Below are 56,903 nucleotides of genomic sequence, written 5' to 3' on the forward strand. Positions count from 1 at the left end.
GGTGCGCAGCCGGCGGGCCACGCGTTCCACCCGCTCCAAGACGCGCAACCGCTCCGGGGTCGTCAACGCGTCAAAAGACAACGCACACAAGCGCTCAGCATCGCCGTCGAGCGCGTCGATGACCCCGGCGATCTCCTCACGACTGCTGACACCCATGCCTCAAACTCTACGAACACCCACCGACAAAAACGGCCGCATTGTGACCACTGAAACCACAGTGACACAAGGGAATACAGAAACCCCACGAACCTGAAACCAGGCCCGGCCTTAGTCCCGGACGACGATCACCGTCTTGCCGGGGCGACGGCCCGGGCGCCCACGACTTTCGAACGCCTCGCGGCCCCGCTCGAGCGGGAAGGTCTCGGCGATGTCGACGCGCAACCGTCCGCCGTCGACCAGCGCGGCGAGTTCCCTCAGCTGGTCGCGGTTCGGTGCAACGATGAAAAACGTTGCCGTGACGCCATATTCGTCGGCTCGACCCTCCGGCGGTGGCGCCGACAGGGTGACCAGCCGCCCACCACGGCGCAGCACGGGAAACGACCGGTCCAACGTCTCACCGCCGACGCAGTCGATCACCACGTCGTACACCGCATCGTCGAAAGTCTCGGTGCGGACGTCGATCACCCGGTCGGCGCCATGCCCGCGGACCAGCTCGGCGGCGTCGCTGCGCACGGTCGCAGTGACGCGCGCACCGAGCATCGCGGCCAGCTGGACCGTCAAGGCGCCCACGCCACCCGCGCCGCCGTGCACCAGCACGCTCTCGCCGGCCCGCACCCCCGCCTGGTCGACCAGTGCCTGCAGGGCGGTCAGGCCGGCCAGCGGGAGCGCGGCGGCGACGACGTGCGACACCGTCGACGGCTTGGCGGCCAGGTCGGCCGCGGGAACACAGACGAATTCGGCCGCGCCGCCGTCGCGGTCGAACGGGACCAGTCCGTACACCTCGTCGCCGGGCGCGAAATCCGCCCCGCCCACGGGGACCTCGCGAACGACGCCCGAGACTTCGTGCGACGGGATCACCGGTGTGCGGCTGACACCGTCTTTGGTCCAGGTTTCGTCCCAGGTCAACTCGTCGAACGTGATTGCCGCGGCGTGGACGGCCACCAGAACTTCGCCCGCGGCCGGGGCCGGCACGGGCGCCCGCTCGACGACCAGCTGCTCCGGGCCACCCCGATGGTGCGCCCGCAAGGCCGTCATCTCGGTCAAGGCAGCCGCCAATCGATGGGGTCGGCGCCCATGCCGGTCAACAGTTCGTTGGCGCGGCTGAACGGACGCGACCCGAAGAACCCCCGGGAAGCCGAGAGCGGCGAGGGATGCGGCGACTCGATGGCCACGCAATTTCCCTCGGCCAGAATCGGTTTGAGCGTGGAAGCGTCGCGCCCCCACAGGATCGCCACCAGTGGCTGCGGGCGCGCGGCCAGCGCGCGGATCGCGCACTCGGTCACCGCTTCCCAGCCCTTGCCCCGGTGTGAGGCCGGATTGCTCGGCCGCACGGTGAGCACCCTGTTCAGCAGCATCACCCCGCGCTGGGCCCAGGGCGTCAGATCACCGCACGAGGGCTGCGGATGACCGAGGTCGGCGGAGTATTCGTCGAAGATGTTGGCCAGGCTGCGTGGCAGCGGACGCACGTCGGGGGCCACCGAAAAGCTCAGTCCCACCGCGTGTCCCGGCGTCGGGTACGGGTCTTGCCCGACGATCAGCACACGGACGTCGTCGAACGGAAAAGTAAAGGCGCGCAGCACATTCTGGCCCGCCGGCAGGTACCTGCGCCCGGCGGCGATCTCGGCCCGCAGGAACTGACCCATGGCGGCCACCTGATCCGTCACCGGTTCCAGCGCGGCGGCCCAGCCCTGCTCGACAAGTTCGGTCAAGGGCCGCGCCGTCGTTGCCGGTCCTTTCGTAGCATCGACGCTCACCGCATCACCCTAACCGTCATATGACTGCCAGCCCGGGTAGCCGGTCCAAGGTTGTCCGTCGACGAGCACGTCGGCCTCGCCCTCGAGGACCCGCCCGATGATTCGCCACCCGGCCGGCGCCGGCCCGGCGAAACAGGCCACCAGGGCGTGGTCTTCGCCGCCGCCCAGCACCCACGACCACGGATCCGCGCCTGCCGCGGTGCCCGCGGCGGTCAGCGCGTCGTGGTCCGCGGCCAGCGCGGCGGTCGACAGATCCAGCGCCACACCGGAGGCCTTGGCGATGTGCCGGAGGTCGGCGACCAGGCCGTCGGAGACGTCGATCATCGCCTGCGCTCCCCCGGCCGCCGCCGCCACGCCCTGACCGTAGGGCGGGTGGGGAACCAGATGCCGGCGGCGCAGCGAGTCGAAACCCTCAATCCCCTTGCCGAGCAACGCAAGGCCGGCTGCCGAGCGGCCCAGCTCGCCGGCGACAGCGATCACCGATCCCGCCGTGGCGCCGGACCGCAACACCGGCGTGCGGCCGTCCAGCTCGCCCAGCACCGTCACGGAGACCACCCACTGCGGGCAGCCGACCAGATCGCCGCCGGCGATGCCCGCGCCGATGCGGTGCGCTTCGTCCCACATTCCGGCGACCAGCGCGTCGACGTCGGTGGTCGGCGTGTCGCCCGGGGCGCCGAAGGCGACGACGAAGGCCGTGGGCCGAGCGCCCATCGCCTCGATGTCCGCGGCGTTCTGGGCGATGGCCTTGCGTCCGACGTCGTGCGGGGTCGACCAGTCGAGCCGAAAGTGCCGGTCTTGCACCAGCATGTCGGTCGACACCGCGACGCGGCCGTCCCCCGTATGGATCACCGCCTCGTCGTCGCCCGGGCCGACCGCCACGGCGGCCGGCTGCCGCCGACCGCGCACCAGGCGATCGATGACCGCGAACTCACCGAGCTGCTGCAGTGTGGATTTCGATCCGTCGTCGCCCACGCCACCTCCTCCGGCGCGTCCCCGCCCCGTGCGGGCCTCTATCCGACCGCCCACCTGGGGTAAGTTGAATTACTGCCCGCGCGAGCGGCCCGCGCCAGTTTAGAACCCCGTCACGATGCGGACCGCTCGCGGCCCGAGATAGGAGGTCCGCGGGCGGTGACGACCGACCCCGATACCCGCCCCGCCGTCGAGGAGGGGCCCCCGCCCGCGCTGATCTTCGCCGCGGTGGCCCTGGCCGTCGTCGCGATCGGGGTGATCCTGGTGATCGCGGCCAACCGCGAGGCGCCGCCGCAACCGGTCGCCGTGCCCGCGGCCCCGGCGCCGCAGGCCGACAGCGCCGCATGCCGGGCACTGGCCGGGGCGTTGCCGCAGCGGCTCGGCGACTATCAACGCGCGCCCGTCGCGCAGCCGGCGCCCGAGGGCGCCACCGCGTGGCGGGCCGGACCGGACAGTGAGCCCGTGGTGCTGCGCTGCGGGCTGGACCGCCCCGCGGAGTTCGTGGTGGGCTCTCCGATCCAGGTCCTCGACCGGGTGCAGTGGTTCCAGGTGCACCCCGACCAGCAGTCCGCCGGCGACGCGGGCAGGTCGACCTGGTACACGGTGGATCGGCCGGTGTACGTCGCACTCACGCTGCCGTCGGGATCGGGCCCGACGCCGATCCAGCAACTCTCCGAACTGATCGACCGCACGATACCGGCAGTGCCCATCAACCCGGCACCGGCGTCCGGTTAGCGCAAACCCACGCCCCGCGCCAACGCCGTTTCCACCATGGTCGCCAGCAGGGTGGGATAGTCCACGCCGCTGGCCGCCCACATCCTCGGGTACATCGAGATCGTGGTGAACCCCGGCATCGTATTGATCTCGTTGAGCACCGGTCCGTCGTCGGTGAGGAAGAAATCGACCCGGGCCAGCCCCTGACAGTCGACGGCGTTGAACGCCCGGACCGCCAAATGCCTTATGGTGTCGGCGATGTCGTCGTCCACCTTGGCCGGCACGTCCAATTCGGCCGCATCGTCGAGATATTTCGTGGCGAAGTCGTAGAACGAATCCTCGCGTCCACGCACCCCCGCGACGCGGATCTCCCCCACCGTGCTGGCTTCGATTGTGCCGTCGGGCATTTCGAGCACGCCGCACTCCAGCTCGCGGCCGGTGATCGCCGCCTCCACAATGACCTTCGGGTCGTGCCGGCGCGCGACCGCGACGGCCGCGCCCAGTTCGTCCCAGTTCGACACCCGGGTGACCCCGATCGACGAGCCGCCCCGCGCGGGCTTGACGAACACCGGCAGGCCGAGCCGCTCGCGCTCCTCGGGCTGCAGGGTCGACCGCGACGGGCGCAGCACCGCGTAGTCGCCGATCGGCAGCCCTTCGGCGGCGAACAGCTTCTTGGTGAATTCCTTGTCCATGCCCGCCGCGCTGGCCAGCACGCCGGCCCCGACATAGGGCACGCCGGCCAGTTCCAGCAAGCCCTGCAGCGTGCCGTCTTCCCCGTACGGGCCGTGCAGCACCGGGAACACCACGTCGACGGACGCCAGGACCTCGTTGGCCCCCGGCGACAGGGAGACCAGTTGGCCGCTTCGGCGCGGATCGGCCGTCAGGGCCAGTTCGGTGCCCGACTGCGCAGTCACCTCGGGTAGCTGCCGGTTGCTGATCGCCAGCGCGTCCGGGTCGCCGTCGGTGAGCACCCACGATCCCTCCGGGGTGATGCCGATCGCCACCACCTCGAACCGCTGCGGGTCGAGGTTGCGCAGGATGCTGCCCGCGGACACGCACGAGATGGCGTGCTCGTTGCTGCGCCCGCCGAAGACGACGGCGACGCGCACGCGGTTTCCGCTGGCACTCACAACTTAAAGAGGCTACCGGTTGAGCGGCGCTCCGGCCGGGCAGCGCCGCTGGCTGCGGTTTTGATCGCGGTCACTCGGGCTTGGTCCGGCGGCCGAGCAGCAGGGCCATCGCCTCGTCCACCGACAGCCCCTTGTGGCAGACCCGATGCACGGCGTCGGTGAGCGGCATCTCCACGTCGTAACTGGACGCGAGCGCCAGCACCGACTCGCACGAGGTCACACCCTCGACGACGTGGCCGCCGCCGGCCTGCATCGCCGACTCCATGGTCCCGCCGCGGCCCAGGCGTTCGCCGAAGGACCGGTTGCGCGACTGGGGCGACGTGCACGTCGCCACCAGGTCGCCCACCCCGGCCAGGCCGGCCAGCGTGGCGCCCTTGGCGCCGAGCGCCATGCCCAACCGGATGATCTCGGCCAGGCCCCGGGTGATGATCGCCGCCGCGGTGTTCTCTCCCAGCCCGACGCCGGCCGCCATGCCGCACGCGAGCGCGATGACGTTCTTGCACGCCCCGCCGATCTCGGTGCCGACGACATCACTATTGGTGTAGGGGCGGAAGTACCCGGTGTTGAGCATGCGCTGCAGCGCGACGGCGCGACCGGAGTCGCTGCACGCGACGACCGTGGCCGCGGGCTGGCATTCGGCGATCTCGCTGGCCAGGTTCGGCCCCGAGACCACCGCAACCTGCGCCGGGTCCACCCCAGTCACCGACACGATGACCTGACTCATCCGCATCAGGGTGCCCAGCTCGATGCCCTTGGCCAGGCTGACCAGGGTGGCGCCGTCGGGCACCAGCGGCGCCCACCCTTCGAGGTTGGCGCGCATCGTCTGCGCGGGCACACCCAACAGCACCGTCGAAGCGCCGGCGAGCGCCTCCGCCGCGTCGGTGGTCGCGCGGATGCCCGCCGGCAGCACGGTGCCGGGCAGATAGTCGGGGTTGCACCGGGTGGCGTTGATCTGGTCGGCGACGTCAGACCGGCGCGCCCACAGCGTGGCCTCGGATTCCGGTTCCCCCGCCTCGACGAGCACCTTGGCCAGCGCCGTGCCCCACGCGCCGGCGCCCATGACCGCGACGGCGCCCTTCGAGCCGGTCATCCACCACCCCCCGTCTGTCCTCTCAGCGTGTTGCAGCCGCTACACCCTAGATCAGCGGACGTCACGCGAGCTAGCGCGTCCGCCGTCGGCGGACGCTGGCAGGATGAGATCTCATGAGCGGCACACGAGCCGACGACGCGGGCAAGGACGTTGCCCTGATCGTCGCCGTCAAGCGGTTGGCCGCGGCCAAGACCAGGCTGGCCCCGGTTTTCTCGGCGCGCACCCGGGAGAGCGTGGTGCTCGCCATGCTGATCGACACCCTGACGGCGGCGGGACGCGTTGACGCGTTGGGCTCCATCACCGTCGTCACGCCCGACGAAGCCGCCGCCGCGGCGGCGACGGAGCTGGGGGCCGAGGTACTGGCCGACCCGACGCCCGAGGGGCACGGCGACCCGCTGAACAACGCCATCGCCACCGCGGAACGGGCGGTGGGCGGATTCTTCCCGAATACCGTTGTGCTACAAGGCGATTTGCCGGCACTGCAGACGCAGGAGCTGGCCGAGGCCATCGCCGCCGCGCGGCAGCACCGTCGCAGCTTCGTCGCCGACCGGCTGGCGACGGGAACCGCCGCGCTGTTCGCCTTCGGCGCCCAACTCGATCCGCAGTTCGGCGCCGATTCGTCGGCGCGGCATCGACGTTCGGGTGCGATCGAACTGACCGGCGCGTGGCCGGGGCTGCGTTGCGACGTCGACACCCCCGACGACCTCGCCGCCGCGCGCCGCCTCGGCGTGGGCGCGGCGACCGCCCGGGCCCTCGCCCACCAGTGACATCGGCCGGCAAGCTGTCCTCGCGGTGAACGTCGTCCCAACGGCGAACGGATGTCCGTCGAGCGCTAGCAGCATCGGCGAGTGATGAGCAATGATCGCAGGGTGACTGAAACCGAAGCTGAGGCACGCCCCGACCAGAACTTGTGGCATCAAGGCGACTCGGCCGTGGCAGCGCCGCCCGCCGCGACGCCGTCCGCCATCACCGACCTGCCGGAGGACCGCTACCTCAATCGGGAGCTGAGCTGGCTCGACTTCAACGCCCGCGTGCTGGCGCTGGCCGACGACAACTCGTTGCCATTGTTGGAGCGGGCCAAGTTCCTGGCCATCTTCGCGTCCAACCTCGACGAGTTCTACATGGTCCGCGTCGCCGGCCTCAAGCGCCGCGACGAGATGGGGCTGTCGGTTCGCTCTGCAGACGGACTGACGCCGCGCGAGCAACTGGCCCTCATCGGTGAGCAGACTCAACGGATCGCGACCCGGCACGCGCGGGTGTTCCTCGATTCGGTGCGACCGGCGCTCGCCGAGGAAGGCATACATATAGTCACGTGGGCCGATTTGGATCAGGGTGAGCGCGACGAACTGTCGACCTATTTCCACGAACAAGTCTTTCCCGTTCTGACCCCGCTCGCGGTCGATCCCGCGCATCCCTTCCCCTTCGTCAGCGGGTTGAGCCTGAACCTGGCGGTCATGGTGCGCCAACCCGAAGAGGGTGGCCAGCATTTCGCGCGGGTGAAGGTGCCCAACAACGTGGACCGATTCGTCGAACTGCGCGGCCCCGGACATCCAGACGATGGCGAAGGGGCGACCGTAATCCGCTACCTGCCAATGGAAGAGCTGATCGCGGCCTTCCTGCCGGTGCTGTTCCCCGGCATGGATATCGTTCAGCATCACGCGTTCCGCATCACCCGCAACGCTGACTACGAGGTCGAAGAGGACCGCGACGAAGACCTCCTGCAGGCGCTGGAGCGGGAGTTGGCCCGCAGGCGGTTCGGGTCGCCGGTGCGACTCGAGGTCGCCAACGACATGACCGAGAGCATGCTGGAATTGCTGCTGCGCGAACTCGACGTCAATCCGGGTGACGTCATCGAGGTGCCGGGCCTTCTCGACCTATCGTCGTTGTGGCAGATCTACAGCGTCGACCGGCCCGCGCTCAAGGACCCGGCTTTCGTCCCCGCCACCAGCCCCGCCTTCGTCGACCGCGAGACGCCGAGAAGCATTTTCGCGACGCTGCGCGAAGGCGATGTGCTGCTTCATCATCCGTATGAGTCGTTCTCGACCAGCGTCCAGCGATTCATCGAGCTGGCCGCCGCCGACCCGAACGTGCTGGCGATCAAGCAGACGCTGTACCGCACGAGCGGTGATTCGCCGATCGTGCGGGCGCTCATCGCCGCGGCCGAGGCCGGCAAGCAAGTGGTGGCGCTCGTAGAGATCAAGGCGCGTTTCGACGAACAGGCCAACATCCGCTGGGCGCGAACGCTGGAGCAGGCGGGCGTGCACGTCGTCTACGGCTACGTCGGACTCAAGACGCACTGCAAGACCTGCCTGGTGGTGCGGCGCGAAGGTTCGACGATCCGGCGCTACTGCCACATCGGCACCGGCAACTACAACGGAAAGACGGCGCGACTCTACGAGGATGTCGGGCTGCTTACGGCGTCTCCCGAGATCGGGGCCGACCTGACCGACCTGTTCAATTCGCTGACCGGCTACTCGCGCAAGGTCTCCTACCGCAACCTTCTGGTCGCCCCGCATGGCATTCGCACGGGCATCATCGAACGCGTCGAGCGCGAGATCGCGGCGCACCGCGAACACGGTGGTGGCCGGATCCGGCTGAAGATGAACGCCCTTGTCGACGAACAGGTCATCGACGCGCTTTACCGGGCGTCGCGGGCCGACGTGCGGGTCGAGGTGGTGGTGCGCGGCATCTGCGCGCTGCGGCCCGGCACAGAAGGATTCTCGGAGAACATCGCGGTCCGCTCGATTCTCGGTCGCTTCCTCGAGCATTCCCGCATCATGCATTTCAATCGCATCAACGAGTTCTGGATCGGCAGCGCCGACATGATGCACCGCAACCTGGACCGGCGCGTCGAGGCGTTGGTTCAGGTGAAGGATCCGAGGCTGACCTCATACCTGGACGACTTGTTCGAGTCCGCGCTCGACCCCTCCACCCGGTGCTGGGAGCTGGGGTCCGACGGGCAGTGGATCGCGTCGCCGCAGGAGGGCCACACCGTGCGCGATCACCAAGTGTCGTTGATGGAGCGGCACCGCAGTCCCTAACCCTCCGCGTGGTGATTTACGGTTGTCTCCGGCCGCACCTCGAACGTGCGCGCGACCCCGGACCGAATTGACCTGCAGGAGTTGAGTTGCCGACCAAGAGCTCGCGTTCGGGAAGCCGGATCGTGTATGCCGCCGGAGCCGTGTTGTGGCGACCGACCGATGCGTCCAATCCCGGCCTCGAGATCGCGGTGATCCACCGCCCGCGCTACGACGACTGGTCGCTGCCCAAGGGCAAAGTCGACCCGGGCGAGACGGCGCCCGTCGCCGCGGTGCGGGAGGTGTGCGAGGAGACGGGGCACCACGCCATCCTGGGCAGGCGGCTCGACATGGTGAGCTACCCGATCGAGGCCGGGGTCAAGAAGGTCTACTACTGGGCGGCGCGCAGCACCGGCGGTGACTTCACCCCCGGCAACGAGGTCGACGAATTGGTATGGCTGCCGATCTCCGACGCACTGAAGAGGCTCAGCTATTCGCACGATCGAAAGATGTTGCGCCACTTCACGAAACATCCAGCTGACACGCACACCGTGCTGGTGGTTCGGCACGGCACGGCCGGCCGGAAATCGCGCTTCAAGGGCGACGACACCCAGCGGCCGTTGGACAAACGGGGGCGTGCGCAGGCCGAGGCACTGGTGCCGCAGCTGCTGGCCTTCGGCGCCACGGATGTATATGCGGCCGACCGGCTGCGCTGCCATCAGACGGTGGAGCCGCTCGCGGAGGAGCTGGGTGTGACGGTGCACAACGAGCCCGCCCTCACCGAGGAGTCTTACGCCAAGAGCCCCAAACGCGGCCGGCACCGCGTGCTCGCCATCGCGGAGCAAGAAGGCACACCGGTCATTTGCACGCAGGGCAAGGTGATCCCGGATTTGATCACGTGGTGGTGCGAACGGGACGGGGTGCGTCCCGACAAGTCACGCAACCACAAGGGCAGCACTTGGGTGCTCTCGCTCGCGGGCGGCCGGCTGGTGTCGGCCGACCACATCGGTGGCGCCCTGGCCGCCAACGTGCGGGCATAACACGCGAATACCCTTCGGGTGCATCGCTGCTTCCCGAAGGGTATTCGCGTCTAGAACTCGACCGACGCCTTAGCGGCGACCGCGACGGGCGGTGGCCTTCTTGGCCGGAGCCTTCTTTGCGGCGGCCTTCTTGGCCGGAGCCTTGGTTGCGGCCTTCTTGGCCGGAGCCTTCTTCGCCACGACCTTCTTCGCCGCGGTCTTCTTGGCCGGGGCCTTGGTTGCGGCCTTCTTGGCCGGAGCCTTGGTCGCAGCCTTCTTCGCCGGAGCCTTCTTCGCGGGAGCCTTCTTCGCCGGGGCGGCCTTCTTGGCGGGCGCCTTCTTGGCCGCCGCCTTCTTCGCCGGAGCCTTCTTAGCGGCCGTCTTCTTCGCCGCGCCGCTTGCCACTACACCACGCTTCACTGCAGGTCCTTCCGACGGGAGACGCTGTGCCCCAGATACAACCGCTTTGAACTGAGCACCGGGCCGGAAGGCCGGCACGGAAGTCGGCTTGACTTTCACCGTCTCGCCGGTACGCGGGTTGCGGGCCACCCGGGCCGCGCGGCGCCGCTGCTCGAATACACCGAACCCGGTGATGGTGACGCTGTCGCCCTTGTGCACCGCGCGCACAATGGTGTCGACAACGTTCTCGACGGCGGCGGTTGCCTGCCGTCGGTCGGTGTCCAATTTCTGTGTGAGCACATCTATGAGCTCTGCCTTATTCATCCAATCCCTCCGACGCTAGTGGTCCTCTGTTTGAACCGACTAGCGAACACGGTAAACCCTCACCCAGCAAATTTCCAAGAGCCACGCGCAATTTCAGGGTCGGACAATCGCAGATTTTCGCAATCCGGTTGCCGCCCTTGACCGGTGGGGGACGGGAATTCCACCCGGTTTAGTTAGGTGAGCAAGAAGAAATTTCGGTCGTCTCGACCGTTCACGAGGCAGGCAGAGTGCGCGGCTTCCACTGTGGATAGGCGGCCTCGTATGACTCGATTTTGTCGAGTTTCCGCAGCGTAAGGGCTATATCGTCGAGTCCTTCGAGAAGCCGCCAGGCGGTGTGGTCGTCAATCTTGAACGGCAGCACCGTCGTTCCCGCGGTGATATTTCGATCTTGAAGATTGGCAGTGATTTCCAGTCCCGGACTCTGCTCGATGAGCTTCCAAAGTAGTTCCACGCCATCTTGCGAAACTTCGGCCGCCAGGAGCCCCGCCTTGCCGGCGTTGCCCCGGAAGATGTCACCGAATCGAGACGAGATGACCACCCGGAACCCGTAGTCCATGAGGGCCCACACCGCATGCTCGCGCGACGAGCCGGTCCCGAAGTCGGGTCCGGCGACCAGGACGGACCCCCGGTCAAAGGGGCTGAGGTTGAGGACGAATGAGGGATCCGACCGCCAGCTGGCGAACAATCCGTCCTCGAAACCGGTTCGGGTCACCCGTTTCAAATACACCGCCGGAATGATCTGATCGGTGTCGACATTGGACCGCCGCAACGGGACACCGATGCCGGTGTGCGTGTGAAATGCTTCCATGCTCTTGCCTTCTTCCCGAATGGATCAGTTCAAATCGGCCGGGGCGGACAATGTGCCGCGAACCGCCGTCGCGGCGGCGACGGCCGGAGACACCAGGTGCGTGCGGCCGCCTTTCCCCTGGCGCCCTTCGAAGTTGCGGTTGGACGTCGCCGCGCACCGCTCCCCCGGCGACAGCTGGTCCGGGTTCATCCCCAGACACATCGAGCAGCCCGCCTGGCGCCATTCGGCGCCCGCGGCGGTGAAAACCTCGCCCAGCCCTTCGGCTTCGGCCTGCGCGCGCACCCGCATGGACCCCGGCACCACGAGCATCCGCACTCCGGGCGCCAGCTTGCGCCCACGCAGCACGTCGGCGACCACCCGTAGGTCTTCGATACGACCGTTGGTACAAGAGCCCACGAACACGGTGTCGACCGCGATATCGCGCATCGGGGTCCCGGGGCGAAGGTCCATGTAGGCCAACGCCTTCTCGGCGGCCTGCCGTTCGGCGTCACCGGTCATCAGCTCCGGGTCTGGCACGGCGGCGGCCAGCGGCACGCCCTGCCCCGGGTTCGTTCCCCACGTCACGAACGGGCTCAACGATGCTGCGTCGAGGTGGACCTCGGTGTCGAAGACGGCGCCGGGGTCGGTGTGCAGCTGCTGCCAATAGCGCATCGCCGCGTCCCATTGCTCACCCTGGGGCGCGTGCGGCTTGTCGCGCAGGAATTCGAAGGTGGTGGCATCCGGCGCCACCATGCCCGCCCGGGCGCCGGCCTCGATGCTCATGTTGCAGATCGTCATCCGGCCTTCCATCGACAGCGATTCGATGGCGCTGCCACGGTATTCGATGACGTGGCCCTGCCCGCCGCCGGTGCCGATCTTGGCGATCAGCGCGAGAATGATGTCCTTGGCGGTCACACCGGCGGGCAATTCGCCGTCGACATTGACCGCCATCGTCCTGAATGGCCGCAGCGGCAACGTCTGGGTGGCCAGCACATGCTCGACCTCCGATGTGCCGATGCCCATCGCCAGCGCCCCGAATGCGCCATGCGTGGACGTGTGACTATCACCACAGACAATCGTCATTCCGGGTTGGGTGAGGCCCAATTGCGGCCCGACGACATGCACGATGCCCTGTTCGATATTCCCCATCGGATAAAGGCGAACACCGAATTCGGCGCAGTTTCGGCGCAGCGTCTCGACCTGGGTGCGCGACACCGGGTCGGCGATCGGCTTGTCGATGTCGACCGTGGGGACGTTGTGGTCCTCGGTGGCCAGCGTCAGGTCGGGGCGTCGCACGGTCCGGCCCGCAAGCCGCAGCCCGTCGAAGGCCTGCGGGCTGGTGACCTCGTGCACCAGATGCAGATCGATATAGATCAGGTCGGGCGCCCCTCCTTGCTGGGAACCGCCCCCTTTGTCCACAACGTGGTCGTCCCATACCTTTTCGGCCAGGGTGCGCGGCTTGCCGGATCCCATCTGAAAACTCGCCTCTATTCCTGATGCGCGGCTCGCCGATCCACCACGGGCTGTGATCTCAGAATGCGAGACGCTAGTATCTCCTTGTGAGACAGCATAGCGGCATCGGCGTCCTCGACAAAGCCGTGGGTGTCCTGCACACCATCGCCCAATCCCCCTGCGGACTGGCCGAACTGTGCGAGCGGACCGGATTACCCAGGGCCACCGCGTATCGGCTGGCGGCCGCGCTCGAAATCCATCGCCTGCTCGCCCGCGACGACGAAGGCCGCTGGCTACTGGGTCCGGCCGTCACCGAGCTCGCCGCCCACGTCAACGATCCGCTGCTGGCCGCCAGCGCGGGGGTGCTGCCCCTGCTGCGCGAGACAACGGGCGAGAGCGTGCAGCTGTACCGCCGCGAAGGCACGACGCGGGTCTGTGTGGCCGCCCTGGAACCCGCTGCGGGCCTTCGCGATACCGTCCCGGTCGGGGCGCGATTGCCGATGACGGCCGGTTCGGGCGCCAAGGTGCTGCTGGCTCACAGCGATGCGGCGACGCAAAAGGCGGTGCTGCCGACGGCGAAATTCACCGAGCGCACGCTTGCCGAAGTGCGGCGCCGCGGCTGGGCGCAAAGCGTCGCCGAGCGAGAGCCCGGCGTCGCGAGCGTGTCCGTTCCCGTGCGCGATGGCCGCGGCGCGGTCATCGCCGCCATCTCCGTGTCGGGACCCGTCGACCGGATCGGTCGCCGTCCCGGCGCGCGCTGGGCCGCCGATCTGTTGTCGGCGGCCGAAGCACTCACCCGCCGGCTGTAGGGGCCGCCGAATCGGGTGTGCATCAATGGCGTAGCGAGTGCAACTACGGCGGCGAACTCGCCAAAATCCCGCCACACACGCACACTCGACGCCGTCGGCGCACAGTGAAAGCCACCAGCGCACACTCGACCGGACGTGGGCTGTCAGACTGACCGCCATGGGAACCAATCAGCGCGCGAGCATCGTCATGTCGGAAGACGAGATCGCCGACTTCGTTGTCAAGAGCCGCACCGGAACGCTGGCCACCATCGGCCCCGACGGCCAGCCGCACCTGACCGCAATGTGGTACGCCGTCGTGGACGGCGAAATCTGGCTGGAGACCAAGGCCAAGTCACAGAAGGCGGTCAACCTCAAACGGGACCCGCGGGTGAGCTTCCTGATCGAGGACGGCGACACCTACGACACACTGCGTGGGGTGTCGTTCGAGGGCGTCGCGGAAATCGTCGACGATCCCGATGTGTCGCACCGGGTGGGGGTAAGCGTGTTCGAGCGCTACACCGGGCCCTACACCGACGAGATGAAGCCCTTCGTGGAGCAGATGATGAACAAGCGCGTCTGCGTGCGCATCGTCGCCCAGCGCGCCCGCTCCTGGGATCACCGCAAACTCGGACTGCCGGCCATGCCGGTGGGTGGGTCCACGGCACCGGCCGTATTGGGAACCGGTCAATAGTTTTGTAGCCCCGATGGGATTCGAACCCACGCTACCGCCGTGAGAGGGCGGCGTCCTAGGCCGCTAGACGACGGGGCCGGACACGATCCGAGGTGTCAGCATAGCTCACACGTCAGAAGGCCACCTAATCGCTTGAGGTGGCGAGATTTTGCTGGGGTACCAGGACTCGAACCTAGAATGGCTGAACCAGAATCAGCTGTGTTGCCAATTACACCATACCCCATTGGCTGCCTAAAACCGCTGGTCAGCGGTCATTCCGAGCGATAACACGCCGCTCGGGGGACCGCTGTTGCCAGCCGTTGTCGGCCTTTGCGAACCGCAGTGCAGACTACCAAAGACTCGCCACACACTCCGCACGCGAGGGCTTCGCCTAGCCGGCGACCGCTTCGCGCGCGGCGCGTAGCCGCTGCACGCTGCGCTCACGGCCCAGCAGCTCCAAGGATTCGAACAACGGCGGGCTGACCGTCGTTCCCGTGGCCGCCACCCGGATCGGGCCGAAGGCCTTGCGCGGTTTGAGGCCCAGGTTTTCGATGAGCGCGGCCTTGAGCGCGGGCTCGATCTGGGCCGTGGTCCAATCCGTCACGCCGTCCAGCGCGGTCAGCGCGGCGTCCAGCACCGTGGCCGCGTCCGGACCGAGTTCCTTGGCGGCGGCCTTGGGATCGATGGCGTACTCGTCGTCGTTGAGGAACCTCAGCAACTCCCACGCGTCGCCCAGCACGACGATGCGGGTCTGCACCAGCTCGGCGGCGGTGGCGAACGCCGCGTCGTCGAGTCCCAGCCGATGGCCGTGCACGTCGAGGTAGTCGCGCAGCCGGCCCGCGAAGTCGGCCGGCTCGAGCATGCGGATGTGCTCGGCGTTGAGCGCGTCGGCCTTCTTCTGGTCGAACCGCGCGGGATTGGAGTTGACGTCGACGACGTCGAACGCGGCCACCATTTCGTCGAGACTGAACAGGTCGTGGTCGTCGGCGATGGCCCAGCCCAACAACGCCAGGTAGTTGAGCAGCCCCTCCGGGATGAAGCCCCGGTCGCGGTGGGCGAACAGGTTCGACTGCGGGTCACGCTTGGACAGCTTCTTGGTCCCCTCCCCCAATACCGTTGGCAAGTGGGCGAACTCCGGGATCCGGTCGGCCACGCCGATCCGGATCAGCGACTGATACAGCGCGAGCTGGCGTGGCGTGGACGGCAGCAGGTCCTCGCCGCGCAGCACATGGGTGATCTTCATCAGCGCGTCGTCGCAGGGATTGACCAAGGTGTACAACGGATCTCCGTTGGCGCGGGTCAAGGCGAAGTCGGGCACGCTGCCCGCGGCGAAGTTGGTAGACCCGCGCACGAGGTCGTTCCAGCCGAGGTCTTCGTCGGGCATCCGCAGCCGCACCACCGGCTTGCGTCCCTCCGCGAGGAACGCGGCCCGCTGGGCGTCGGTCAGCTGCCGATCGAAGTTGTCGTATCCCAGTTTCGGGTTGCGGCCGGCCGCGATGTGACGCGCCTCAACCTCTTCCGGGGTCGAGAACGCGTAGTAGGCCTCACCCGCTTCGAGCAGCTTGGCCACCACGTCGCGGTAGATCTCCTTGCGCTGCGATTGCCGGTATGGACCGTAGGGCCCGTCGACCTCGGGCCCCTCGTCCCAGTCGAGACCGAGCCAACGCAGCGCGTCGAGCAGCGCCAAATAGCTTTCCTCGCTGTCGCGCTCGGCGTCGGTGTCCTCGATGCGGAATACGAACGTGCCACCCGTATGCCGGGCGTAGGCCCAGTTGAACAGCGCGGTGCGGACCATTCCGACGTGCGGGGTGCCGGTGGGCGAGGGGCAGAACCGAACGCGGACTTTCGCTTCGGCCGTCACGACTTGCCCTTACGGACCACGGGATTGGACAGGGTGCCGATGCCCTCGATGGTGATGGCGACCGTGTCGCCGTCCTCGATCGGGCCGACCCCGGCCGGCGTCCCGGTGAGGATCAGGTCGCCGGGCAGCAGGGTCATCACGGCCGAGATCCATTCGACGATGGCGCCGACGTCATGGATCATCAGCGAGGTGCGGCTGTGCTGCTTCACCTCGCCGTTGACCTCGGTTCGGATTTCCAGGTCCGCCGGGTCGACATCGGTGACGATCCACGGCCCGACCGGGCAGAAGGTGTCGTGGCCCTTCGCCCGTGTCCACTGGCCGTCGGCCTTCTGTTGATCGCGGGCCGACACGTCGTTGCCGATGGTGTACCCCAGGATGCTGTCGGCCGCCTCGGCGGCCGTGACATCCTTGCAGGGCCGGCCGACGACCGCGGCCAGCTCCCCCTCGAAATGCACGGGTGATGCGTTGGCCGGCAACCGAATCGGCACGTTCGGCCCGACGATCGCGGTATTGGGCTTGAGGAAGATGATCGGATCCGGCGCGGCGGGGCCGGTGAGTTCGGTCATCTCCGCGATGTGATCGGTGTAGTTCTTGCCGATGCAGACCACCTTGCTGGCCAGTATCGGGGCCAGCAGCCGCACATCGGGCAGCGGCCACGAGCGGCCGGTGAAGTTCGGCGTGCCAAATGGGTGCTCGGCGATCTCGCGGGCAATCATCGCGGCGGGATCGGCGAGGTCACCCTCGATGCTGACGAAGGCGACACCGTCCGGGCTGGCGATTCGACCAAGGCGCATTTCGTTGAGCCTAGTGACGGTCGCGAGCGCGGCGTTGGGCGCACCTCCCACCCGAGTATTACCAGCGGTTTTCCCCGCCTGTGCGAGCATGGGGAATGCAAACGGGGACCGCCACGCCCGAGCTCGGCCCGGGCGGGCGCTGGTCCATCATGGTGGTATCGCTGGTGGTCACCGCCAGCACTTTCCTCTTCATCAACGGCGTCGCGTTCCTGATCCCCTCGCTGCAAACGGCGCGGGGAATCCCGCTCGACGAAGCCGGTCTGCTGTCCTCGATGCCCAGCTGGGGCATGGTCGTAACGCTCGTGCTGTGGGGGTACGTGCTGGACCGGGTGGGCGAGCGGCTGGTGATGGCCGCGGGTTCGGCGCTCACCGCGGTGGCGGCCTTCGCCGCGGCATCGGCGCATTCGTTGGTGCTCATGGCCGTGTATCTCTTTCTGGGCGGCATGGCCGCCGCGAGTTGCAACACCGCCGGCGGGCGGCTGGTGTCGGCGTGGTTCCCGCCGCACCAACGCGGCCTGGCGATGGGTCTCCGCCAGACGGCCCAGCCCCTCGGAATCGCCTTGGGAGCGCTGGTCATTCCCGAGCTCGCCGAACACGGGCCGAGCGCGGGGCTCAGGTTCACGGCGTTGGCGTGCGCCTTGGGGGCGGCGGCCAGCGCGATCGGCATCATCGACCCGCCGCGCAAGCCGCGGGAGAAAGCCACCGACACCGAACTCGCCAGCCCCTACCGAGGGTCCTTGACGCTGTGGCGGATTCACACGGTCGCGGGCTTGATGATGGTGCCGCAGACGGTGACCGTCACATTCATGCTGGTGTGGCTGATCAAGAATCTGAACTGGTCGGTCGCGGCCGCCGGCAGCCTGGTCACCCTTTCGCAGCTGCTGGGTGCCATCGGCCGCGTCCTGGTGGGCCGCTGGTCCGACCGGATCGGTTCGCGCATGCGTCCGGTCCGCCTCATCGCGGGCGCGGCCGCCGTCACCCTGTTCCTGTTGGCCTGGGCCGATTTCCTGGATTCGAGCTTTCAGGCGCCCGTGATGGTCGCCATCTCGGTGATCGCCGTGCTCGACAACGGTTTGGAGGCCACGGCCATCACCGAATTCGCCGGCCCGTTCTGGAGCGGGCGCGCCCTGGGCATCCAGAACACCACCCAGCGGGTGGTCGCGGCCGCCGCGCCACCGCTCTTCGGCGCCCTGATCACCGCCGCGAAATACCCGAACGCGTGGATATTGTGCGGACTGTTCCCGGTCGTCGCGGTGCCGTTGGTGCCCGCGCGGCTGCTGCCGCCCGGTCTGGAAACTACAGCCCGGCGGCAATCCGTTCGCCGACTTCGGTGGTGGCGAGCCGTTCGTTCCCACGCGTTGCCAAATACGACTCGACGGCCCGATCCACCCGGCTAGCGGCATCGTCCTCGCCGATGTGGGCGAGCAGCAACGCGACCGACATGATCGCCGCGGTCGGATCAGCGATGCCCTTGCCCGCGATGTCGGGAGCGCTGCCGTGCACCGGCTCGAACATCGACGGGTTCGTGCGCGTCGCGTCGATATTTCCGCTGGCGGCCAAGCCGATTCCGCCGCACACCGCCGCCGCCAGGTCGGTGATGATGTCGCCGAACAGATTGTCGGTGACGATCACGTCGAAGCGCCCGGGGTCGGTGACCATGAAGATGGTGGCCGCGTCGACGTGTTGGTACGCGACCTCGACGTCGGGGTACTGCTCCCCGACCTCGGCGACGATGCGCGCCCACAACTTGCCGGCGAACGTCAGCACGTTCGTCTTGTGCACCAGCGTCAGGTGCTTACGGCGGCGCTGGGCGCGCTCGAATGCGTCGGCCACCACGCGGCGCACGCCGAAGGCGGTGTTCAGGCTCACCTCGGTGGCAACCTCGTTGGGCGTGCCGGTGCGGATCGCTCCGCCGGTACCGGTGTAGGGGCCTTCGGTGCCCTCGCGCACCACCACGAAATCGATGTCGGGGTTTCCGGCGAGCGGGCTTGCCACACCGGGATACAGCCGGCCCGGCCGCAGGTTGACGTGATGATCGAGCTCAAAACGCAGGCGCAGCAACAGACCCCGCTCCAGCACCCCGCTGGGCACCGACGGATCGCCGATCGCACCGAGCAGGATGGCGTCGTGCTGGCGCAGTTCGCCGAGCACCGATTCCGGCAAGAGCTCACCGCTGGCGTGAAAGCGCCGGGCACCCAGGTCGTAGTCGGTCTTCTCCACACCGGGCAGCACCGCGTCGAGCACTTTGACGGCCTCGGCCGTCACTTCGGGCCCGATGCCGTCGCCGCCGATAACAGCGAGCTTCACTGCGCCGCCCCCACATCACTACGTTCTGCATCGTCGCCGGCGCGCTTCACGACAGATCAACCACCTCGAGCTTGTTGGCGCCCACCGCCGCGCCGATCGCCGACCGCACCTCGCTCGGGACGTCCTGATCCAGCCGCAGCAGGATCGTCGCGCCCGGCCCCTCGGCGTCCTCGGACAGTTGCGCGGCTTGGATGTTCACGCCCGCCGAGCCCAGCAGGGTGCCGATCTTGCCCAGCGCGCCGGGCTGGTCGACGTAGTTGATCACCAGGTTGGTGCCGCGGGCGCGCAAATCGAAGTTGCGGCCGTTGATCTGGACGATCTTCTCCACCAACTGCGGGCCGGACAGCGTGCCGGCGACGTTGACGGCGCTGCCGTCGGCGGCGACCGCGCGCACGTCGACGACGCTGCGGTGGTTCGGGCTCTCCGAAGCCGTGGTCAGCTCCGCGGCGACGCCGCGTTCTTCGGCCAGCGCCGGCGCGTTGACGAACGTGACGGGACCCTCGACCACCGCCGAGAACAGTCCACGCAGAGCCGAAAGCTTCAGCACCTCAACGTCTTCGGAGGCCAGCTCGCCGCGCACCTGCACCGACACCGAAACGGGCGGCCCGGCGGACAGCGAGGCGGCCAGCACGCCGAGCTTGCGCACCAGGTCCAGCCAGGGCGCCACCTCTTCGTTGACCACGCCGCCGCCCACATTGACGGCATCGGGCACGAATTCCCCGGCCAGCGCGAGCTTCACGCTTTCGGCGACGTCGGTGCCGGCGCGGTCCTGGGCCTCGGAGGTGGATGCGCCCAGATGCGGTGTGACCACCACCTGCGGCAGCTCGAACAGCGGGCTGTCGGTGCACGGCTCCTTGGCGAAGACGTCGAGGCCGGCCGCCCGGACGTGGCCGCTGCTCACCGCCTCGGCCAGCGCGGCCTCGTCCACCAGGCCGCCGCGGGCGGCGTTGACGATGATGACGCCCGGCTTGGTCTTGGCCAGCGCTTCCTTGCCGATCAGGCCCGCCGTCTCGGGCGTCTTCGGCAGGTGCACCGAGATGAAGTCTGCGCGGCCCAGCAACTCGTCGAGGGACAGCAGTTCGATGCCCAGCTGCGCGGCCCGGGCCGGCGAGACGTAGGGGTCGTAGGCGACAAGGTGGGTGCCGAAGGCCGTCAACCGCTGGGCGACCAACTGGCCGATCCGGCCCAGCCCCACCACCCCGACCGTCTTGCCGAAAATTTCGGTGCCGTTGAACGACGACCGCTTCCAGGTGTGCTCGCGCAGCGAGGCGTCGGCGGCAGGGATCTGCCGGGCGGCGGCCAAGAGCAGCGCCAGCGCGTGCTCGGCGGCGCTGTGGATGTTCGAGGTGGGCGCGTTGACCACCAGCACGCCGCGCTCGGTCGCGGCGTCCACGTCCACGTTGTCGAGCCCGACCCCGGCGCGGGCGACGATCTTCAGCTTGGGGGCCGCCGCCAGCACCTCGGCGTCCACCGTGGTGGCCGAACGCACCAGCAGCGCGTCGGCCTCCGGCACCGCGGCCAGCAGCTTCTCCCGGTCGGGACCGTCTACCCAGCGCACCTCGACCTGGTCTCCCAGGGCGGCGACAGTCGATTGGGCGAGTTTGTCGGCGATCAATACAACAGGCAGATTCACCCGGCCAGCCTAACGGCTGCGTTTGACGGGCATCGACGGGCTCACCACTGCCGTAACCTGCACCGACGCGCGCTTGGGGCGCGGGCCGGTGCGGTCCTACGATGCGCTCGTGACCAAACTCGCGATCATCTACTATTCGGCCACCGGGCATGGCACCGCGATGGCGCAACGCGTGGCGGCCGCGGCCGAGTCCGCCGGCGCCGAAGTCCGCCTCAGGCACGTCGCCGAGACCCGCGACCCGGAATCGTTTGCCCAGAACCCGGCCTGGACCGCGAATTACCAAGCGACCAAAGACCTTCCGGCGGCGACCGGTGAGGACATCGTCTGGGCCGACGCGGTGATCTTCGGTTCGCCGACCCGGTTCGGCTCTCCCGCTGCGCAATTGCGCAACTTCCTGGACTCGCTGGGCGGGCTGTGGGCCGAGGGCAAGCTCGCGGACAAGGTGTACGCGGCGTTCACGTCGTCCAACACCGTGCACGGCGGTCAGGAAACCACGCTGCTCTCGCTATACATCACCCTGATGCATTTCGGCGGCATCATCGTGCCGCCCGGCTACACGGATCCCCTGAAGTTCGTCGACGGCAATCCGTATGGGGTGAGCCTGGTCTCCACCCACGACAACATCAACGAGTGCGACGAGGCGACGGGTAACGCCCTGGACCACCTCGCCCGCCGCGTCGTCGAGGTCGCCGGCCGGCTTTCGCCGCCGAGCGTCACGCCAGCGTGACCGCGGGCCGGTTGCGCGACACTTAAACCACGCACACGACACGCCGTAAACGGCCGCCGTGGTTTAAGTTTCGCTGTGCTCAATCGGCCCGCAGCGTCCCGCCGAGCGCCAACCCGTCACATAGATAGGTCCCGTGCCCTTCGACGACCAGGTCTCCCCGGAACCGGAGGACTTCACTCACGAGGCCCCCGTCTTGGTTGCGGTAGGCAATGACGATGGTGTCGATCCCCTGGTACACCTGCGTCACAACGAAACGCAGGTGCGGAATGCGCTGCAACGCGCGCGCCCAGTAGTGCCGCAGTGCGGACTTCCCGCGCACCACACCGTCGGTTTCAGGTACAACCTCGACGGCTACCGGCGACGTAAACACCACATCGTCGTGAAAGTGCCCAAGGAGTGCCTCTATATCGTGAGCGTTCCACGCTTCGACCCACTGCTTAGTGAAGGCGACCGCATCAACGTTCACCGAGGCGCCCTAACGGCGTCAGTGCCGACAGCCACCGCCCGCGGAAGGTTACGCCGTCTCGGTGATCGGCCGGTCGACCCAGCTCATCAGGTCACGCAGCTTCTTACCGGTGACCTCGATGGGGTGCTCGGCGTTCTCCTTGCGCAGCCGCTCGAGTTCCTTATTGCCGCCCTCGACGTTGGCGACCAGCTTCTTGACGAAGTCGCCGTTCTGGATGTCGCGCAGTATCTCGCGCATCCGCTCCTTGGTGCCGGCGTCGATGACCCGCGGGCCCGACAGGTAGCCACCGAACTCCGCGGTGTCGGACACCGAGTAGTTCATCCGGGCGATGCCGCCCTCATACATCAGGTCGACGATCAGCTTGAGCTCGTGCAGCACCTCGAAGTAGGCCATCTCCGGCGGGTAGCCCGCCTCCACCATGACGTCGAAACCGGTCTTCACCAATTCCTCTGTGCCGCCGCACAACACGGCCTGCTCGCCGAACAGGTCGGTCTCGGTCTCGTCCTTGAACGTGGTCTTGATTACGCCGGCGCGGGTGCCCCCGATGGCCTTGGCGTAGGACAGCGCCAGCGCCTCGCCGTTGCCGGTCGGGTCCTGGTCGACCGCGATCAGGCAGGGCACGCCCTTGCCGTCGACGAACTGGCGGCGCACCAGGTGGCCGGGGCCCTTCGGGGCGACCATCGCGATGGTGACGTCGGCGGGCGGCTTGATCAGGCCGAAGTGGATGTTGAGGCCGTGCCCGAAGAACAGGGCGTCTCCGGGCTTGAGGTTGGGCTCGATGTCGTTTTTGAAGATGTCTGCCTGCGCGGTGTCGGGCGCCAACAGCATGATGACGTCGGCCCACTTGGCCACCTCGGCGGGGGTGTCGACCTCCAGGCCCTGCTCGGAGACCTTCGGCCGCGACTTCGAACCCTCCTTGAGCCCGACACGCACCTGCACACCGGAATCGCGCAGGCTCAACGAGTGCGCGTGCCCCTGGCTGCCGTACCCGATGACGCCGACCTTGCGGCCCTGGATGATCGTCAGGTCTGCGTCGTCGTCGTAGAACATTTCTAGTGCCACTGTTGAATATCTCCTTGTGTGTTACTTGGCCGTGGCGATGCCGCGCGGACCGCGGGACAACGACACCACTCCCGATTGGACTATCTCGCGGATGCCGAACGGTTCCAGCACCCGCAGCAGCGCCTCGATCTTGCCGCGGTCACCGGTCGCTTCGATCGTCAGCGCCTCCGGCGAAACGTCGATCACCTTGGCGCGGAACAGGTTCACCGCCTCGATCACCTGACTGCGGCTGCCCGCGTCGGCGCGCACCTTGATCAGCGCCAGCTCCCGGGACACCGCGGCCCCGTCGTCGAGCTCGACGATCTTGATGACGTTGATCAGCTTGTTGAGCTGCTTGGTGATCTGCTCGAGCGGGGTCTCCTCCGCGCTGACCACAATGGTCATGCGGGACATGTCCTTTTGCTCGGTGGCGCCGACGGCCAGCGACTCGATGTTGAAACCGCGCCGGGAGAACAGCGCCGCCACGCGGGCGAGCACACCGGGTTTGTCCTCCACCAACACCGACAGCGTGTGCGTGTGCATCAGGCGTGCCCTTCGCTCTCGTCGTCGAAGAGCGGGCGAATGCCGCGGGCGGCCTGGATCTCGTCGTTGCTGGTGCCCGCGGCGACCATCGGCCACACCTGAGCGTCCGCGCCGACGATGAAGTCGATCACTACGGGGCGGTCGTTGATCGCCCGCGCCGCCTTGATCACGTCCTCGACGTCTTCCTCACGCTCGCAACGCATTCCGACACAACCCAGCGCCTCCGCCAGCTTCACGAAGTCGGGGATCCGATGCGAGTGCGTGGCCAGATCCGTCTGCGAATACCGCTCCTCGTAGAACAGCGTCTGCCACTGACGCACCATGCCCAGGTTGCCGTTGTTGATCAGGGCCACCTTGATCGGCACGCCCTCGATTGCGCAGGTGGCCAGCTCCTGGTTGGTCATCTGGAAGCAGCCGTCGCCGTCGATGGCCCACACCTCCGCGTCCGGTCGAGCCATCTTGGCCCCCATGGCCGCCGGTATGGCGAACCCCATGGTGCCCAGCCCGCCGGAGTTGATCCAGGTGCGCGGGTTCTCGTATGAGATGAACTGCGCCGCCCACATCTGGTGCTGGCCAACCCCGGCGACGTACACCGCGTCGGGGCCAGCGATCTGGCCGAGCTTCTCGATGACGTATTCCGGGCCGAGGCTGCCGTCGCTCTGCGGGTCGTAGCTCAGCGGGTAGGTGGACTGAACGCTGTCCAGATAGGCCCACCAGTCCGTCATGTCGATGTTGCCGGGGATGTCGTAGTGCCGCAGCATCGCGATCAGGTCGGCGATGACCGCCTTGACGTCGCCGACGATCGGCACGTCGGCATGGCGGTTCTTGCCGATCTCGGCCGGGTCGATGTCGGCGTGAATGACTTTCGCCTCGGGCGCGAAGGTGTCGAGTTTCCCGGTCACCCGGTCGTCGAAGCGGGTGCCCAGGGCGATCAGCAGGTCGCTGCGCTGCAGCGCCGCCACCGCGGCGACCGAGCCGTGCATGCCGGGCATGCCCATGTGCTGTCGATGGCTGTCGGGGAACGCCCCGCGCGCCATCAGGGTGGTGACCACCGGGATGCCGGTCAGCTCGGCCAGCTCGCGCAGCTGCTCGCTCGCCTCCCCGCGGATGACGCCACCCCCGACGTAGAGCACCGGTTTGCGGGCGTCGGCGATCAGCTTGGCGGCCTCGCGGATCTGCCGGTTGTGCGGCTTGGTGTTGGGCTTGTAGCCGGGCAGGTCCATGCGCGGCGGCCAGCTGAACGTGCACTGGCCCTGCAGCACGTCCTTGGGGATGTCGACCAGCACCGCGCCGGGGCGGCCCGAGGACGCGATGTGGAAGGCCTCGGCGATCACCTGCGGGATCTCGTCGCCCGAGCGGACCAGGAAGTTGTGCTTGGTGATCGGCATCGTGATGCCCGAGATGTCGGCTTCCTGAAAGGCGTCGGTGCCGATCAGCGTGCGACCGACCTGGCCGGTGATCGCGACGACGGGCACCGAGTCCATCTGGGCGTCGGCCAGCGGCGTGACCAGGTTGGTGGCGCCGGGGCCCGACGTCGCCATGCACACCCCGACCTTGCCGGTGGCGTGGGCGTAGCCGCTCGCGGCGTGACCGGCGCCCTGCTCGTGCCGAACCAACACGTGGCGAAGCTTTTTCGAGTCGAACAGCGGGTCGTAAACCGGCAGCACGGCGCCGCCGGGAATCCCGAAGATGACCTCGACGTCGAGCTCCTCCAGCGACCGGATCACCGATTGCGCGCCGGTGAGTTTCTCGGGCGCAACACGTTTCGGCTTTCGTGCGGGGGCGGCGGCAGGCGTTTCCGCCGCGTCCGTGGCGATGTCGGCGGCCCGCTCCGGCTGGGTGGCGTGCTGCCTGGTGGGTGCGCTCACTGTCTTTCGTCCTTATTCACTCTGGGAGTCTCGATGGGGCAACAAAAAACCCCCGACAGCTCTTCTGCTGCACGAGGGTTGCGCGTTGGTCTGGATAGCTTCAAATGCCGAAGAGGCTAGTCAGGCACCAACGCGCCGACTAATTACTACGAGCATCCCGGGCTGTCCGGCGGTATCCATAACGTCCGACGGTAGCCTTCGCACAGCTCAGCAGTCAAATCCACTCCCCTTGACCCGCGCGCGGATCCGGCCCCGCGGCGGGTGAAATGATGGTCGGGTGGCTACCGGTTCGTCTTCCCACACGCCCGTCGTGATCAAGGTGTCCCCGATCGCGCACCTGGCCGTCGGGTTCTTCACCCTGGGGCTGCTGATCCCGGTGATGCTGTGGCCGCCCTCGGCGCCGCTGCTGGTGATCCCCGTGCTGCTGTCGGCGCTGATCGTCCGGTTGCGGACCGTCGCCGACGATCGGGGCGTAACGGTCCGAACGCTGCTGGGCAGCCGGACGGTGAACTGGGATGAGATCGACGGGCTGCGCTTCCACCGGGGATCTTGGGCACGCGCGCGTCTCAAGAGCGGCGCGGAGGTGCGCCTTCCCGCCGTCACGTTCGCGACGCTGCCGCAGCTGACCGAGGCCAGCTCGGGACGGGTGCCCAACCCGTATCAGTGAGCGTCAGGCGATCGGGTTGACCCCGTTGAGCAGCACCCACACCGCGATGCCGGCGGCGATGCCTACCAGCAGCGCGACGAACGACCCGATAAAGGGCCGATGCGCCCAGCCCCGCCGGGCGTCGAGGCCGTAGCGGCCCGGCCCGCACAGGATCACCGCGACGGCCATCACGATCAGGGAGATCTGGTATTCGTGCCCGTCGGGCAGGAAGTACGTGAAGCTGTGCGGATGCGGCCGCGCGGTGATGGTGGCCAGCATGCCGTTGATCAGGAAAGCCAACGCGCCGGCCGCGGCCACCGGGGTGAAGAGCCCCAGCACCAGCAGAATGCCCGCGACGAGCTCGCCGCCGGCGCTGACGTAGGCGAGGATGTCGGCGTGCTGGTAGCCGACGTCGGACAGTGAGTTCTTGAACCCGCCCACGCCGGAGCCGCCCCACCAACCGAAGAGCTTCTGCATCCCGTGGGCGGCCAGCACCACCCCGAGGCCGATCCGCAAGATCAGCAAACCCAGGTGCTGGGTTCCGCGCCGGCCGACCTCGTGCAGCCGGTCGTGGTGCTCGTCCGCGTCGATCTCGGCGGGCTCGGCCGCCGCGTGCCGGGATGCCTGCGGCTGGACGTAGGGCAACGGCTCCTGCTGGTCGAGCACGTTGTAACCGGCCGCACTCGACCCGCCCGCGCCCGCGTGGTCGCCCATGTAGGGGATGACGGTGGTGGTTCCCGTGGAGGGGTTGAAGTCGCCGGGGTAACCGACGGGCGTCAGATCGTCTTCGGGGTCAACCACACGCGCCGTTGCGGGGCGACCAGGAGTTGGCTCCGGGGATTCGCCGGGCCGCTGCCAATGTCCGTCATTCGGTTGACTGGTCACGCGTGTCAGGGTAAGGGCATTTGCCGCCGAATTGGGGATTTGAGCGGCGCTTTCGCCAGGCAATCGGCGGTTTGCCCGCCGAACACGCCCAGATCGGCCCGAAAATGCCTTTCGGGGGCCGCCGGAGGGTCTGATACGGGCGCGAATCGGGGGTGGGACCCGGGCCGTTCGGCGTTCGCTTAGCAGCGGTCGGATCGGGCCGCGCCGGGCGCGCAGGCGCATGCGTGTGGCGGCGGCGGCCGCACTATCCGTAGCCTGTCGGTCATGCGATTAGGGCGCTCGGTTCGGTGCGGGTTCGCCGCGCTGTGCGCGGTGGTGCTGGTCGCGAGCGGGTGCGCGCGGTTCAACGACGCCCAGTCGCAGCCGTTCACCACCAACCCCGAACTCAAGCCCCAACCCAGTTCGACGCCTCCCCCACCGCCGCCGCTGCCGCCCACGCCGTTCCCCAAGGCGTGCCCGGCTCCGGGCGTGATGCAGGGCTGCCTGGAGAGCACCAGCGGGCTGATCATGGGGCCCGACAGCAAAACCGCGCTGGTCGCCGAGCGCACCACCGGCGCGGTCAAGGAGATCTCGGTGAGCGCCGAGCCGAAGGTGAAGATGGTCATCCCCGTCGACCCGTCCGGGGATGGCGGGCTGATGGACATCGTGCTGTCGCCGACCTACACCCAAGACCGGCTGATGTACGCCTACATCAGCACGCCGACCGACAATCGGGTGATCCGGGTGGCCGACGGCGACATCCCTAAGGACATCCTGACCGGGATCCCCAAGGGCACCACGGGGAACACCGGCGCACTGATCTTCACCAGCCCCACCACGTTGGTCGTGATGACCGGCGATGCGGGTAACCCCGCGGCGGCGGCGGATCCCAAATCGCTGGCCGGCAAGGTGCTTCGCATCGAGCAGCCGACCACCATCGGGCAGGCCCCACCGACCACGGCGCTGTCGGGCGTCGGCGCGGGCGGCGGCCTGTGCATCGACCCCGTGGACGGCTCGCTCTACGTCGCTGACCGCACGCCGACGGCGGATCGGTTGCAGCGCATCACCAAGACCTCCGAGGTCTCCACGGTGTGGACCTGGCCGGACAAGCCCGGCGTGGCCGGCTGCGCGGCGATGGACGGGACCGTGCTGGTCAACCTGATCAACACCAAACTGACGGTCGCCGTGCGGCTGGCCCCGGCGACGGGCGCGGTCACCGGCGAACCCGACGTGGTCCGCAAGGACACCCATGCCCACGCGTGGGCGTTGCGGATGTCGCCGGACGGAAACGTTTGGGGCGCAACGGTCAACAAGACCGCCGGGGACGCCGAGAAGCTCGACGACGTGGTGTTCCCGCTGTTCCCGCAGGGCGGCGGGTTCCCGCGCAACAACGACGACAAGACCTAGGTCTCACCTGGGTCTCACCGCGCTCGTCGAGTGCGCATACTGCGACGCTGAATCGGCGTGTCGCGTCGCCTAATTCACGGTCGATTCGGTTGGCGCTAGCCCTGTCCGCAGGCGGCCAGCACCAGTTCGCGAACGCGAGCCGCATCGGCCTGCCCGCGGGTGGCCTTCATCACCGCGCCGACGATCGCGCCCGCCGCGGCCACCTTGCCACCCCGGATCTTCTCCGCGACATCGGGATTGGCGGCCAGCGCCTCGTCGACCGCGGCCTGGGTCACCGAGTCGTCCCGCACCAGCTCGAGGCCGCGGGCCGTCATCACCTGCCCGGGGTCGCCCTCGCCGGCCAGCACACCCTCGACGACCTGGCGGGCCAGCTTGTTGGACAGCTTGCCCTCGCCCACGAGCGCGATCACCGCGGCGACCTGGGCCGGGGTGATGGCCAGCTCGTCCAGGCCGATGTTCGCCTCGTTGGCCTTCTGCACCAGGAAGTTGCCCCACCAGGCGCGCGCCTGCTCGCTGGTGGCGCCGTGCTTGACGGTCTCGATGACCAAGTCGACGGCGCCGGCGTTGACCAGGTCGCGCATCACCTCGTCGGAAACACCCCATTCCTGTTGAATCCTCTTGCGGCTCAACCACGGTAGTTCGGGGATCGTTTCGCGCAACTGCTCGACCCACTCGCGGCTGGGCGCGACGGGTTCCAGGTCGGGCTCGGGAAAATACCGGTAGTCCTGGGCCGTCTCCTTGGCGCGGCCCGGGCTGGTGTACCCGGCCTCGTGAAAGTGCCTGGTTTCCTGGATGATCTGACCACCGGATGCGAGGACGGCGGCCTGCCGCTGCATTTCGTAGCGCACCGCAACCTCAACGCTTTTCAGCGAGTTGACGTTCTTGGTCTCGGTGCGGGTGCCGAACTCGGCGGCGCCCTTCGGCATCAGCGAGACGTTGGAATCGCAACGCATCGAGCCCTGGTCCATCCTGACATCGGATACGCCCAAGGCGCGCAACAGGTCTCGCAACGCCGTGACGTAGGCCCGGGCGATTTGGGGGGCCCGGTCACCGGCTCCCACGATGGGCTTGGTGACGATCTCGATGAGCGGCACACCGGCCCGGTTGTAGTCGAGCAGCGAGGTCGTCGCGCCGTGGATGCGGCCCGTCTCGCTGCCCAGGTGGGTCAGTTTGCCGGTGTCCTCCTCCATGTGCGCGCGCTCGATCTCGACCCGCCAGGTGGTGCCGTCGTCAAGCGGCGCTTCCAGGTAGCCGTTGATGGCGATCGGCTCGTCGTACTGGGAGATCTGGTAGTTCTTGGGCATGTCCGGGTAGAAGTAGTTCTTCCGCGCGAAGCGGCACCAGGGCACGATCTCGCAATTGAGCGCCAGCCCGATCCGGATGGCCGATTCCACCGCCGTGCGGTTGAGCACCGGCAGCGAGCCGGGCAGACCGAGGCATACGGGGCACACCTGGGTGTTGGGTTCGGCGCCGAACGCGGTGGAGCAGCCGCAGAACATCTTGGTGACCGTCGACAGCTCGACGTGCACCTCGAGGCCGAGCACCGGGTCGAAGCGCGCGATGACCTCGTCGTAGTCCATGAGATCCGCGCTGGCAGCAACACTCATGCCGTCGATCGTAGTGGTGACCGCGAGCGCGGCGGCGCCGGGCGAAGCGGGTCACCACCATCAGGCACGTGGTGACCGCGAGCGCGGCGGCGCCGGGCGAAGCGGGTCACCACCATCAGGCACGTGGTGACCGCGAGCGCGGCGGCGCCGGGCGATCAGGGCCAGTGCGGCGAGCGCGGCACCGGGGAACGGTTGGGCTCCCCGCCCCTTCCGGGGAACATGTCGGCCAGCACGGCCGCCATCTCGAGGTAACTCCGCCGGCTTTCCTTGCTCAGTCGATCCAGCTCGATCTGATTCCCGCGATGTGTGTGCCGATCGAACGGCAGCACCACCGTCGCGCCGACGCGCGCGGACAATCGCTCGAGCTCCCTGGCGGCCAGCAGTTCCACCTTGGCCGGCTCGACGTGGTTGATCGCCAATATCGTCGACTGCACCAGCCATTGATATGCGTTGTTGGCCAACCAATCCAGAGTGGTGGCGGTCTTGCGGATCGCGTCTATGGACGTGCTGGTCACCACGACCAGCGCCAGCGCCTCGCGCAGGACGGCGTCCATCACACCCGAATTGAGCGCCTTCGCACAGTCCACCAGCACCACCGAATAGTGGTTGCGCAGGATCGAAAACGCCTTGACGGCGTCGTGGCGCTCGAGCCGCCAGTCGGTGTGCGCATAATCGGGCAATCCGAGCACTTCCAGGCCGAAGTTGTTCATGTAGGTGTGCGCGCGGACGTCTGCGTAACTCGTGATCGCGTCGTCGGCGAGCAGCTCGGCCATCCCCAGTGCGTTGGGCTTGCCGTGACGCTCGGCCAGGTCGCCGGCGTCCATGTCGACGGCGACGATCCGGTCGTGGCGCACGTCGGCGAACGTCGACCCCAGCGCCTCCACGACCGCGGTCTTACCGACGCCGCCCTTGAGGTTGAGAACGGCGATGGGAAACGCTGCGCCCACCTCCGCGCGAATGCGGTTGCGCAGGTCCTCTTGGTACCGCGCGTCTTTGCCGGGACCCAGGTCGACGCCCGTCAGGCGATGGATCACTTCGCGCCAGCTAAACGGGGAGGGGCCGTCGCGCTCCTGCTGGTCTAGCCCGTCCAGCGCGGTCCCGCCCGGCAGTCGCGCCGGGCGTCGCGCCGAGGGGACCCGTGCTGCCGGGCCGGGAGCGGGCGGTGACGGCCTGGGCGGCGGCCGCCGGATGGCCGGGTCCGAAGGCTGGGGCTGGGGCACCGTGGCGGCCGCGGGGTCGGCTGCGACGGGCCGCCTGGAGGGACGCGGCGGAGGGATCGGCGGGCCCACAGGCCCCGCCGCCGCCGCGGGGTGCTGAACGACTCCGCGAATCGAACCGCGGTTGCTCACTCCCGGGGTATAACCGCTGGGAACCGGTCCGGAAACCACCAATTTTGCGCGGACGCGCCCGGAGCCGGTCAGCCGCCGAGCAAATTCGGGCCTTGGTCAGGTCGGAGTCACGTCACGGCCATTCGCCGTTTGCCGAGCCCGCGCGGATCAGCCGAAGAATGCGGCGGCGTCGTCGTAGCGACTTTCGGGCACCAGCTTGAGCTGACGCACGGCGTCGGCCAGCGAGACCCGGCCGATGTCCTGCCCACGCAGCGACACCATCTGGCCGTACTCACCGGCGTGGGCGGCGTCGGCGGCGTTGACCCCGAACCGCGTCGCCAGCACCCGGTCGTAGGCCGTCGGGGTACCGCCGCGCTGGACGTGACCGAGCACGGTCACCCGGACGTCCTTGTTGATCCGCTTCTCCACCTCGGCGCCCAGCTGGGCCGCGACGCCGGTGAACTTTTCGTGGCCGAACTCGTCAAGCCCGCCCTCGCGCAACGCGATTGAACCCGGGATGGGTTTGGCGCCCTCGGCGACCACGCAGATGAAGTGCGAATCTCCGCGCTGGAAGCGGCGTTTGACCAGCCGGCACACCTCCTCGACGTCGAAGGGTTGCTCGGGAATCAGTGTCATGTGCGCGCCCGAGGCCAGGCCGGCGTTCAGCGCGATCCAGCCGGCGTGCCGGCCCATCACCTCCACCAGCATCACCCGCTGATGGGATTCCGCGGTGCTGTGCAGCCGGTCGATGGCCTCGGTGGCGACGGTGAGCGCCGTGTCGTGGCCGAAAGTGACGTCGGTGCAGTCGATGTCGTTGTCGATGGTCTTGGGCACGCCGACGACGGGGACGTTCTCATCCGAGAGCCAGTGCGCGGCGGTCAGGGTGCCCTCCCCGCCGATCGGGATCAGCACGTCGATGCCGTTGTCGTCCAGGGTCTGCTTGATCTGGTCCAGCCCGGCCCGCAGTTTGTCCGGATGCACGCGGGCGGTGCCCAGCATCGTGCCGCCCTTGGCCAGCAGCCGGTCATTGCGGTCGTCGTTCTGCAGCTGTATGCGCCGATTCTCCAGCAACCCGCGCCACCCGTCCTGGAAACCGACCACCGACGAGCCGTACCGGGCGTCGCAGGTGCGCACCACCGCCCGGATGACGGCGTTCAGCCCCGGGCAGTCACCACCTCCAGTGAGAACTCCGATCCGCATGCCTTCATCTTGCCCTGCGGCCCAGCTAGATGGCGCGAGCAGACGCAGAATCGCACCGAAGTGCCGAAAATGATGCGATTTCGCGTCTGCTCGGCGCTAGATCGCGCTCGGGAGCGGGCCGCGCGCGGCCTCGTAGGCGGCGCCCACCCGGTAGAGGCGATCGTCGGCCAGCGCCGGCGCCATGATCTGCAGCCCGACCGGCAGGCCGTCATCGGGTGACAACCCCGCCGGCACAGACATGCCGCAGTGGCCGGCCAGGTTCAGCGGCAGCGTGCACAGGTCGAACAGGTACATCGCCAGGGGATCGTCCACCTTCTCCCCCAGCGGGAAGGCGGTTGTCGGGGTCGCCGGTGACACCACCACGTCGACCGACTCGTACGCCCGGTCCAGGTCACGAGCGATCAGCGTGCGCACCTTCTGCGCCTGGTTGTAATAGGCGTCGTAGTAACCTGCCGAGAGCGCGTAGGTGCCGATCATGATGCGCCGCTTGACTTCCGGCCCGAATCCGGCGGCCCGGGTCAGTGCCATCACCTCCTCGGCGCTGTGGGTCCCGTCGTCGCCGACGCGCAGCCCGTAGCGCATCGCGTCGAAGCGGGCCAGGTTGCTCGACACCTCCGACGGCAAGATCAGGTAGTAGGCGGCCAGCGCGTATTCGAAGTGCGGGCAGTCGACTTCGGTCACCTCGGCGCCCAACTCGGTCAGCCGCGCGACGGCGGCCTCGAACGAGGTCAGCACCCCCGGCTGATAGCCCTCACCGCGCAGCTGCTTCACGACGCCGACGCGCACGCCCTTGAGGTCACCGGCCGCACCGGCTTTGGCGGCCCCGACGACGTCGGGTATCGCCGCATCGACGGACGTGGAGTCGCGGGTGTCGTGCCCGGCGATCACGTGGTGCAGCAGCGCGGTGTCCAGCACCGTGCGCGCGCACGGGCCGCCCTGATCCAGCGACGACGCGCACGCCACCAGCCCGTAGCGCGACACCGTGCCGTAGGTGGGCTTGACGCCGACCGTCGCGGTCAGCGCCGCCGGCTGCCGGATCGAGCCGCCGGTGTCGGACCCGATGGCCAGCGGCGCCTGGAACGCGGCCAGCGCCGCCGCGCTGCCTCCCCCGGAGCCACCGGGCACCCGGTCGAGGTCCCACGGGTTACGGGTGGGGCCGTAGGCGGAGTTCTCCGTCGAGCTGCCCATCGCGAACTCGTCCATGTTGGTCTTGCCCAGGATCGGAATGCCCGCGGCCCGCAGTCGCGTCGTGACCGTGGCGTCGTAGGGGGAACGCCAGCCCTCGAGGATCTTGGAGCCGCAGGTGGTGGGCATGTCGACGGTGGTGAAGACATCCTTGAGCGCCAGCGGCACCCCGGCCAGCGGTGAGGGCAGCCGCTCCCCCGCGGCCACCGCCTGGTCGATGACGGCCGCCGCGGCGAGCGCCTCGTCGGCGGCCACGTGCAGGAAGGCGTGATAACGGTCGTCGGTCGCCGCGATCTGGTCCAGGCAAGCCCGGGTGATCTCGACCGACGACAGCTCTTTGGCGGCGATCCGGGCCGCCAGGGTCGCGGCGTCGGACCGGATGATCTCGTTCACTCGCTGTCCCCCAGGATCTGCGGCACCGCGAAGCGGCCATCGGCGACCTCGGGCGCCTGGGCCAGCGCCTCGGACTGGGTCAGGCAGGGGGTCGGCTCGTCCGGGCGGGTGACGTTCACGTCCTTGAGCGGGTTGTCGGTCGCTTCGACGCCGGTGACGTCGACCGCCTGCACCTGGCTGACGTGGGTCAGGATGGCGTCGAGCTGGCCGGCGAAGCTGTCGAGTTCGCTATCGGTCAGCGCCAGCCGGGACAGCCGGGCCAGGTGCGCCACCTCGTCGCGGGAGATCTGAGACACGACAGGAAAGCCTAGTCGCGCCCCCGGGGCCGGGTTGAGGGCCGCCGGTTATCCGCAGAAATGCAGTGCACGCATCGCTGTGTAACAGTGTTGGCCGTGCCGTCGTATCTGTTGCGCATCGAGCTGCTGGACCGCCCGGGCAGTCTGGGCTCGTTGGCGGTCGCGCTCGGTTCGGTGGGCGCCGACATCTTGTCGCTCGACGTGGTCGAGCGCAGCTCGGGCTATGCGATCGACGATCTGGTGATCGAACTGCCGCCCGGGGCGATGCCGGACACGCTGATCACCGCGGCGGAATCACTCCACGGTGTCCGGGTGGACAGCGTGCGCCCGCACACCGGGCTGCTGGAAGCCCATCGCGAGCTGGAGCTGCTCGACCACGTCGCCGCGGCCGGCGACAACGCGTCCCGGCTGCAGGTCCTGGCCAACGAGGCGCCCCGGGTGCTGCGGGTCAGCTGGTGCACCGTGCTGCGCAGTCCGGGCGACGAGCTGGAGCGGCTGGCGTCCAGCCCGGGTGCGCCGGAGACGCGGGCCGATTCGGCCCCGTGGCTGCCCATCGACCGGGCCGTGACGCTGGACAGCGCGGGCGACTGGGTCCCGCAGGCCTGGCGCGACATGGACACCACGATGGTCGCAGCCCCGCTGGGCGATCCGCACACCGCGGTGGTGCTGGGCCGCCCGGGCCCGGAATTCCGGCCGTCGGAGGTGGCTCGCCTGGGCTACCTGGCCGGGATCGTGGCCACCATGCTGCGCTAGCGCCTCGCCGGCGCCGGGCCGGACGACACCGCCTGCGAGTTCGATCCCGACAGCACCGCATGGTCGTCGTCTTCCCACAGCAACAGCTGCCGAACCGCCGGCCGCGGACCGTAGGGCCGCAGCATGGTGCTGGCCGGACGCGGGCGCACCCGCTGCGGCCACCAGAACCAGCGGCCCAGAATCCTTGCGACAGAAGGCGTCATGAACGACCGCACGATCAACGTGTCGAACAGCAAACCGAGCCCGATCGTCGTCCCGATCTGACCGAGAACCTGGAAACCGCTGAAGACGAACGCGCACATGGTCACGGCGAAGACGATGCCGGCCGAGGTGACCACCGATCCGGAACCCGCCATCGCGCGAATGATGCCGGTGTTCAAGCCGGCATGAATCTCTTCCTTGAACCGGGAGATCAACAGCAGGTTGTAGTCGGATCCCACTGCGAGAAGCAGGATCACGGCCAGCGCGAGCACCACCCAGTACAGCTGAATGCCCAGGATGTACTGCCAGACCAGGACCGAGAGCCCGAACGAGGCGCCCAGCGACAGGGCGACGGTGCCCACGATGACCAGCGCGGCGATCAGGCTGCGCGTGATGATCATCATGATCAGCAGGATCAGGCTCAGCGCGGCGAACGCGACGATCATCAGGTCGTACTTGGCGCCGTCCTGGATGTCCTTGTAGGTCGCGGCGGTCCCACCGAGATAGATTCCCGCGTCCGCCATCGGCGTGCCCTTCAGGGCCTCGTGGGCAGCTTTGGCCATCGGGTCGATGTGCGAAATGCCTTGGGGGGTCGCGGGATCGCCCTCGTGCGTGACGATCATCCGGGCGGCCTTGCCGTCGGGCGAGAGGAACAGTTTGAGCCCGCGCTTGAAATCGGGGTTGTTGAACACCTCTGGCGGCAGGTAAAAGGTGTCGTCGTTCTTGGCCGCGTCGAAGGCGCGCCCCAGCGCCGTCGCGTTGTCGATCGCGGCCGCGGTCTGCGCGTAGATGCCGGACAAGGTGGCGTAATTGGCCAAAGTCAGATCGCGATTGGTCTGTTGACTCTGGATCTGCGGCGGTATCAGCGCCACCAGTTTCGGCTGCAGCGCGTCGAGCTTATCGAGTGATGCCGTCAGGGTCTCGAACTTCTCGGTGAGCTGATCGATTCCGTCGAGCGCGTCGAAGAGCGATCTGAACGCGAAGCAGATCGGAATGTCGTAGCAGTGCCTCTCCCAGTAGAAGTAGCTGCGAACCGGGCGGAAGAAATCGTCGAAATACGCGATCTTGTCGCGCAGGTCCTGGATCGTGCCGAGCGTGTCGTGGAAACTCTGGGTTTCGTCGTGGGTGGTGCCGGCGAGCTGCTGCTGCAATACGTATTGCTGCTTGAGGATGTTGATGGTCTTGTCCAGCTCGTTGGCCTGTTTGAGCGCATCGTTGGCCCGATCCTGTTGGTAGGTCAGGTTTTCCTGCTGCGCCGCACTGGAATTGCTGACCACGAACGCCAGCGAGCTGTGGACCAGTGGGGTGCCCAGGGGCCGGGTGATGGTCTGCACCTGCGCGACGCCGGGAACGTGAAATACCGCCTTGGCCACCTTGTCCAGGATGAGCATGCTTTCCGGGTTGCGCATGTCGTGATCGGTTTCGACCATGAGCAATTCGGGCTCGAGCCGGGCCCGCGAGAAATGCTTCTCGGCGGCGGTGTAGCCGACATTGGCCGGTGCACTGGCCGGCATGTAGGGGCGGGTGTCGTAACTGGTCTTGTAGCCAGGCAACGCGATCAGGCCCACCAGGGCCAGCGCGCAGGCCGCGGCGAGAACGGCTCCGGGCCAGCGGACGATGGCGGTTCCGATGCGCCGCCAGCCGCGGGTTCTGACCGCCCGCTTGGGCTCGAAGATGCCCACCCTGGCGCCCAGGGTGAGGATCGCAGGCCCCAAGGTGAGGGCCGCGAACAGCGCGACGAGGATGCCCAGCGCGGCCGGAATGCCAAGACTCTGGAAGTAGGGCAGCCGGGTGAAGCTCAGACAGGCCACCGCGCCCGCCACCGTCAGCCCCGAACCCAGCACGATATGCGTCGTGCCGTGATACATGGTGTAGAAAGCCTTTTCGCGGTCTTCCCCGGTACCGCGCGCTTCCTGATAGCGGCCCACGAAAAATATCGCGTAGTCGGTCCCCGCCGCGATCACCAGAAGTGTCAACAGATTCGTCGCGTACGTCGACAAGCCGATGACCCCGGCGTTGCCGAGGAACGCGACAAGGCCCCGGGCGGCCGACATTTCGATCAGAACCGTGACGAGTACCAGCAGTGTGGTGAGCACCGAGCGGTACACGAAGAACAGCATCAGGGCGATCACGCCGATCGTGATCGTGGTGACCTTCGCGGTTCCCTTGCTGCCGACGTCGAACTGGTCGGAGATCAGTGGCGCCGCGCCGGTCACATAGACCTTGACGCCGGGCGGCGGCTTGACGCGATCGACGATGTCGCGCAGCGCCCCGACGCCCTCGTTGGCCAGCGCCGAACCCTGATTACCGGCGAGGTTCACCTGAACGTACGCGGCTTTGCCGTCGCTGCTTTGCGATCCCGCCGCGGTCAGGGTGTCGCCCCAGTAGTCCTGGACGTGCTCGACGTGCTTCTTGTCCTGCTCGAGCCTGTGGATCATCTCGTCGTAGAAACGGTGCGCGTCCGCGCCGAGCGGCTTGTCACCCTCCAGCACGATCATGGCCGAGCTGTCGGTGTCGAACTCGCCGAACTTCTCACCGATACGCTTGATGGCCTTGAGCGAAGGGGCGTCGGGCGAATTCAGTGCCACATTGTGGGTCTTGCCAACCTCTTCCAGCTGCGGCACCGCGATGTTGGTGATCGCGGCCAGCGCCACCCAGAACAACAGGATGGGCAACGCGAGTCGGCGGATGGTGCGCGGGACGCGCGCCTGCGGCTGCTCGTGGCCGCTCATCCGGATTTGTCCAGGCAGAAGGTGTAGGCGTCGACTTTGTCAACGGTGCGTTGGTCTTTCACTTCCCCGTTGACGGTGATGCGACAGCCGAGGCTGTCGCCGTTGCCCTGCGCGACCACATTGCCCAGGACCGCGGGCTCGGTCGTGGTGATCGTGAACGACCACGGCAGCGGGGCGTCCTTCACTTGCTGCGGTTGGGCGTTGACATCAAGGTAGTTGATGGTCGCGGTTGCGCCCGGTGTGCCGAAGACCTCGAGCACCACCCGTTTGGGGTTGAACGGGACGATTTCGTTGGCCAGGCCGCTGTTGGCCGAGGCGCCGCTTTCCGAACCGAAGATTCCGTGCAGGCGGTAGATGGCGAATCCCGCAAGCGCGACCACCAGCACCGCGACCAGCACCATCCACCCCCGTCTGACGAGGGATATCAACGAAATCCCTTTCACCCCTTCACCTTTCGATCGTCAGGCGACACGACCGCCCTCGAGAGCGAGTGCGGCTGTCGGCGTCGGGCGTGATCGACAGGTATGACAGTACGGTACTGGACCGTACTGTACAAGAGACGCGCGCGTACACATTCCGTCTCGGCGGGTGAAGTTGCGTTACCTGGTGGTTCTGGTCAAGCCGGGGATGAGAAACCCGTCCACGAGGGCTTGGACGGTGCGACGGGTGGGCGGTCGGCCAGGAATGATGGACCGGAAGATGAGATATCCGGGCAATAGATCCCAGAGCTCGTCGGTGATGACGTCCTCGCTGATCTCACCGCGGTCGACGGCCTGGTGCAGCACATGCTGGATTAACGCCTTGCGCTGCTTGAGGAATTGCTCCTGGAGTGCGTCGTTGAGCGCCGGGTGCCGCGAGACCTCGACCATCACCGCGCGGATGGTGCTCGCGTGTTCGATGCCGTGCTGCCCACACGTCTCCCCCAGGCTCAGGAGGTCGCCACGCAGGGTACCGGTGTTGGGCGCGACGGCGACCTCGCGGACGCCCTCGGTGAAGGCGGCCAACACCAATTCGGCCTTGGAAGGCCAGCGCCGATACACCGTGGCCTTGCTCGCGTGGGCGGCGGCGGCGACCGCGTCGACCGTCAGCTGGTCGTAGCCGTGCTCCTGCAGCAGCCGCAGCGTGACCGCCAATATCTCGCCCTCCCGGGGCGACCATGGTGATTCCTGCGTGAACTGGTCCGCCGTCTGGGTCATAGCGCCCACGATAGAGCCGCTTGCGCCGCGCGTACCAATTTCGGGCGAGGCCGTTATCTCGGCGTGGCCAGCGCGCGTTCGATGTCGGCGACCAGATCGTCGGTGTCTTCGATGCCCAACGAGATGCGCGCGAACCCGTCACCGACCGCATCACCCCAGCGGGCCCGGCGATCCACCGACGTGTGCAGGCCGCCGAAACTGGTGGCCGCGACGAGCAACTCGCTGCGCTCGACGAGGGCGTGCACCGCGGCGGCGTCGGCCAATTCGACCGAGACCAAAGAACCGAACCGGCGCATCTGCGCCATGGCCACGCGATGGGACGGGTCCTGCGCCAACCCCGGGTAACGCACGGCCCGGGCCGCCGGGTGGCGGGCCAACATCGTCGCCACGGCCCGGGCGTTCTGGCATTGCCGCTCGAAACGCAATCCGGCGCTGGCCAGGCTGCGCATCAGCAGCCATGCCTCGAACCCGCCCAGGATCGCGCCGGCGATCAGTCGCCGGCGCTCCACGGCGGCGAGCAACTCGGGGTCGTCGGTGGCGACGTAACCGGCCAGCAGGTCACTGTGACCGGACAGGGCCTTGGTGGCACTGGCCACCACCGCGTCGGCGCCCAGTGACAGCGGCTGCTGGCCCAGGGGCGTGGCGGCGGTGTTGTCCACGATCAACCGCGCGCCGCGGCCGCGGCAGATGGTGGCCAACCGGTGCAGATCGACGACATCCAGCGCCGGGTTCGTGGGCGTTTCGGTCAGCACCACGTCGGCGCCCGCGGCGGCGTCGTAGATCCGCGAGCTTGACGCCTCGATGACGGTGACCCCAGCGGGCGTCAGGTCTTCCCGGGCCCAGCGACGGACTTGGTAGTAGCCGTCGGCGGGCACCACCACGACCGATCCCGGCGTGGCGAGCGCCCGGAGCACGGCGCCGATGGCGGCCATGCCCGATCCGAACACCAGCGCACCGGTCGCGCCCTCCAGCTCGGCGAGCGCCGATTCCAGTTGCCGCCACGTGGGATTGGAGCTGCGGCCATAGGTGTCCGCCGCACCGGTCTCGTCGCTGGACAGGTGGTAGGCGGCGGCGAGCACCGCCTGCGGCGCCACCGGCTGACCCGAAATCGCAGCCGGGCTCGCGGCTTTGAGGCTGCGGGTGGAATCGCCGTAGCGACCGCTCATCGGCCTAGCCCGCCGGAGCTTCCGGCGGACCCTCGGCCAACAGTTTGCGGAACCCGTCCTCGTCGAGCACCGGCACGCCGAGTTCCACCGCCTTGTCGTACTTGGAACCCGGCGCGTCGCCGGCGACGACGTAGTCGGTCTTCTTCGACACCGAACCCGCGGCCTTTCCGCCGCGGGCGATGATCGCCTCCTTGGCGTCGTCGCGCGAAAAACCGGTCAGCGAACCGGTGACGACGATCGTGAGCCCGTCCAGCGTGCGGGCCACGCTCTCGTCGCGCTCGTCGGCCATCCGCACCCCCGCGGCCCGCCACTTGTCGACGATCGCGCGATGCCAGTCGACGGCGAACCATTCGGTGAGCGCGGCGGCGATCGTCGGCCCGACCCCCTCGACCGCGGCCAACTGCTCGGTCGACGCCGACATGATCGCGTCCAGGCTGCCGAACTCGGTGGCCAGTGCGCGCGCCGCCGTCGGGCCGACGTGCCGGATCGACAGCGCCACCAATACCCGCCACAGCGCCACCGTCTTGGCCCTGTCCAGGTTGTCGAGCAGGCGCCTGCCGTTGGCGGACAACGTCCCGGCCTTGGTGCGAAAGAGCTCGGTGTGCAACAGGTCGTCCTCGGTGAGGGTGAACAGGTCGCCCTCATCGGCGATCACCCCGGCCTTGAGCAGCGCGATGGCCGCCTCGTAGCCCAGCCCCTCGATGTCGAGCGCTCCCCGACCGGCGACGTGGAAGACGCGCTCACGCAGCTGCGCGGGGCAGGACCGCGCGTTGGGGCACCGGATGTCGGCATCGCCTTCCTTGGCGGGGGCCAGCGTGGTGCCGCATTCGGGACATGTTGTCGGCATGACGAATTCGCGTTCGGAGCCGTCCCGGAGGTCCACGACGGGACCGAGCACCTCCGGGATGACGTCGCCGGCCTTGCGGATCATCACCGTGTCCCCGATCAGCACCCCCTTGCGCTTGACCTCTGCGGCGTTGTGCAACGTGGCCAAGCCGACGGTCGACCCGGCGACCTTCACCGGCGTCATGAAGGCGAACGGCGTGACCCGGCCGGTGCGCCCGACGTTCACGCGGATGTCGAGCAGCTTGGTCTGCGCTTCCTGGGGTGGGTACTTGTAGGCGACCGCCCACCGCGGCGCCCTCGACGTCGTCCCCAGCCGGCGTTGCAACGCGAAGTCGTCGACTTTGACTACCACGCCGTCGATTTCGTGGTCGATGTCGTAGCGGTGCTCACCCCAATACCCGATCCGGTCCTCCACGGCGGCCAGGCCGCGAACGCGTGCGGTTTCTTCGGCCACCGGCAGTCCCCAGGCTTTCAGCACCGTGTAGGCCTCGTGCAGGGTCTTGGGTGCGAACCCGTCGGTGCGGCCGATGCCGTGGCAGATCATTCGCAGCTTGCGCCGGGCAGTGACTGCGGGGTTCTTCTGGCGCAGCGAACCGGCCGCGCTGTTTCGCGGATTGGCGAACGGCGCCTTGCCGTCCTCGACCAGGCTGGCGTTGAGCGCCTCGAAATCGGCGAGCATGAAGAAGACCTCGCCGCGCACCTCGAGCACGGCCGGAATCGGCACATCGGCATTGGCGGTGAGCCGCTCGGGAACGTCGTCGATGGTGCGGGCGTTGAGCGTCACGTCCTCGCCCACCCGGCCGTCACCGCGGGTGGCAGCCCGTTCCAGCCGGCCGTCGCGGTACACCAGCGACAACGCCACCCCGTCGATCTTGAGTTCACACAGGTAATAGGGCTCGCGGCCGATCTCGTTCTCGACGCGATTGCTCCAGGCGACCAGCTCGTCGCGGTCGAACACGTCATCGAGGCTCAGCATCCGCTCGAGATGTTCGGCCTCGGTGAAATCGGTGGCGAACCCGGCCCCGCCGACCAGCTGCGTCGGGGAATCCGGGACCCGCAGCTCCGGGTGTCGGTCCTCAAGCGCGACAAGGTCGTTGAACATCTTGTCGAACTCGGCGTCGGAGACGATCGGGGCGTCCTTGATGTAGTAGCGGAACTGGTGTTGGCGGACTTCGTCGGCCAGTTCCTGCCACTGCCGCCGGACCTCGGGCGGCACCGGATCAGCGTCTGCTGAGCTCACCCTCGCAGGCTATCGGAGGACGCCGACACCACGACTCAGTCCTCCACGTATGCCCGCAGCCGGTCCACCGCCGCATCCCACCGGCGCGACAAGGCGGTGAGGTAATCACTGGCCTCGGCCAAGGGGGCTGTCCGCACCGTCCAGACTCGCTCACGACCCCGCCTGCTGCTGGTCACGAGTCCCGCCGACTCGAGCAGCTGCAGGTGCTTGCTGGCGGCCTGCCGGGTCACCGGAATCACGGAGGTGAGCTGCGATGTCGAGCTCGGGCCCAGATCGCATAGCCGCACGATGATACGCAGCCGGTTCGGGTCACCGAGTGCGTCGAAGAGCGGCGCGGCCACGGTGACGCGCCCGCTCATTCGTGCGCTTCTTCCAGATACCGGCGCACCAGGTCCGTCTGGATCGCCCAGCCCTCGGCGTTGGCCTCGAACGAGGAGGGGCGGCGCGCCTCTGGAATGTCCTCGAATCCGGACTCGGTGATGGTGAGCAGGACGCCGTCCGGCTCCTCCGACAAGGTGAACTCGACCAGGGTCGTCGGCTCTCGGTCGTAGTCGGCGTCCGGGTCGACGGCAAAGGGATGCCAGCGATAGGCGAACCGCCGTGGCGGCTCAACCGCGACGATGTGCCAGGTGCTCGTCACCCCGGCGTGCGGCTCCTGGCGCTTGGCGACCTCGTCGTCGACCGTGGTCGGACTGATCACCGCGGCGACCGAAGCCCCGGGGACGAACGGCCCGTCGAAGCGGACGCCGAACCAGCGGCCGAACTCTTCGGCGTCGCTGATGGCCCGCCACACCCGCTCCAGCGGCGCGTGCAACAAGACGCGCTTCTCAATGCTCATGCGCAACCTCCTGGTTGCCTATGAGCCAATCACGCCTACCGAAAAAGAGCAACCTTTTGGTTGCCTATCAAATGGCGTCGGGGTCCTCCGCGAAAGCCTCGGCCGCCCCGCGCGCGAGCTCGATCGCCAGGCGCGCCCACTCGGGGGTCGCGCCGGCCAAACCACACGCCGGGGTGACGCCGATCCGATCGCGCAGCGCCGAGCGTCCGAAGCCCAGCCGATCGGTCACCGCGACCAGTGCGGCGGCCACCTCTTCGGTCGACGGCCGCCGCGGCGGGGCGGTGGCGGCGACCACCCCGAACATGACCGCGCGACCCGATTCGACGAACGCGGCGATACCGTCGAGATCGCTGGCGCCCAGCGTGCTCGCGTCCACCGAGACCGCGCTGAAAGCGCTGTCCTGCAACACCTTCCATGGAAAGCCCGGGGCGCAACCGTGCAGCAGCACCTCGTCGCCCACCGCGGCGGCGCAGGTGTCGAGCAGGGCGACGGCCACCGCCTCGTCCAGCGGCGCCACCGGGCTCAGGGCCGTCACCCCGGTCAGCTGTCCGCCCAACGCCTTCGGCAGCGACGGCTCGTCGAACTGCACCACCACCGGCGTCTCGAGCCGGCGGGCCAGCGCCGCGCGGTGGGCGGCGACGCCTTCGCCCAGCGACGCCGCCAGATCCCGCACGGCGCCGGAATCGGTGATCGCCCGGTGGCCGTTGGCCAGCTCGAGTTCGGCGGCCAGCGTGATCGGCCCGGCGGCCTGCACCTTGACCACGCGATCTCCACCGCGCAGGCCGGCCACCTCCCAGGCCTCTTCCAACGCGTCCATGTCCTCGTCGAGCAGACTGACGGCGCGACGGGTGACCGCGCCGGGCCGAGCGGCAAGGCGATAGCCGCGGGGCACGACGTCGATGGCCACATCGATCAGCAGCGCGCCGGCCCGACCGAGAAGGTCGGCGCCGACCCCCCGGGCGGGCAACTCGACGATGTGGGCCAGCGCGTCGGCCAACTCCCCGACGACGACCTCGGCGGCCTCGCGAGGCTTGATGCCGGGCCACGACCCGATGCCGCTGGCCTTCGCGAAAACGCTCACCGGGCCAACCGTATTCGACGTCACCTCAACCGCCGGTCGCCAGGGGTGCCTGCCTGCGGTTGCACGGGTAGGTTCGACGCAAGAAGGGTGCGAAACGTGTCACGGATGGCGGGATTGGCACGGCCGCTGCTGTTGTGCGGGGCCACGGTGCTGGCTGCGGCGTGCACCCGGATGGTCGACGGCGCGGCGGTGGCCGAATCCGGCGCTCCCCGCAGGGCGGTGCAGGGCGTCAACGTCGACACAATCCTGCTGGACCAGTCGCGAATGCGCGCGATCACCGGCGCCGGCGAGCACCTGACCATCATTCCCTCGATGGACGGCACCAGGCCGGTGGACATCGAAGCGCTCGCGGACACCACGCCGCCCGAATGCCGATTCATCTACGCCGAGACGGCGACGTTCGGCCCCGATATCGAAGAGTTCCACAAGACGACCTTCCAAGACCCGCCCGACGGCGCGCTGATCTCCGAAGGCGCCGCGGCCTACCGCGATGTCGAGACGGCGCATGGCGCGTTCGGCGCGCTGGTGACCACGGTCGGGGATTGCGCGAACGGCTCGGCCGGCCAGCAATACGTCGGCGACTGGAAGTCCGACTCCGCGTCGCTGCACCTGCGACCGGGTGGCTGCGGCCGCGACTATCGGCTGCGGTCGGTCGCGATTGTGGAGGTCACCTTTTGCGGCTTCGCGCAATCGGTGTCCGACATCGTGATGACGAATATCGTCGCGAACATGCCGGCCTAGCTCGCGGTGGCCGCGATGGTGGCGCTGCCGAGCACCTCGTCACCGTCCGGGTCGGGTCGGTAGAGCACCAGCGTCTGGCCGCGCGCGACGCCGCGCAGCGGCGCGCGCAACCGCACGATGAGCTCGTCGCCGATTAACTCCGCCACCGCATCGGCGGTTTCGCCGTGCGCGCGTACCTGGACCGCGCACTCGACGGGGCCCGACGGCGATCGGCCCGTCGTGAAGACCGGTTCCCGCCCCCGCAATTCGCGCACGTCGAGGTCGGCCGCCTGCCCCACCCGAACGGTCGCGGTGTCGGCGTCGATGGCCGTCACGTAGCGCGGGCCCCCGTCGGGCCCAGGCCCGCCGATGCCCAGGCCCTTGCGCTGGCCGATGGTGAACCCGTGCACGCCGTCGTGTTCGGCGAGCACCGCACCGTCGTCGCCGACCACGGTGCCGCGGCGCACCGCGATGCGCTCGCCCAAGAAGGCCCGGGTGTTCCCGGACGGGATGAAGCAGATGTCGTGGCTGTCCGGCTTTTCGGCGACCGCGAGGCCGCGCCGCGCGGCCTCGGCGCGAATCTGCGCCTTGGGGGTGTCCCCGATCGGGAACGTGGCGTGGCGCAGCTGCTCGGCGGTCAGCACGGCCAGCACGTAGGACTGGTCCTTGTCCGGATCGACCGCGCGGCGCAGCCGCCCGCCGGACAGCCTGGCGTAGTGGCCAGTGGCCACCGTGTCGAAGCCCAGCGCAATGGCTTTCGCGGACAGCGCCGAGAACTTGATCCGCTGATTGCATCGCACGCAGGGGTTGGGCGTCTCGCCGCGCGCGTACGACGACACGAAGTCATCGATCACGTCCGCTTGGAACCTCTCGGCGAAATCCCAGACATAGAACGGGATTCCGAGCACGTCGGCAACGCGACTCGCGTCCGAGGCGTCTTCTTTCGAGCAGCAGCCGCGCGAGCCCGTGCGTAGGGTGCCGGGCGTGGTCGACAACGCCAGGTGCACGCCCACCACGTCGTGCCCGGCGTCGACCATGCGGGCGGCGGCGACCGACGAGTCGACGCCACCGCTCATCGCGGCGAGGACCTTCACTTAGGGAGCCCCCGCGGCGGCCAGCGCGGCGCGGCGCGCCCGGTCCACGGCCGCCGGTAACACCCGCAGCACGGCGTCGACGTCGGCGTCAATACTGGTGTGCCCCAGGGACATCCGTAGGGAACCGCGGGCGCTGGTGGGGTCGGCGCCCATCGCGAGCAGCACGTGCGACGGTTGCGCGACGCCGGCGGTGCACGCGGATCCGGTCGAGCATTCGATTCCGTTGGCGTCCAGGAGCATCAGCAGCGCGTCGCCCTCGCAGCCGCGGAACGTGAAGTGCGCGTTGCCCGGCAACCGTAGCGGGTCGTGAGCACCGTTGAGGCTGACGTCCTCGATGCCGGCCAGCACCCCGTCGATCAGGCGATCCCGCAGGGCCCGCAGCCGTACGCTGTTCGCCTCGATCCCGTCCACCGCGATCCGGGCCGCGGCCGCCATGCCGACGGCGCCGGCGACGTCGGCGGTGCCGGAGCGAATGTCGCGTTCCTGCCCGCCACCGTGCGCCAGAGGCACACACGTCACGTCGCGGCGAACCAGCAAAGCGCCCACGCCGGGCGGCCCGCCGAACTTGTGCGCGGCCACGCTCATCGCCGCGAGGCCGCTGGCGGCGAAGTCCACCGGCAACTGCCCCACCGCCTGGACGGCGTCGCTGTGCATCGGAACGCCGAATTCGGCCGCGACGGCGGCGAGTTCGGCGGCGGGCAGCACGGTGCCGACCTCGTTGTTGGCCCACATCACCGACACCAGCGCGACATCGTCGTGGCTGCGCAGCGCCTCGCGCAGCGCGGCCGCCGACACGGAGCCGTCGGGGGCGGTCGGCAGCCAGGTCACCTCGGCGCCTTCGTGCTCGGCGAGCCAGTTGACCGAATCCAGGACGGCGTGGTGCTCCACCTCGCTGGTGATGATGCGCCGATAGCGCGGTTCCGCGTCGCGGCGGGCCCAGTAGATGCCTTTGACGGCCAGGTTGTCGCTCTCGGTCCCGCCGCTGGTGAAGATCACCTCGGACGGGCGGGCGCCCAGCCTGTCGGCGATCAGCTCCCGGGACTCCTCGACGCGCCGCCGCGCCGCCCGGCCGCTGGTGTGCAGCGAGGAGGCGTTGCCGACGGTGCCCAGCACCCCCGTCATCGCCTCGACGGCGGCGGGGTGCATCGGCGTGGTAGCGGCGTGATCCAGGTAGACCATGACGCGACCCACGATACCGGCAGGTCCGAGGACGATCTGAGCCAGTGGCGATCGCAAGCGCGGCGCAGCCGGGCGCGGCGGGTCGCCACCATCTGGCCAGTGGCGATCGAAAGCGCGGCGCAGCCGGGCGCGGCGGGTCGCCACCATCTGGCCAGTGGCGATCGCAAGCGCGGCGCAGCCGGGCGCGGCGGGTCGCCACCACTCGGCTACTAGGCCACCAGCACGGACCCGCGACCAGCGGGCCGGGCCGTGCCCACGCCCACCACGGCCTGGCAGCGGCTCGCCAAGGCCCGCCGATCGGTCCCCGGGAGCTGCAGGGATTCGACGTGCACCCGGGCCAGGGTGCGACGCACGGTCAGCAGCCTGCGGATGGACCCCACCAGCGTCTCGTCGCCGACGAAGGCCGGCACGGTCGAGACGCTGCCGTCGACGTGGTGGTACGTCAGCCGCAGCGGCTGCACCGGACGGCCGGCGTCGATCGCGGCCTGGAACATCGCCGGGTAGAACGCCCCGCGGCCAAGGTGCGGCTGGCCGCCCCGAGGCCCGGCCGCCGCACGGCCGGCAGCGTCGCCGGGCGCACCGCACCAGGTGGTGCCCTCCGGGAAGCACACGACCGTCTGGCCGGCGCCCAGCCGGCGGGCGACGGTATCCACCACCGCGGGCAGGCGCCGCAGGCTGGACCGCTCGATAGGGATGATCTTCAGGATGCGGGCCACGATCCCGGTGGCGGGCCCGGTGAACATGTCGGCCCGGGCGACGAACGACCCGGGCAGCACCGACCCGATGGCAAAGACGTCCAGCCACGACGTGTGCGGGCTGACCACCAGGACCCCGCTCAGGTTGCGGATCGGGCTGCCCGTAACCGTGATCCGAATTCCGAAGCAGCGCAACACCATCCGGCAGTAGATGCGCTGCACGCGGGTACGGCCGGGCAGCGGTACCGCCAGCAGCGCCACCCCGGGCGCCAGCAGCAGCGCGAGCATCACGCGAAGCGTCACCCGCAGCGCCACCAACAGCCCCGGCGACGCGGCCACGTCGCCGGGGCGCACACAACCGGCGTCGCACGACGCGCGCGGTAGCCAGGAGTGCCCGGTGCGGGCGGGCGTGCTCATCGGTCGCCGCCGGCCAGCTGCGAGGCGGCCGACACGGAGCGCAGCCGCTTCAGATATCGCGTATCGGCGCGCTGCTTTTCGAGCAGGACGCAGAAATCGCCCACCCCGAAGTCGGGGTCGTGCGCCGGCTCGCCGCACACCTGGGCGCCGAGCCGCAGGTACCCGCGCATCAGCGCCGGGATCGACGGCCGCGTTGGAGCCGGAATCCGGTCAAGCGCCTGCCCGTCGACCACCACCGGCCGGTGCGGACGCACCCGGTACTGCGGCGGGGCCGCGTGGCGGCTGAGGACGAAGTCACGCACCCCGCGAATGTGGCTACCCGGAGCTTCGGAGTCTCCGCCGATGGGCACCGACACGCAGCCGGTCACGTAGTCGTAGCCGTAGCGGTCCAGGTAGGCCAGGATGCCGGCCCACATCAGCAGCACGACGCCGCCGTTGCGGTGGCCTTCGCGCACCACCGCGCGTCCCATCTCCACCAGCGACGGCCTGAGCGGGTCGAAGCCGCGGATGTCGAACTCCGTCGCGGTGTAGAGGCCCCCGGCCGCGATGGCGCCGGCCGGGGCCAGCATGCGGTAACAACCCACCAGTTCGCCGGTGCCGTCGTCGCGGACCAGCAGGTGGTCGCAGTGCTCGTCGAACCTGTCGACATCCCGTCGTTCGCCGTCGTTGGTCGGCAGCGCGAAGCCGGGCGTGCTGCTGAAGACGTCGTACCGGAGCCGCTGCGCCGCCTCGATCATGCTGGGATCGGTCGACAGCAACAGTGAGTATCGGGCCCCGGCGGACGGCGCCGTCGTCGCGCCGTCGGGCCTGTCGCTGGGGATCAGGACAGAAGCAATGCTCATGTGCACTAACGTTGCGCAACCGGTGAGCGAGTCGGCGTCGTGGCTGTGACGTGTCCGTGCACGTCAGATGACGAAATGTGGATGCGGCCCACCTGGTGCGCTCCGCGCCGCGCCGCCGCGGCGCGCCAGCCGCCGTGATACGCGAGAGCCCCCGACACCGCGGTGTCGGGGGCTCCTGGGCCGAGAAGCTCAGCCCTTGCGCTGCTTGATGGCGTCGGTCAGCTGAGGGGCGACCTTGAACAGGTCGCCCACCACGCCGTAGTCGGCGATCTCGAAGATCGGCGCCTCTTCGTCCTTGTTGACCGCGACGATGGTCTTGGACGTCTGCATGCCCGCCCGGTGCTGGATCGCCCCGGAGATGCCCAGCGCGATGTAGAGCTGCGGCGACACCGTCTTGCCGGTCTGACCGACCTGGAACTGGCCCGGGTAGTAACCCGAGTCGACCGCGGCGCGCGACGCGCCGACGGCGCCGCCGAGCGAGTCGGCCAGCTCCTCGACCACGTGGAAGTTGTCGGCGCTGCCCACCCCGCGACCACCGGACACCACGATGGTGGCCTCGGTCAGCTCCGGGCGGTCGCCGGCGACCGCCGGCTCGCGCGCGGTGATCTTGGTGGCGTTCTCGGCGGGCGCGGGTACCTCGACGGTCACCTGCTCGCCGGCTCCGGCCTGCGGCTCGGCATCGATGGCGCCGCCGCGGACCGTGACGATCGGGGTGTCACCGTTGGCCTTCGCCTCGACGGTGAATGCGCCACCGAAGATCGAGTGCACGAACTTGCCCTCTTCGACGCCCACCACGTCGACCAGCAGCCCGGAGCCGATCCGGGCGGCGAGCCGGCCCGCGACCTCTTTGCCGTCGGCGTTGGCGGACAGCAACACGGCGGCGGGCGAGTTGGACTCGGCCAGCGAGGCCAGCACGTCGACCACCGGGGTGATCAGGTAGCTCTCGGCGTCGTCGGACTCGGCGACGTAGATCTTCTCGGCACCGGCCTCCTTGAGGCCGTCGACCAGCGGCGCGGCCGTTCCCGGCTTGCCGACCACGACGGCGGCTGGCTCGCCCAGTTTGCGGGCGGCGGTGATCAGTTCGGAGGTGACCTTCTTCAGTGCGCCTTCGGCGTGCTCAACGAGCACCAAAACTTCTGCCATGGTTTCTTCGCTCTTCTCGTCTGTGGGATGGGTGCTCGGCTAGATGATCTTCTGGGCCACGAGGTACTGGGAGATCTGGTTCCCGCCCTCGCCCTCGTCGGTGACCTTCTCACCCGCGGTCTTCGGCGGCTTCGGCGTCGACGACAGCACCGTCGACCCGGCGTTCTGAAGCCCGACCTCGTCGCTTTCGACCCCGATCTCGGCGAGGGTCAGCACCGTGACCTCTTTCTTCTTGGCGGCCATGATGCCCTTGAAGGACGGGAAGCGCGGCTCGTTGATCTTCTCGGTCACACTCACCACCGCGGGCAGCGACGCCTCGAGGGTGAACACACCGTCGTCGGTCTCCCGCTCGCCCGTGACCTTGCCGCCCTCGATCGACAGCTTGCGCAAGTGGGTCAGCTGCGGCAGGCCCAAGTACTCGGCGATGATCGCCGGCACCGCGCCACCGGAGCCGTCGGTCGACTCGTTCCCGGCGATGACCAGCTCGGTGCCCTCGATGGTGCCCAGCGCGCGCGCCAGCGCCCATGCGGTTTGCACCACGCAGGAGCCGTGCATGCCGTCGTCCTTGAGGTGGACGGCCTTGTCGGCTCCCATCGACAGTGCCTTGCGGATCGCCTCGGTGGCACGTTCGGGGCCGGCGGTCAGCACCGTGACCGACCCCTCGCCGCCCTCTCGCTCGCGGATCTGCAGGGCCTCTTCGACGGCGCGCTCGTTGATCTCGTCCAGCACTGCATCGGCGGCCTCGCGGTCCAGCGTGTAATCGCCGTCGTTCAGCTTGCGCTCGGACCAGGTGTCTGGGACCTGCTTGATCAGGACCACGATGTTCGTCATGAGTGTGGTTCGTCCTCCTCGAAGGAGTCTCGCAGCAGTCGACCACGAGACTTTCAGTACGCGTTTCGCAGCGCACGGTCGTGTTACTACTCGGTAACTTTGTGCAGCCTGCCTTCACACCATAGCGGGTGGTACTGCGGGTTCTTCCGGCGTGTCCGCCCTCCGTAACAGGGGGTGCCCCGTTCCCGGTTCGCGAATCCGACACTTCGCGTTAGCCTGCCTATGCGATGAGCGCAACCGTCCCCGACGTCCCCTGGCACAGCCCCGGTGAACCTTCGCCGGCGGCTGATCCCGTGCTGACGTTGACCGGTGAGCGCACCATCCCGGGCCTCGATGTCGAGAACTATTGGTTCCGCCGCCACGAGGTGGTTTACCAGCGGCTGGCCGGGCGCTGCGCGGGCCGCGAGGTGCTCGAGGCCGGCTGCGGCGAGGGGTACGGCGCGGACTTGATCGCCGCCGTCGCCCGCCGGGTCGTGGCCGTGGATTACGACGAGGCCGCCGTGGCCCATGTGCGCAGCCGCTACCCCCGCGTCGAGGTGATGCAGGCCAACCTGGCGGCGCTGCCGCTGCCCGATGCTTCGGTGGATATTGTGGTCAACTTCCAAGTCATCGAGCATCTGTGGGATCAGGCACAATTTGTCGCGGAGTGTGCGCGCGTGCTGCGTCGCGGCGGGTTGCTGATGGTGTCGACACCGAACCGGATCACCTTCTCGCCCGGCCGCGACACCCCGATCAACCCGTTCCACACTCGCGAGCTCAACGCCGCCGAGCTGACCGAGTTGCTGGTCGATGCGGGCTTCCGCGACGTGTCGATCAGCGGACTGTTCCACGGTCCGCGGCTGCGGGAGATGGACGCCCGCCACGGCGGCTCCATCATCGACGCGCAGATCGAGCGGGCGGTCGCGGACGCGCCGTGGCCGCCGGAGCTGGTGGCCGACGTCGCCGCGGTGACGTGCGACGACTTCGACATCGAAAGCGGTCCCCGTGACATCGACGACAGCCTGGACCTGATCGCGATCGCGGTGGCGCCGTGAGCGATTCGCACGACCGGGTGCCCGGCATGTTCACCCTGGTCCTGCACACCCACCTGCCGTGGCTGGCCCATCATGGCCGGTGGCCGGTCGGCGAGGAGTGGCTCTACCAGTCGTGGGCGGCGGCCTATCTGCCGCTGATGCGGGTGCTGACCACGCTGGCCGACGAGGACCGCCGTGGACTGATCACGCTCGGCGTCACCCCGGTGGTGAACGCGCAACTCGACGATCCCTACTGCCTGGACGGCATGCACCACTGGCTGGCCAACTGGCGGCTGCGGGCCGCCGAGGCCGCCAGCGTTCGGTCCGCCGCGCGTTCGAAATCGGCCGACTACCCATCCTGCACGCCGGAAGCGTTGCGCACCTTGGGAATTCGAGAATGCGCCGAGGCTGACGGCGCGCTGGAGGATTTCGCCACCCGATGGCGGCACGGCGGTAGCCCGCTGCTGCGCGGCCTGGTCGACGCCGGCACGGTGGAGTTGCTCGGCGGCCCGCTGGCCCACCCCTTCCAGCCGCTGCTCGCGCCGCGCCTGCGCGAGTTCGCCCTGCGCGAGGGGCTGGCCGACGCGCAGTCGCGCCTCGGGGCGCGAAACGGGCGGGGCCCCAGCGGGATCTGGGCGCCCGAGTGCGCCTATGCCCCGGGCCTGGAACACGACTATGCCGCAGCGGGTGTCACCCACTTCATGGTCGACGGGCCGTCGCTGCACGGCGACACCGCGCTGGGCCGGCCCGTCGGCGACACCGACGTCGTCGCGTTCGGACGCGACCTGCAGGTCAGCTACCGGGTGTGGTCACCCAAGTCCGGCTACCCCGGACACGCCGCCTACCGCGACTTCCACACCTACGACCACCTCACCGGGCTGAAGCCGGCCCGGGTCACCGGCCGCAACGTCCCGTCGGAGGCCAAGGCTCCGTACGATCCCGAGCGCGCCGACCACGCCGTCGACGTCCACGTCGCCGACTTCGTCGAGGTGGTCCGCAACCGGCTGGCCAGCGAATCCGAACGCATCGGGCGCCCCGCACACGTGGTCGCCGCCTTCGACACCGAGCTGTTCGGCCACTGGTGGTACGAGGGCCCGACGTGGCTGCAGCGGCTGCTGCGGGCCCTGCCCGCCGCCGGTGTGCGGGTGGGAACGCTGAGCGATGCCATCGCCGGCGGATTCGTCGGGCGCGCAGTCGCATTGCCGCCCAGTTCGTGGGGATCGGGCAAGGACTGGCAAGTGTGGGCCGGTGACAAGGTGGCCGATCTCGTCCAGCTCAACAATGAAGTGGTCGACACGGCGCTGAGCACCGTCGACAAGGCGCTGGCGCAGCGAGCCTCGCTGGACGGGCCGCTCCCCCGCGACCACGTCGCCGATCAGATCCTGCGCGAGACCCTGCTCACCGTCTCCAGCGACTGGCCGTTCATGGTGAGCAAGGACTCGGCCGCCGACTACGCGCGCTACCGCGCTCACCTGCATGCGCACGCCACCCGCGAGATCGCCGGGGCGCTCGCGTCCGGGCGGCGGGACGCCGCTGGGCGCCTGGCCGAGGGATGGAATCGCGCCGACGGGCTGTTCGGCGCGCTGGACGCCCGCAGGCTGCCCCGATGAGCGGGGCGGCCGCGTGAAGGTCCTGATGGTGTCGTGGGAGTACCCGCCGGTGGTGATCGGCGGGCTGGGCCGGCACGTGCATCACCTGTCGACGGCGCTGGCCGCGGCCGGGCACGAGGTCGTCGTGCTCTCCCGCCGCCCCACCGGCACGGACCCCAGCACGCACCCGTCGTCCGACGAGGTGGTCGACGGCGTCCGGGTGATCGCCGCCGCCCAAGACCCGCACGAGTTCTCGTTCGGCACCGACATGATGGCCTGGACCCTGGCCATGGGCCATTCCATGACCCGCGAGGGCCTGTCCCTGAAGAAGCGGGGAACCAACCGGCCGTGGCGCCCCGACGTGGTGCACGCGCACGACTGGCTGGTGGCACATCCGGCGATCACGCTCGCGCAGTTCTTCGACGTACCAATGGTTTCCACCATCCACGCGACCGAGGCCGGACGGCACTCCGGCTGGGTGTCTGGCGCGATCAGTCGCCAGGTGCACGCCGTCGAGTCGTGGTTGGTGCGTGAATCCGATTCGCTGATCACCTGTTCGGCGTCGATGGCCGAGGAGATCACCGAATTGTTCGGGCCCGGCCTGGCCGGAATCACAGTCATCCGCAACGGGATCGACGCCGCGCGCTGGCCGTTCGCCGAGCGCCGGCCGAGCACCGGTCCGGCCGAGCTGCTCTACCTCGGGCGGCTGGAGTACGAGAAGGGCGTGCATGACCTGATCGCCGCGCTGCCCCGCATCCGGCGCACCCATCCCGGGACCACCCTGACCGTCGCCGGGGAGGGCACCCAGCAGCAGTGGCTCGTAGAGCAGGCCCGAAAGCATAGGGTGCTCAAGGCAATTCGGTTCGTCGGCCATCTCGGCCATGCCGAGCTGCTGGCGGTGCTGCACCGGGCCGACGCCGCGGTGCTGCCCAGCCACTACGAGCCGTTCGGGATCGTCGCGCTCGAAGCCGCCGCGGCGGGCACGCCGCTCGTCACGTCGAACATCGGGGGCCTGGGCGAGGCGGTGATCAACGGCCAGACCGGAGTCTCCTGTCCGCCTCGCGACGTCGCCCGGCTCGCCGCCGCGGTGCGGGCCGTGCTCGATGATCCGGACGCCGCGCAGCGGCGCGCCCGCGCCGCCCGCGAACGGCTCACCTCGGCGTTCGACTGGAAGACCGTGGCCGGGGAGACCGCGCAGGTGTATCTGGCCGCCAAGCGCGGCGAGCGGCAGCCACAGCCACGGATGCCCATCGCCGAACACGCCCTGCCCAACCGCTAGCCTGCGGCAATGGGGCTGGAATATTCGAGCGTGATCGACGCGCCGATCGGCGACGTGTTTGCCTGGCACGCCCGACCCGGCGCGTTCGCCCGGCTCTCGCCGCCGTGGCAGCCCATGCGGCTGGTCTCGGAGGCCGCCTCGCTCAAGGACGGGCGGGCCACGCTGGCGCTACCCGGCGGCCTGCGCTGGGTCGCCGTCCACCAGCCCGACTCCTACGACCCCCCGCGCCGCTTCGTCGACGCCATCGGCGGCGACGGCCTGGCCACACTACCCACCCGAATCGCCGTGCGCTGGCGGCACACCCACGACTTCGAGGCCGTCGGCGACGGGCACACCCGGGTCATCGACCGGGTGGACACGCCGGTGCCCGGGTCGTTGCTGCGACCCATGTTCACCTACCGGCACCGTCAGCTGGCCGACGATCTGGCCGCCCACCGACTGGCCGCCGGCAACGGGCTGGCTCCGCTGACCGTCGCGGTCACTGGAGCGTCCGGGTTGGTGGGTTCGGCTTTGACGGCGTTCCTGACCACGGGCGGCCACCGCGTCATCCGGTTGGTGCGCCGCTCCCCGCGCGGCGACGACGAGCGACAATGGGATCCCGGCGACCCCGACCCGGCGCTGTTCGATCGCGTGGACGCCGTCATCCACCTGGCGGGCGCCTCGATCGCCGGCCGGTTCACCGACAAACATCGACACGCCATCCGCGACAGCAGGATTGGCCCCACCCGCCGCCTCGCCGAGGCGCTGGGCCGCGCCTCGCACCGCCCCGCGGTGTTCGTCTCGGCGTCGGCGATCGGATACTACGGATCGGACCGGGGCGACGACATCCTCACCGAGGACAGCGACCGGGGCGACGGTTTCCTCGCCGACGTGGTCGCCGACTGGGAGGCCGCGACCACGCCCGCGGAGCAGTCCGGGGTTCGCGTGGTGCGGGTGCGCACCGGGATCGTGCAATCACCGCGCGGCGGCACGCTGAAGCTGATGCGCCCGTTGTTCAGCGCCGGGCTGGGCGGCCGGCTGGGCGACGGCCGGCAATGGCTGTCGTGGATCGCAATCGACGACCTGGTCGACATCTACCACCGCGCGCTGTGGGATGGGGCGCTGTCGGGACCCGTGAACGCCGTTGCCCCGCAACCCGTCCGCAACAGCGAGTACACCGCGACGCTGGCGCGCGTCGTGCACCGGCCCGCGGTGTTGCCGGTGCCATCGCTGGGACCGCGGGTGTTGCTCGGCGAGCAGGGCGCACGCGAACTCGCGTGCGCCAGCCAGCGAGTCCTTCCGCACAAGCTGAGCGCGGCCGGGCACCCGTTCCGCCAGCCGGACCTCGAGCAGGCCCTGCGCCACCTGCTCGGGCATGCCCGCTGAACAACCCATCGCGGCGTTGGGCACGGATCGGGTCACATTTAACTAACTTAATGGTTCAATCACTTAATGAACCCAGGTGCGCTGGCCCGGCGCGCCCGTCGGACCACCGCGATCGTGATCGGCATCGTCGCGCTGGCCGCGATTGCGTTTGCGCCGCGCCCAGCCCGGGTACGAAGACCTGGTGTGCGGTCGCCCCAAGCCGGACAACGTCGCGGCGGTCTGGGCACTGACCCGCGGCTGGATCG

At 68.9% G+C, this 56,903-nt stretch carries 53 protein-coding genes and 2 tRNA genes (1 of these 55 running past the window's edge); 17 read left to right on the forward strand and 38 right to left on the reverse strand.

Annotated elements, in window-relative coordinates:
• Positions 1-267 precede the first annotated feature (267 nt).
• The 3 genes from BRW65_RS04535 to BRW65_RS04545 are packed head-to-tail and all read right to left on the reverse strand — an operon-like array spanning position 268 to position 2,885.
• The gene (locus BRW65_RS04535; protein WP_073871796.1) at positions 268-1,194 is read right to left on the reverse strand and encodes an NADP-dependent oxidoreductase; all 927 of its coding nucleotides are present in this window, start codon (positions 1,192-1,194) and stop codon (positions 268-270) included.
• 5 nt (positions 1,195-1,199) lie between these two features.
• Positions 1,200-1,913 carry a uracil-DNA glycosylase gene (locus BRW65_RS04540; RefSeq protein WP_073871799.1) on the reverse strand — a complete coding sequence of 238 codons (714 nt, stop codon included), beginning with the start codon at positions 1,911-1,913 and terminating at the stop codon, positions 1,200-1,202.
• Positions 1,914-1,922: 9 nt separating this feature from the next.
• Positions 1,923-2,885, reverse strand: coding sequence for a thiamine-phosphate kinase (locus BRW65_RS04545; RefSeq protein ID WP_073871801.1), 963 nt, complete (start codon positions 2,883-2,885; stop codon positions 1,923-1,925).
• A 156-nt stretch (positions 2,886-3,041) separates the two neighbouring features.
• Here BRW65_RS04545 and BRW65_RS04550 point away from each other — a divergent pair, with 156 nt between their 5' ends.
• Positions 3,042-3,617: a DUF3515 domain-containing protein gene (locus tag BRW65_RS04550; protein WP_084187712.1), complete on the forward strand. Its 576-nt coding sequence runs from the start codon at positions 3,042-3,044 to the stop codon at positions 3,615-3,617.
• On the opposite strand, the gene BRW65_RS04555 is transcribed toward BRW65_RS04550, so the two are convergent.
• Together BRW65_RS04555 and BRW65_RS04560 are read right to left on the reverse strand one after the other, a co-directional pair.
• Complete coding sequence (locus BRW65_RS04555) at positions 3,614-4,726, reverse strand: D-alanine--D-alanine ligase family protein (RefSeq protein WP_073871805.1); 1,113 nt, start codon at positions 4,724-4,726, stop codon at positions 3,614-3,616. The two genes, BRW65_RS04550 and BRW65_RS04555, sit on opposite strands and share 4 nt — an antisense overlap.
• A 70-nt stretch (positions 4,727-4,796) precedes the next feature.
• The gene (locus BRW65_RS04560) at positions 4,797-5,816 is read right to left on the reverse strand and encodes an NAD(P)H-dependent glycerol-3-phosphate dehydrogenase (protein WP_073871807.1); all 1,020 of its coding nucleotides are present in this window, start codon (positions 5,814-5,816) and stop codon (positions 4,797-4,799) included.
• Positions 5,817-5,929: 113 nt separating this feature from the next.
• Here BRW65_RS04560 and cofC point away from each other — a divergent pair, with 113 nt between their 5' ends.
• The 3 genes from cofC to BRW65_RS04575 all read left to right on the forward strand — a co-directional run bounded on the left by cofC (position 5,930) and on the right by BRW65_RS04575 (position 9,873).
• Positions 5,930-6,583 carry a 2-phospho-L-lactate guanylyltransferase gene (gene cofC / locus BRW65_RS04565; protein WP_073871809.1) on the forward strand — a complete coding sequence of 218 codons (654 nt, stop codon included), beginning with the start codon at positions 5,930-5,932 and terminating at the stop codon, positions 6,581-6,583.
• 81 nt (positions 6,584-6,664) lie between these two features.
• The gene (locus BRW65_RS04570) at positions 6,665-8,857 is read left to right on the forward strand and encodes an RNA degradosome polyphosphate kinase (RefSeq protein WP_073871811.1); all 2,193 of its coding nucleotides are present in this window, start codon (positions 6,665-6,667) and stop codon (positions 8,855-8,857) included.
• Positions 8,858-8,943: 86 nt separating this feature from the next.
• Complete coding sequence (locus BRW65_RS04575; protein WP_073871813.1) at positions 8,944-9,873, forward strand: NUDIX hydrolase; 930 nt, start codon at positions 8,944-8,946, stop codon at positions 9,871-9,873.
• A gap of 69 nt (positions 9,874-9,942) precedes the next feature.
• Here the strand turns inward: BRW65_RS04575 and BRW65_RS04580 are convergent, their stop codons facing one another.
• The 3 genes from BRW65_RS04580 to leuC form a co-directional block, all read right to left on the reverse strand.
• The gene (locus BRW65_RS04580) at positions 9,943-10,575 is read right to left on the reverse strand and encodes an HU family DNA-binding protein (protein WP_073871815.1); all 633 of its coding nucleotides are present in this window, start codon (positions 10,573-10,575) and stop codon (positions 9,943-9,945) included.
• A gap of 211 nt (positions 10,576-10,786) precedes the next feature.
• Entirely contained in the window at positions 10,787-11,383 is a 597-nt protein-coding gene (leuD, locus tag BRW65_RS04585) for a 3-isopropylmalate dehydratase small subunit (protein ID WP_073871817.1), read from the reverse strand.
• A 24-nt stretch (positions 11,384-11,407) separates the two neighbouring features.
• A complete protein-coding gene (gene leuC / locus BRW65_RS04590; protein ID WP_073871819.1) occupies positions 11,408-12,835 on the reverse strand; it encodes a 3-isopropylmalate dehydratase large subunit in 1,428 nt (475 codons plus the stop codon).
• A gap of 86 nt (positions 12,836-12,921) precedes the next feature.
• Here leuC and BRW65_RS04595 point away from each other — a divergent pair, with 86 nt between their 5' ends.
• Entirely contained in the window at positions 12,922-13,623 is a 702-nt protein-coding gene (locus BRW65_RS04595; RefSeq protein ID WP_073871821.1) for an IclR family transcriptional regulator, read from the forward strand.
• A gap of 157 nt (positions 13,624-13,780) precedes the next feature.
• The gene (locus tag BRW65_RS04600) at positions 13,781-14,293 is read left to right on the forward strand and encodes a pyridoxamine 5'-phosphate oxidase family protein (protein ID WP_067266114.1); all 513 of its coding nucleotides are present in this window, start codon (positions 13,781-13,783) and stop codon (positions 14,291-14,293) included.
• Positions 14,294-14,298: 5 nt separating this feature from the next.
• Here BRW65_RS04600 and BRW65_RS04605 read toward each other — a convergent pair.
• The 4 genes from BRW65_RS04605 to BRW65_RS04620 form a co-directional block, all read right to left on the reverse strand.
• Positions 14,299-14,371: transfer RNA gene (locus tag BRW65_RS04605), tRNA-Glu, on the reverse strand.
• Between the two features lie 73 nt (positions 14,372-14,444).
• Positions 14,445-14,516: transfer RNA gene (locus BRW65_RS04610), tRNA-Gln, on the reverse strand.
• A gap of 147 nt (positions 14,517-14,663) precedes the next feature.
• Positions 14,664-16,133, reverse strand: a complete 1,470-nt coding sequence (gene gltX / locus BRW65_RS04615) for a glutamate--tRNA ligase (RefSeq protein ID WP_073871823.1) — start codon at positions 16,131-16,133, stop codon at positions 14,664-14,666.
• Entirely contained in the window at positions 16,130-16,927 is a 798-nt protein-coding gene (locus tag BRW65_RS04620; protein ID WP_067276470.1) for a fumarylacetoacetate hydrolase family protein, read from the reverse strand. Before BRW65_RS04620 ends, gltX begins: the two co-directional genes overlap by 4 nt.
• 95 nt (positions 16,928-17,022) lie before the next feature.
• On the opposite strand from BRW65_RS04620, the gene BRW65_RS04625 reads away from it, so the two are divergent.
• Positions 17,023-18,324 carry an MFS transporter gene (locus BRW65_RS04625; protein ID WP_073871825.1) on the forward strand — a complete coding sequence of 434 codons (1,302 nt, stop codon included), beginning with the start codon at positions 17,023-17,025 and terminating at the stop codon, positions 18,322-18,324.
• Here the strand turns inward: BRW65_RS04625 and BRW65_RS04630 are convergent.
• Complete coding sequence (locus tag BRW65_RS04630; RefSeq protein ID WP_073871827.1) at positions 18,224-19,234, reverse strand: 3-isopropylmalate dehydrogenase; 1,011 nt, start codon at positions 19,232-19,234, stop codon at positions 18,224-18,226. The two genes, BRW65_RS04625 and BRW65_RS04630, sit on opposite strands and share 101 nt — an antisense overlap.
• A 46-nt stretch (positions 19,235-19,280) precedes the next feature.
• Entirely contained in the window at positions 19,281-20,867 is a 1,587-nt protein-coding gene (gene serA / locus BRW65_RS04635) for a phosphoglycerate dehydrogenase (protein WP_073871829.1), read from the reverse strand.
• Positions 20,868-20,976: 109 nt separating this feature from the next.
• Between serA and wrbA the strand changes: the two genes are divergently transcribed.
• Positions 20,977-21,594, forward strand: coding sequence for an NAD(P)H:quinone oxidoreductase (wrbA, locus tag BRW65_RS04640; protein ID WP_073872311.1), 618 nt, complete (start codon positions 20,977-20,979; stop codon positions 21,592-21,594).
• A gap of 79 nt (positions 21,595-21,673) precedes the next feature.
• Here the strand turns inward: wrbA and BRW65_RS04645 are convergent, their stop codons facing one another.
• Genes BRW65_RS04645 through BRW65_RS04660 form a run of 4 tightly spaced genes read right to left on the reverse strand, consistent with a single transcriptional unit; the run spans position 21,674 to position 25,461 of the window.
• On the reverse strand, positions 21,674-22,060 hold the full coding sequence (locus tag BRW65_RS04645) for a nuclear transport factor 2 family protein (protein WP_073871831.1): 387 nt from the start codon (positions 22,058-22,060) through the stop codon (positions 21,674-21,676).
• Positions 22,061-22,108: 48 nt separating this feature from the next.
• Positions 22,109-23,110 carry a ketol-acid reductoisomerase gene (ilvC, locus tag BRW65_RS04650; protein WP_073871833.1) on the reverse strand — a complete coding sequence of 334 codons (1,002 nt, stop codon included), beginning with the start codon at positions 23,108-23,110 and terminating at the stop codon, positions 22,109-22,111.
• Positions 23,111-23,143: 33 nt separating this feature from the next.
• Complete coding sequence (gene ilvN / locus BRW65_RS04655; RefSeq protein WP_066952481.1) at positions 23,144-23,644, reverse strand: acetolactate synthase small subunit; 501 nt, start codon at positions 23,642-23,644, stop codon at positions 23,144-23,146.
• Complete coding sequence (locus tag BRW65_RS04660; protein WP_432206399.1) at positions 23,644-25,461, reverse strand: acetolactate synthase large subunit; 1,818 nt, start codon at positions 25,459-25,461, stop codon at positions 23,644-23,646. Before BRW65_RS04660 ends, ilvN begins: the two co-directional genes overlap by 1 nt.
• Before the next feature lie 361 nt (positions 25,462-25,822).
• Between BRW65_RS04660 and BRW65_RS04665 the strand changes: the two genes are divergently transcribed.
• A complete protein-coding gene (locus tag BRW65_RS04665) occupies positions 25,823-26,179 on the forward strand; it encodes a PH domain-containing protein (protein ID WP_073871837.1) in 357 nt (118 codons plus the stop codon).
• Positions 26,180-26,182: 3 nt separating this feature from the next.
• On the opposite strand, the gene BRW65_RS04670 is transcribed toward BRW65_RS04665, so the two are convergent.
• Positions 26,183-27,043, reverse strand: a complete 861-nt coding sequence (locus BRW65_RS04670; protein WP_073871839.1) for a DoxX family protein — start codon at positions 27,041-27,043, stop codon at positions 26,183-26,185.
• Positions 27,044-27,307: 264 nt separating this feature from the next.
• Between BRW65_RS04670 and BRW65_RS04675 the strand changes: the two genes are divergently transcribed.
• Positions 27,308-28,429: a PQQ-dependent sugar dehydrogenase gene (locus tag BRW65_RS04675; protein WP_073871841.1), complete on the forward strand. Its 1,122-nt coding sequence runs from the start codon at positions 27,308-27,310 to the stop codon at positions 28,427-28,429.
• 95 nt (positions 28,430-28,524) lie between these two features.
• On the opposite strand, the gene gatB is transcribed toward BRW65_RS04675, so the two are convergent.
• The 5 genes from gatB to gatC all read right to left on the reverse strand — a co-directional run bounded on the left by gatB (position 28,525) and on the right by gatC (position 34,438).
• A complete protein-coding gene (gene gatB / locus BRW65_RS04680) occupies positions 28,525-30,036 on the reverse strand; it encodes an Asp-tRNA(Asn)/Glu-tRNA(Gln) amidotransferase subunit GatB (protein ID WP_073871843.1) in 1,512 nt (503 codons plus the stop codon).
• A gap of 155 nt (positions 30,037-30,191) precedes the next feature.
• Positions 30,192-31,070 carry a MinD/ParA family ATP-binding protein gene (locus tag BRW65_RS04685; RefSeq protein ID WP_244167984.1) on the reverse strand — a complete coding sequence of 293 codons (879 nt, stop codon included), beginning with the start codon at positions 31,068-31,070 and terminating at the stop codon, positions 30,192-30,194.
• 462 nt (positions 31,071-31,532) lie between these two features.
• Positions 31,533-32,564 carry an ATP-dependent 6-phosphofructokinase gene (locus tag BRW65_RS04690; RefSeq protein ID WP_073871850.1) on the reverse strand — a complete coding sequence of 344 codons (1,032 nt, stop codon included), beginning with the start codon at positions 32,562-32,564 and terminating at the stop codon, positions 31,533-31,535.
• Positions 32,565-32,660: 96 nt separating this feature from the next.
• Entirely contained in the window at positions 32,661-34,142 is a 1,482-nt protein-coding gene (gene gatA, locus BRW65_RS04695; RefSeq protein ID WP_073871852.1) for an Asp-tRNA(Asn)/Glu-tRNA(Gln) amidotransferase subunit GatA, read from the reverse strand.
• Positions 34,139-34,438: an Asp-tRNA(Asn)/Glu-tRNA(Gln) amidotransferase subunit GatC gene (gene gatC / locus BRW65_RS04700; RefSeq protein ID WP_073871854.1), complete on the reverse strand. Its 300-nt coding sequence runs from the start codon at positions 34,436-34,438 to the stop codon at positions 34,139-34,141. The genes gatA and gatC overlap by 4 nt, the downstream gene beginning before the upstream one ends.
• Positions 34,439-34,534: 96 nt before the next feature.
• Here gatC and BRW65_RS04705 point away from each other — a divergent pair, with 96 nt between their 5' ends.
• Positions 34,535-35,191 (forward strand): amino acid-binding protein, encoded by a 657-nt coding sequence (locus BRW65_RS04705; protein WP_139272880.1) that lies wholly within the window; start codon positions 34,535-34,537, stop codon positions 35,189-35,191.
• Here the strand turns inward: BRW65_RS04705 and BRW65_RS04710 are convergent.
• The 8 genes from BRW65_RS04710 to BRW65_RS04745 form a co-directional block, all read right to left on the reverse strand.
• Positions 35,188-38,124 (reverse strand): RND family transporter, encoded by a 2,937-nt coding sequence (locus BRW65_RS04710; protein WP_073871858.1) that lies wholly within the window; start codon positions 38,122-38,124, stop codon positions 35,188-35,190. The two genes, BRW65_RS04705 and BRW65_RS04710, sit on opposite strands and share 4 nt — an antisense overlap.
• Entirely contained in the window at positions 38,121-38,567 is a 447-nt protein-coding gene (locus BRW65_RS04715) for an MmpS family transport accessory protein (RefSeq protein ID WP_208611754.1), read from the reverse strand. Before BRW65_RS04715 ends, BRW65_RS04710 begins: the two co-directional genes overlap by 4 nt.
• Before the next feature lie 156 nt (positions 38,568-38,723).
• Positions 38,724-39,332, reverse strand: coding sequence for a TetR/AcrR family transcriptional regulator (locus BRW65_RS04720; RefSeq protein WP_139272881.1), 609 nt, complete (start codon positions 39,330-39,332; stop codon positions 38,724-38,726).
• Between the two features lie 41 nt (positions 39,333-39,373).
• On the reverse strand, positions 39,374-40,486 hold the full coding sequence (locus BRW65_RS04725; RefSeq protein ID WP_073871864.1) for a cystathionine gamma-lyase: 1,113 nt from the start codon (positions 40,484-40,486) through the stop codon (positions 39,374-39,376).
• A gap of 4 nt (positions 40,487-40,490) precedes the next feature.
• Entirely contained in the window at positions 40,491-42,572 is a 2,082-nt protein-coding gene (ligA, locus tag BRW65_RS04730; RefSeq protein WP_073871866.1) for an NAD-dependent DNA ligase LigA, read from the reverse strand.
• Positions 42,573-42,607: 35 nt separating this feature from the next.
• Positions 42,608-42,931, reverse strand: a complete 324-nt coding sequence (locus BRW65_RS04735; RefSeq protein ID WP_073871868.1) for an ArsR/SmtB family transcription factor — start codon at positions 42,929-42,931, stop codon at positions 42,608-42,610.
• Positions 42,928-43,410 carry an SRPBCC family protein gene (locus tag BRW65_RS04740; protein ID WP_073871870.1) on the reverse strand — a complete coding sequence of 161 codons (483 nt, stop codon included), beginning with the start codon at positions 43,408-43,410 and terminating at the stop codon, positions 42,928-42,930. The genes BRW65_RS04735 and BRW65_RS04740 overlap by 4 nt, the downstream gene beginning before the upstream one ends.
• Positions 43,411-43,477: 67 nt before the next feature.
• Entirely contained in the window at positions 43,478-44,491 is a 1,014-nt protein-coding gene (locus tag BRW65_RS04745) for a methionine synthase (protein WP_073871873.1), read from the reverse strand.
• A gap of 105 nt (positions 44,492-44,596) precedes the next feature.
• Here BRW65_RS04745 and BRW65_RS04750 point away from each other — a divergent pair, with 105 nt between their 5' ends.
• Positions 44,597-45,232 (forward strand): sensor domain-containing protein, encoded by a 636-nt coding sequence (locus tag BRW65_RS04750; protein ID WP_073871874.1) that lies wholly within the window; start codon positions 44,597-44,599, stop codon positions 45,230-45,232.
• Here BRW65_RS04750 and mnmA read toward each other — a convergent pair.
• The 6 genes from mnmA to BRW65_RS04785 form a co-directional block, all read right to left on the reverse strand.
• Entirely contained in the window at positions 45,229-46,305 is a 1,077-nt protein-coding gene (gene mnmA, locus BRW65_RS04755; RefSeq protein ID WP_073871876.1) for a tRNA 2-thiouridine(34) synthase MnmA, read from the reverse strand. The genes BRW65_RS04750 and mnmA overlap by 4 nt on opposite strands.
• Positions 46,306-47,484, reverse strand: a complete 1,179-nt coding sequence (locus tag BRW65_RS04760; RefSeq protein WP_073871878.1) for a cysteine desulfurase family protein — start codon at positions 47,482-47,484, stop codon at positions 46,306-46,308.
• Between the two features lie 209 nt (positions 47,485-47,693).
• Positions 47,694-48,596 carry a lysophospholipid acyltransferase family protein gene (locus BRW65_RS04770; RefSeq protein ID WP_073871882.1) on the reverse strand — a complete coding sequence of 301 codons (903 nt, stop codon included), beginning with the start codon at positions 48,594-48,596 and terminating at the stop codon, positions 47,694-47,696.
• Entirely contained in the window at positions 48,593-49,438 is an 846-nt protein-coding gene (locus BRW65_RS04775; RefSeq protein WP_073871884.1) for a GNAT family N-acetyltransferase, read from the reverse strand. The genes BRW65_RS04770 and BRW65_RS04775 overlap by 4 nt, the downstream gene beginning before the upstream one ends.
• 189 nt (positions 49,439-49,627) lie before the next feature.
• Entirely contained in the window at positions 49,628-50,581 is a 954-nt protein-coding gene (locus BRW65_RS04780) for an electron transfer flavoprotein subunit alpha/FixB family protein (protein ID WP_073871886.1), read from the reverse strand.
• 39 nt (positions 50,582-50,620) lie between these two features.
• Entirely contained in the window at positions 50,621-51,412 is a 792-nt protein-coding gene (locus tag BRW65_RS04785; protein ID WP_073871888.1) for an electron transfer flavoprotein subunit beta/FixA family protein, read from the reverse strand.
• A 227-nt stretch (positions 51,413-51,639) separates the two neighbouring features.
• Here BRW65_RS04785 and BRW65_RS04790 point away from each other — a divergent pair, with 227 nt between their 5' ends.
• From BRW65_RS04790 to BRW65_RS31635, 5 genes are all read left to right on the forward strand, one after another.
• The gene (locus tag BRW65_RS04790) at positions 51,640-52,446 is read left to right on the forward strand and encodes a class I SAM-dependent methyltransferase (protein WP_073871890.1); all 807 of its coding nucleotides are present in this window, start codon (positions 51,640-51,642) and stop codon (positions 52,444-52,446) included.
• A gap of 26 nt (positions 52,447-52,472) precedes the next feature.
• The gene (locus BRW65_RS04795; RefSeq protein WP_139272891.1) at positions 52,473-54,035 is read left to right on the forward strand and encodes a 1,4-alpha-glucan branching protein domain-containing protein; all 1,563 of its coding nucleotides are present in this window, start codon (positions 52,473-52,475) and stop codon (positions 54,033-54,035) included.
• 13 nt (positions 54,036-54,048) lie between these two features.
• Positions 54,049-55,293 (forward strand): glycosyltransferase family 4 protein, encoded by a 1,245-nt coding sequence (locus tag BRW65_RS04800; protein WP_073871894.1) that lies wholly within the window; start codon positions 54,049-54,051, stop codon positions 55,291-55,293.
• A 9-nt stretch (positions 55,294-55,302) separates the two neighbouring features.
• The gene (locus tag BRW65_RS04805; RefSeq protein WP_073871896.1) at positions 55,303-56,658 is read left to right on the forward strand and encodes a TIGR01777 family oxidoreductase; all 1,356 of its coding nucleotides are present in this window, start codon (positions 55,303-55,305) and stop codon (positions 56,656-56,658) included.
• Positions 56,659-56,839: 181 nt separating this feature from the next.
• Positions 56,840-56,903 carry the start of a hypothetical protein gene (locus tag BRW65_RS31635; protein ID WP_167373997.1) on the forward strand. 98 nt of this gene lie beyond the right edge of the window, so only the first 64 of its 162 coding nucleotides appear in the window; it begins with the start codon at positions 56,840-56,842; its stop codon lies beyond the right edge, outside the window.

It is taken from the genome of Mycobacterium paraffinicum (genome assembly GCF_001907675.1).
Taxonomy (GTDB): Bacteria; Actinomycetota; Actinomycetes; order Mycobacteriales; family Mycobacteriaceae; genus Mycobacterium; species Mycobacterium paraffinicum_A.

What these genes read in the sequence shown, in the direction of transcription:
- BRW65_RS04535 (WP_073871796.1), bottom strand. Translation starts at nt 1,194, where the DNA reads ATGACGGCCTTGCGGGCGCACCATCGGGGTGGCCCGGAGCAGCTGGTC.
- BRW65_RS04560 (WP_073871807.1), bottom strand. Translation starts at nt 5,816, where the DNA reads ATGACCGGCTCGAAGGGCGCCGTCGCGGTCATGGGCGCCGGCGCGTGG.
- cofC (WP_073871809.1), top strand. Translation starts at nt 5,930, where the DNA reads ATGAGCGGCACACGAGCCGACGACGCGGGCAAGGACGTTGCCCTGATC.
- BRW65_RS04580 (WP_073871815.1), bottom strand. Translation starts at nt 10,575, where the DNA reads ATGAATAAGGCAGAGCTCATAGATGTGCTCACACAGAAATTGGACACC.
- leuD (WP_073871817.1), bottom strand. Translation starts at nt 11,383, where the DNA reads ATGGAAGCATTTCACACGCACACCGGCATCGGTGTCCCGTTGCGGCGG.
- leuC (WP_073871819.1), bottom strand. Translation starts at nt 12,835, where the DNA reads ATGGGATCCGGCAAGCCGCGCACCCTGGCCGAAAAGGTATGGGACGAC.
- BRW65_RS04600 (WP_067266114.1), top strand. Translation starts at nt 13,781, where the DNA reads ATGGGAACCAATCAGCGCGCGAGCATCGTCATGTCGGAAGACGAGATC.
- BRW65_RS04620 (WP_067276470.1), bottom strand. Translation starts at nt 16,927, where the DNA reads ATGCGCCTTGGTCGAATCGCCAGCCCGGACGGTGTCGCCTTCGTCAGC.
- BRW65_RS04625 (WP_073871825.1), top strand. Translation starts at nt 17,023, where the DNA reads ATGCAAACGGGGACCGCCACGCCCGAGCTCGGCCCGGGCGGGCGCTGG.
- ilvC (WP_073871833.1), bottom strand. Translation starts at nt 23,110, where the DNA reads ATGTTCTACGACGACGACGCAGACCTGACGATCATCCAGGGCCGCAAG.
- ilvN (WP_066952481.1), bottom strand. Translation starts at nt 23,644, where the DNA reads ATGCACACGCACACGCTGTCGGTGTTGGTGGAGGACAAACCCGGTGTG.
- BRW65_RS04675 (WP_073871841.1), top strand. Translation starts at nt 27,308, where the DNA reads ATGCGATTAGGGCGCTCGGTTCGGTGCGGGTTCGCCGCGCTGTGCGCG.
- gatB (WP_073871843.1), bottom strand. Translation starts at nt 30,036, where the DNA reads ATGAGTGTTGCTGCCAGCGCGGATCTCATGGACTACGACGAGGTCATC.
- BRW65_RS04690 (WP_073871850.1), bottom strand. Translation starts at nt 32,564, where the DNA reads ATGCGGATCGGAGTTCTCACTGGAGGTGGTGACTGCCCGGGGCTGAAC.
- BRW65_RS04710 (WP_073871858.1), bottom strand. Translation starts at nt 38,124, where the DNA reads ATGAGCGGCCACGAGCAGCCGCAGGCGCGCGTCCCGCGCACCATCCGC.
- BRW65_RS04725 (WP_073871864.1), bottom strand. Translation starts at nt 40,486, where the DNA reads ATGAGCGGTCGCTACGGCGATTCCACCCGCAGCCTCAAAGCCGCGAGC.
- BRW65_RS04735 (WP_073871868.1), bottom strand. Translation starts at nt 42,931, where the DNA reads ATGAGCGGGCGCGTCACCGTGGCCGCGCCGCTCTTCGACGCACTCGGT.
- BRW65_RS04740 (WP_073871870.1), bottom strand. Translation starts at nt 43,410, where the DNA reads ATGAGCATTGAGAAGCGCGTCTTGTTGCACGCGCCGCTGGAGCGGGTG.
- BRW65_RS04750 (WP_073871874.1), top strand. Translation starts at nt 44,597, where the DNA reads ATGGCGGGATTGGCACGGCCGCTGCTGTTGTGCGGGGCCACGGTGCTG.
- BRW65_RS04760 (WP_073871878.1), bottom strand. Translation starts at nt 47,484, where the DNA reads ATGGTCTACCTGGATCACGCCGCTACCACGCCGATGCACCCCGCCGCC.
- BRW65_RS04770 (WP_073871882.1), bottom strand. Translation starts at nt 48,596, where the DNA reads ATGAGCACGCCCGCCCGCACCGGGCACTCCTGGCTACCGCGCGCGTCG.
- BRW65_RS04775 (WP_073871884.1), bottom strand. Translation starts at nt 49,438, where the DNA reads ATGAGCATTGCTTCTGTCCTGATCCCCAGCGACAGGCCCGACGGCGCG.
- BRW65_RS04780 (WP_073871886.1), bottom strand. Translation starts at nt 50,581, where the DNA reads ATGGCAGAAGTTTTGGTGCTCGTTGAGCACGCCGAAGGCGCACTGAAG.
- BRW65_RS04785 (WP_073871888.1), bottom strand. Translation starts at nt 51,412, where the DNA reads ATGACGAACATCGTGGTCCTGATCAAGCAGGTCCCAGACACCTGGTCC.
- BRW65_RS04790 (WP_073871890.1), top strand. Translation starts at nt 51,640, where the DNA reads ATGAGCGCAACCGTCCCCGACGTCCCCTGGCACAGCCCCGGTGAACCT.
- BRW65_RS04795 (WP_139272891.1), top strand. Translation starts at nt 52,473, where the DNA reads ATGTTCACCCTGGTCCTGCACACCCACCTGCCGTGGCTGGCCCATCAT.
- BRW65_RS04805 (WP_073871896.1), top strand. Translation starts at nt 55,303, where the DNA reads ATGGGGCTGGAATATTCGAGCGTGATCGACGCGCCGATCGGCGACGTG.